Below are 43204 nucleotides of genomic sequence, written 5' to 3'. Positions count from 1 at the left end.
TAACGAGGGAAGCGTTGACGCCGCCGCTGCTCGCTGTCATGCGGGCTGTCAGAGCCTTGGCCGACATGAATGTGGGGCCAGTTCTTCGTCGGCCATTGCTCACGCTGCCTTGCAGCAGGCGCAGCGTACGAATGATTGCGCACCCAAGACGACGCTCGCGTCGAACGTCCCAACAGTTTTATTCGTCGACGAACAAAGGTTTCGGTTAGACCCGTAGACGCTTAGACGATTCCCGGTAGAGTGAAGCAGAGCCGTATTGCAAGCGGCCGCATCCTTCACCAGGGGAACACAATGTCTATGAAGTTGACCCGTCGCGAACTTGCCAAGATCGGCCTCGGACTTGGAGCTGCCTCGGTTCTCGGGCGCGGCGCCTTCGCGCAGGCCCCCGCCTTCTTCCGGATCGGGACCGGCGGCACCGCCGGCACCTATTATCCGGTGGGCGGTCTCATCGCGAACGCCATCTCGAACCCGCCGCAACTCGTCCTGACGGCCCAAGCCTCGAACGGCTCGGTGGCCAATGTGAATTCCATCGTGTCCGGTGCGCTCGAATCGGGCTTCACGCAAGCCGACGTCGCCTATTGGGCCTATACGGGCACCGGATTGTTCGAAGGCAAGGGCAAGATCGAGGATCTGCGGCTCCTCGCCAATCTCTACCCGGAAAGCATCCATCTCGTCGCGGCCAAGTCAGCCAACATCAAATCCGTCGCGGACCTCAAAGGCAAGCGGGTCTCGATGGACGAGCCAGGCTCCGGCACGCTGGTGGATGCGCGGATCATTCTTGCCGGCTGGGGCATCAAGGAATCGGATGTGAAAGCCGACTTCCTCAAGCCGAACCAGGCAGCCGAGCGCATGCGCGATGGAGGTCTCGACGCCTTCTTCTTCGTCGGCGGCTATCCGACCAGCGCCATCACGGAACTTGCGGCGACGGGCGGCGGCGTCGACCTCGTCCCGCTTGCGGGTCCGGAGGCGGATGCCATCCGCAAGCAATACAGCTTCTTTGCCGCCGACGAGATCCCGGCCGGCACCTACAAGGATGTGAGCGCCGTGAAGACGCTGGCCGTGGGAGCCCAGTGGGTGACCTCGGCCAAGGTGCCGGACGCCGTCGTCTACGAGGTCGTCAAAGGATTGTGGGGCGACAAGACCCGTGCCGCGCTCGATGCGGGCCACGCCAAGGGCAAGATGATCCGCAAGGAGAATGCCTTGGCGGGCGCAGGCATCCCTATCCATGCGGGGGCCGAGCGCTTCTACAAGGAAGCCGGCCTGTTGAAGGGCTGATCTGACCGGATCGACCTGTTCGACCTCTCGCGGCGCACGTCGCGGGAGGTAGTTTGCTTGTGACGAGAGCCCGATATGTCCTCACCCGACGCCCATGTGATCATCGAGAACCGCAGCCTCGAGGAGAAGTTCGATCCCGAGATGCGCTTCCGCCCGCTGCCTCCGGCGACGGCCTGGCTCGTCGCCGGCCTGCTGCTGACGCTCTCGTTCTTCCATTATTATACGGCGGGCTTCGGGCTCCTGCGGGAAGCCACCCATCGCGGCATCCACATGGCCTTCGTGCTGGGCCTGATCTTCCTCGTCTTCTCCGCCTTCAAGAGCGGCCAGGAGCGGATCGCTCCCTCGAGCTGGTGGCGGCCGGGCAGCATTTCCCTGGTCGATTGGGCCCTGGCCGTCGCGGCGGCCGCGTCCAGCCTCTATGTGCCGTGGATCTTCAACGAACTGGCCTTCCGGGTCGGGAACCCGTCCCCGACCGACGTGGTCATGGGAACGATCCTGATCGTCGTCCTGCTGGAGGCGACCCGCCGCTCCGTGGGCTGGCCCCTTCCGGTCATCGCCATCGGCGTGATGCTCTATGCCTATTTCGGCCCTTCCATGCCGGGCATTCTCCAGCATCCCGGCGCCTCGTGGTCGAACATCGTCAACCACCTCTATCTCACGAGCCAGGGCATCTATGGGATCGCCCTGGGAGTCGTTGCCACTTACGTCTTCCACTACGTGCTCTTCGGCGTGCTGGCGACCCGGGTCGGGCTCGGCAAGCTCTTCATCGATCTCGCCACCTGCGTGGCGGGCCGCTTCGCGGGCGGCCCGGCCAAGGTCTCGATCTTCGGCTCGGCCCTGTTCGGCATGATCTCGGGTTCCTCCATCGCCAATACGGTGACCGTCGGTTCGCTCACGATCCCGGCGATGATCCGCGTCGGCTACAAGCGCCATTTCGCGGCGGCCGTGGAATCGGCCGCCTCGACCGGCGGGCAGATCACGCCGCCGATCATGGGCGCGGCCGCCTTCCTGATGGTCGAATTCCTCAACGTTTCCTATCGGACCGTCATCCTGGCGGCTCTCGTGCCGGCCCTCATGCATTTCTTCGGTGTGTTCATGCAGGTCCATCTCGAGGCCAAGCGGGCCGGATTGAAGGGGCTGCCGGCGGAGGAGCTGCCGAAGGCCGCCAAGGTGCTCCGGGAGGGCTGGCAGACGATCATGCCGTTGGCCGTGCTGCTGATCGTCCTGTTCTCCGGCTTCACGCCCTACCTTGCCGCCTTCTGGGGCATCACGGCCTGCCTGGTGGTGGGCGCATCGCGCGTCCCCGCCATCACCCTCGGCTTCCTGGCCGCCATCGTTATCGCCATCGCCACCGGCATGCTCACGCAGCTAACCTTCTCGGTTCCGCTTCTCGGCCTGGTCCTGGCGCTCCTCGTTTATACGTTCGTCAAGAGCGAGGCCGGCAAGGCGCTCGTGCTCGACCTCGTCGACGCCTTCGTGGTCGGCGCGAAATATGCCATCGGTGTGGGGGCGGCGGCCGCGACGGTCGGCATCATCGTGGGCATCGTCACGCTCACCGGCGTCGGCTTCAAGATCTCCTTCATCGTCACGTCCTTCGCCGCTCAGCTGGCTCAGATCTTCATGGATCTCGTGCCGGCGGGTCTTGCCGACATGAAGGGCATGACCCTGTTCTTCACGCTGGTGATGACGGCCGTCGTCTGCATTCTGCTGGGATGCGGCGTGCCCACGACGGCGAACTACATCATCATGGTCACCGTCGCGGCTCCGGCCCTGGGGCTTCTGGGTGTCCAGCCGCTCGTCGCGCATTTCTTCGTGTTCTATTACGGGGTGCTCGCCGATATCACGCCGCCTGTGGCGCTCGCGGCCTATGCGGGCGCCAGCATGGCGGGCGCCGATCCGTTCAAGACCGGCAACACCGCGTTCCGCCTGGGATTGGGCAAGGCGCTCGTGCCGTTCGTCTTCGTCTACGGACCGGCCATGCTCATCGTCACGCCCGAGTTCACGTGGGCGAGCTTCCTGTTCGTCACGGCGGGGGCCGTCATCGGCATCATGTTCCTGTCGGCGGCTTTCGCGGGCTACGCGCTGACGCCGATGCGGGCCTGGGAGCGGTGGCTGATCGGTTTCGCCTCGCTGCCGATCATCGCGCCCGATGTGCAGATGACCCTGATGGGATTGGCGATGGCCGTTCCCGTGGTCGTGTCGCAACTCCTCAAGGCCCGCGGCGCCATGGTGCCGAGACCTGCCTGACGCGCCGGAGAGAACCTGAACTATTCGGCGGTCCTCCCGTTGTTCATTGCTGATGGAACAACGGGAGATCCACATGGTCGACTACAGGAAGCTTCTGGATGCGTTCGTCGGAGCCATTGGGCGTCCCGATCTCCGCAATCCCGGCTCGTCCAGCCAGGCAAGCGTCGGCCAGCAGGCCGAGAGGAGCGTGACGCAGATCACTGGGCAGACGCCCGATCAGCTGCTGCAGAAGGCCAAGGACTTCGCCGCCCAGCATCCGGGCCTGACTCAGACCGCTCTGGTCGGCTTGGCGGGACTTTTGTTCAAGGGAAGGAAGAAGAGCGGCAAGCTGACCGGCAATCTGGTCAAGCTCGGCGGCCTCGCGGTGATCGGCGGGCTGGCCTACAAGGCTTATCAGAACCAGCAGGCCGCGAAGGGCGTAGGCGGGGAACATGCTCATGCGTCCACCGCTCCGGCAGCCGGATCCGGCGAGGCCGTTGCGCAATCGGCGCTGAGCCTGCCGGAAACATCCCGTTTCCATCCGGTTTCACAGACCGAGGACGATGCGCTCCTGTTCCTGCGCACCATGGTAGCGGCAGCGGCCGCCGACGGGCAGATCGATCAGGCCGAACGGTCGCGGATCGTCAAGGGACTGACCGAAGCCGGCATCGACCCCGAGGCGAGCCACTGGCTGGAGACCGAGATGGCGTCGCCTGCCGATGTGGAAGAGCTCGCCGCAGGCGTCAACGATCCGGATAAGGCCGCGCAGGTCTATGCGGCCGCTCGTCTCGCCATCGATCCCGATACGATCCAGGAGCGCGAGTTCCTGCACCAGCTGGCCGAAGCGCTCGACCTCGACCCGTCGATCCGCTCGCAGATCGACGATACGGCCGAGGGCTTGAGCTGAGTTTGATACAGCCGCCGGCATGTAGCCCCATGTGCCATCTAGCCCTACGTGTCATCACCGGCCTCGTGCCGGTGATCCCGCCTCATTAGAGTATCGCACTCTTCCAATCCGGACGGCCGGGACAAGCACGGCCATGATGTAAGGGGCTTACCCGGTCGAAGGGCCCTCTCTCCCGACGGGCAGTTCGCTCGGATCTCAAAGCGGTGAAACACGTCCCAGGGGCTTGATGCTCTGGTACTTGATGGTGGTCTGCGAGCCGCCTTTTTCCTCGTAGCGCTTGGCCAGAACGAAGCCGAGTTCGGGCGAGTAGAGATCGGTGTGCTCGGACATCGTCTTGCCGTCGCCATTAAGGAAGCGGTTGCGCACCACCAGGACGTTGTAGGTGCAGGAGCCGAGATGGACCTGCTCCTGGCCCGTCACAGTCAGTTCCAAAGAAATCAGCCCTCCCACTTTGCCGGGCTGGGAGGGAGAATAGGTCAGAGTGCGGCGTGCTTTCGGTTCGAGGGGAAAGACGGCGCGCAGATCGGACACGGGAATGTTGATGCTCCGGGCCGTATCGTCGAAACGGCTGATCGGAAAGAAGCCGTGATAGTAGATCACATCCTGTTTCTTGCCGCCGGGATATGCGTTCAGCACATGGACGAAATGATCGGAGGCGGGGCGAACCTCCGCGAGCGTTCCCTGCCGCTCCAGGACGAAACCGAGCTTCGCGGTCTGGGCCGTCGGGCAGTCATCGCCAAGAGCCGGAGAGACGAGCAGAGCCGCCAGGATGAAGGGATGAGCGTGTCGAAACATGGCAGAGCTGCCCGGCGTTATCGGATGAAGAACTGCGTCAGGGCGAAACCTGACGAGGAAATTTTATAACAGTATATCGGACCCGGTGGAAAGTGGGTCTTTCCGTCGATCGGAGGGCAGCTACTTTAGTCAGGGGATGGTTGATCTTGGCCACTGTCCTGGATCAAATACCGCCACCGCATTTACGGATGCCCGAAAGGAAATGAAGAATGGCTGAGAGGCCTCACCGTCGCACTCCCGATCAGCTTCGCTCACGGCTTTGGTTCGACAATCCCGACAACCCGGGCATGACCGCGCTCTACCTGGAGCGTTACCTCAATTTCGGCCTTACGGGCAAAGAGCTGCAGGGCAAGAAGCCGATCATCGGCATCGCGCAGACCGGCTCCGACCTGTCTCCGTGCAACCGACATCACATCGAACTCGCCAAGCGCGTGCGCGACGGTATCACGGCCGCCGGCGGCGTCGCCTTCGAGTTCCCGTGCCATCCGATTCAGGAGACGGGCAAGCGCCCCACCGCCTGCCTCGATCGCAACCTGTCCTATCTCTCCCTCGTCGAGGTCCTCTACGGCTATCCGCTCGACGGCGTCGTGCTGCTCACAGGCTGCGACAAGACCATGCCGGCCTGCCTCATGGCGGCCGCGACCGTGAACATTCCGGCGATCTCGCTCAATGTCGGGCCCATGCTCAATGGCTGGCACCATGGCGAACGCACGGGTTCCGGCACCATCGTGTGGAAGGCGCGCGAGCGTCACGCGGCAGGCGATATCGATTACCAGCAGTTCATCGACATCGTCGGCTCTTCCGCCCCGTCCGTCGGCCACTGCAACACCATGGGCACGGCGTCGACGATGAATGCGCTGGCCGAGGCTCTCGGCATGTCCCTGCCGGGCTCGGCAGCCATTCCGGCGCCTTACCGCGAGCGCGGCCAGATGGCCTATGAAACCGGCAAGCGCATCGTCGAGATGGTGTGGGAGGATCTGAAGCCTTCCGACATCATGACCCGCGAGGCATTCGAGAACGTGATCGTCGCCAACGCGGCCATCGGCGGCTCGACCAACGCACCGATCCACATCAATGCGATTGCCAAGCACATCGGTGTGCCGCTCGACAACAACGATTGGGAGCGCATCGGTTTCGAGATCCCGCTGCTGGTGAACATGCAGCCCGCGGGCGAGTATCTGGGCGAGGAGTATTTCCGCGCGGGCGGACTGCCGGCGGTCATCGCCGAGCTGATTGGCGGCGGCAAGATCCACGAGAACGCTCTGACCTGCACGGGCACCACCATCGGCGAGAACTGCACGGGCAAGTTCACCTGGGATCACGACGTGATCCGCTCCTACGACAATCCGCTTAAGGAGAAGGCCGGCTTCCTCAACCTGAAGGGAACGCTCTTCGATTCCGCCATCATGAAGACGAGCGTGATCAGCCCGGAATTCCAGGAGCGCTACCTCAACAATCCGGACGATCCGAATGCCTTCGAAGGCCCGGTTGTCGTGTTCGACGGGCCGGAGGACTACCATCATCGCATCGATGATCCGTCGCTGCACATCGACGAGCATACGATCCTGATCATGCGGGGCGCGGGGCCGATCGGTTATCCCGGTGCGGCCGAGGTGGTGAACATGCAGCCGCCCGGCGCGCTGATCAAGCGGGGCGTTCTCTCGCTGCCCTGCATCGGCGACGGACGCCAGTCCGGCACGTCGGGAACGCCGTCGATCCTTAACGCTTCGCCGGAAGCCGCCATCGGCGGCGGACTTGCGCTGCTGCAGACGGGCGACCGGATCCGCATCGACCTGAACAAGCGCAGCGCCGACATTCTCCTGTCTCCGGAAGAGCTGGAGAAGCGCCGGGCCGATCTGGAGGCACGGGGCGGCTATGCCTATCCGGCGAGCCAGACGCCGTGGCAGGAGATCCAGCGCTCCATGGTCGATCAGCTCTCCGAGGGCATGACCCTGAAGCCCGCCGTGAAGTACCAGAGGGTCGCCCAGACCTTCGGTGTTCCGCGCGACAATCACTGATCTGCCAACAAGGAAGCGGGGGCTGTCATGAACAGACTTCACGGAAAGACAGCCCTCGTCACGGCGGCCGGGCAGGGGATCGGACGCGCCATCGCAGAGGCCTTTCTCCGCGAGGGTGCTACGGTCTGGGCGACGGATCTCGACGTCGGCAAGCTGGAGGGCCTCGAGGGCGCCGAAAAGCGCAGGCTCGACGTGCTCTCGAGCGCCGATGTCGAGCAACTCGTCGCCGAGGCAGGCCCCTTCGACATTCTCGTCAATGCGGCGGGCTTCGTGCATCACGGCACGATTCTCGAATGCTCCGACAAGGACTGGGACTTCTCGTTCGACCTGAACGTGAAATCCATGCACCGGACGATTCATGCCGTTCTGCCCGGCATGCTGGAGAAGGGCCGCGGCTCCATCGTCAATATCGCGTCGGGCGCTTCATCGGTGCGCGGCATCCCCAACCGCTATGTCTACGGCACCACCAAGGCGGCGGTGATCGGCCTGACCAAGGCCGTGGCGGCGGATTTCATCAAGCGCGGCGTTCGCGCGAACGCCATCTGCCCCGGCACGGTCCAATCGCCGTCGCTCGATGAGCGGATCGCGGCGCTCGCTGCGAGTTCGGGACAAAGCCTCGAGACCGTGCGCCAGGCTTTCATCGACCGCCAGCCGATGGGGCGCCTCGGCACGGCCGAGGAAGTGGCGGCGCTGGCCGTCTATCTCGGTTCGGACGAGGCCAGCTACACGACGGGCCATATCCACCTCGTCGACGGCGGGTTCGCGCTTTAACCGTTTCTCTGCTGCAAGGCGGCGGATGAGCGTGCCCTCTACCGTCATCACCGGCACGAGGCCGGTGATGACGTCATCCATTATTCAGACCTCTGCCTCAACCCGCTTTGCCCTTATAGGGCGTCTCCGCCACCGGGGTCAGCGGGCCCTTGCCGTCGAACCATGAGATCAGGTTGTCGGCGACGAGCTTGCCCATGGCGTTGCGGGTATGGACCGACGCGGAGGCGATGTGGGGCAGGAGCACCACGTGCTCCAGATCGATCAATTCCTGCGGCACGCGCGGCTCGTCCTCATAGACGTCGAGGCCGGCGCTCAGGATCGTCCCCGACTTGAGCGCCTCGATGAGCGCCTGCTCGTCCACGACCGTGCCGCGGGCGACGTTGATCAGAACGCCGTTGGAGCCCAAGGCCTTCAGCACCTCAGCGTTGATGAGATGCTTCGTGGCGGCGCCGCCGGGCGTGATCACGATGAGCACGTCGCAAGCTTCCGCAAGACCGGTCACCGTCGGATAATAGGCATATGCCACGTCGTCCTGCTGGGTCCGGCCATGATAGGCGATGCTCACGTCGAAGCCGGAGAGGCGCTTCGCGATGGCCTTGCCGATGCGTCCGAGCCCGACGATGCCGACCTTCCTGTCGCGCAGGGTCGCCGACAGGGGAAAGGAGGCTTTCAGCCATTTCCCGTCCCGCAGGTAGCGATCGGCCTGCGGGATCTTTCTCAACGTTGCAAGAAGCAGACCGAGGGTCAGGTCGGCCACCTCGTCGTCGAGAACGCCCGGCGTATTGGTGACGACGATGTTGCGCCTCGCCGCTTCCTCCGCATCCACATTGTCGTAGCCGACGCCGAAGCTCGAGACGATCTCGGCATTCGGCAGACGGTCGAGGAGCGTGGCATCCACACGGCCGAAGAGCGTGCTGGTCGCTACGCCGCGAATGCGCGGACCGAACTCCTTCAGGAAGGCCTCCTTGTCGTTCTGCTCCCACAGACGATGGAGCGTGAAGGCCTTGTCGAGCGCGTCGATGACGACTTGATTCATCGGCGCGGTCATCAGGATGTCGGTTCGGCTCATGGCGTTTCCTATTGTCGTGTCGGGTTAAAGGGAACAGCGTGCGACGCCGCCCCGGCGAAAGGCTTCGTCGATGATCCGGGCCTGCTGCTGGAGCGCGACCTTCACATCTTGCGGCAGATCGAGCCAGTGACAGCCGCGCAGGGCGGCTTCCAGCGCATAGAGAGCATTCAGGCTCACCTGCCGGGGCAGCATGAATTTCAGGCGGCGATAGGCTTCGACCGATCCCATGGAGCGGAGCTCTCCGACGGTACGGAGCCCGGCATCCGCCAGCCTGCTCTGCGTCACGGGACCGATCCCGGTCAGGGTGTCGATGGCGGCATCACTCACGGGGAAGGCTCCGGCTTTCGAGGCTTCACGCGCTCACGGTAGAGCAAGTAGAGCCCCGATGCGATGACGATGCCAGCCCCGACGAAGGTCCAAGCATCGGGCCAGTCGCCGAAGAGGACATAGCCCAGGATCAGCATCCAGACGATCTGGCTGTAGATGAAGGGCGACAGGATCGCGGCGGGCGCGCGGGCATGGGCGAGGATCAGAAGCCAATGGCCGAACGCCCCGTAGAAGCCCGTCGTCGCCAGCAGAAACCACATGAGGGGCGACGAGGGCGTGGACCACACCCAGGGCAGGGCCGGAGTGACGAAGACGATGCCGGCGACGCTGGAATAGAGCGTGGTCGTCGCAACCGAATCGCTCGATGCGAGCATGCGGGTCACGATGGCGTAGAAGGCATAGGCCACGGAGCCGGTCAGCGACAGCAGGGCGGCAGGGTGCATGGTCCCGAAGCCCGGCCGTGTGATCACGAGGATGCCGATGAAGCCGATCCCGATGGCGGTCATGCGCCCCCAGCCGACGCGCTCTCCGAGAAGGGGCCCGGCGAGCAGGGCCACCAGCAGCGGGGTCGCGAAGATGATCGATTGGGTCTCGACCAGCTGCAGATATTTCAGGGCGAAGAAGTTGCAGATCGTCGAGGCGAAGAGCAGGAACGAGCGCAGGAGCTGCAGCGGGAGGCGGCGTGTCCTGAGGGCTCCGGGCTGGGTCCGCGGATTGATGACCAGGAAGGTGAGAAACGCCGCCGAGACGTAGCGGGCCCAGACCGCCACCATCGGATCGACGGAGCGGTTCACCCATTTGGCCGTCGCGTCGAGGCAGGAAAAGCAGAACAGCGCCACGCACATGAGGGCGATGCCTGCGACCCGGCTCTGGTGCCACGCGGCGATCTTTGGCGGGGAGTGGGTGACGGTGTCGGCCATGGGGAATGCTAGCCGCTTCCCCGCCGCGATACGAATGTCCGTCACGCACGACCCTCGTGCGCGGCACACAGGGGTGAGGATCAGGCGGTCGCGGTCGCGGCCATCTCCGGTTCGCCGGCGGCTTCCAGGCCGTCTACCTCGTCGTCGGCCTCGAAACCCGTCTGATCGGCGCCAGTGAGGCCCGCGAGGTTCTTGGCGGCCTTGCGCAGCAGCTTGCGCAGGCGCTTGCGGTCCTTGTTGTCGAAGCCCTGGAGCAGCTCGCCCTCGACTTCTTCCCACAGGGCGTCGATGGCGGCGGCCTTGCGCTTGCCTTCCCTGGTGAGCTTCACGCGCACGACCCGGGCATCGCCGGGTTCGGTGTGGCGTTCCACGAGCTTCAGGCTGGAAAGGCGGGATACCGTCTTGGACGCGGTCGGCGGGCGCACGCGCAGGATCGCCGCGAGTTCACCCATGGTCATGGGGCCGGAATTGTTGAGGGCCTGGAGCACCTGCTCCTGGCCGGCGAAGAGGCCGAGTTCCGAGAGCTTGTCGCCCGTGCGGCTCCGATGCAGGCGAGAGGCTTGAACCAGAGCCCATCCGACGCTCTTGATGCCCGGATGCTTGTTGTCGGTATCCATGGTCCCTCGCTGTTGGAAGCGTTTCGACCGTACCATGGCCTGGCCTCATGACGGTACGATGACAAGCCGGCGCATTATTAACAGGCTAAGGAATCAGCGGTCCCGGGGGACGGCGCTTTCATGCCAGCGCCGGAGAAGGGCGTGATTGAGCGCAGCCAACACCAGGAACAGCGCGATGCCGGTTGCGGCCAGGAGAACGAGAGCCGCAAAGAGGCGCGGAATGTTGAGCCGGTACTGACTCTCGATGATGCGATAGGCCAGCCCCGACCCCGCCCCGGCGGATCCGGCGGCCATCTCGGCCACCACGGCGCCGATCAGGGACAGGCCGCCCGCGATCCGCAGACCCGCCAGAAAGGCCGGGAGGGCGGCCGGGCAGCGCAGGTACCAGAGGGCCTTCAAACGCGCCCTGAGCCGCGCGAGAGGGCTTTGCGACACGGGAGCGCCGTAGAGCCGGAACAGCTCCATGAGATTCCGGTCCACGGATTGAAGGCCGAGCATCGTGTTCGACAGGACCGGAAAGAACGCCACGAGCCAGGCGCAGGCCAGGACCGCCACATCCTGCGGCATGTAGATCAGCAACAGGGGCGCGACGGCGATGACCGGCGTGACCTGGAGCACGACGGCGAACGGGTAGAGCGAATACTCGACGATCCGCGACAGGCTCAGCAGCACGGCAAGGCCCACGCCGCCGACGACCGCGAGCGCAAGCCCCGCGAGGGTGGTCTCGAGCGTCGTCAGGAGCGAGGCCCAGAGCAGAGGCCAATCGGCCACCATGGTCGTGGCGATCAGGCTCGGCGCGGGCAGGATGTAGGGCGGAATGCCCTTCAGGCGCACGGCGGCTTCCCACGCGGTAATGGCCGCCGCGAAGACGGCGAGCGGCAGAACGATCTTCAAGGGAGTGCCCTGCTGTCGAACGGGCGCCATCACGGCCGCTCCCCGACTGTCTGGCCGAGCAGGACCTGCGAGATGCGTCCGCAAAGCTGCGTATAGCTTGCACTGGTGCGGAAGTCGCTCGCGCGGGGGCCGGGCGACAGGCCTTCGATTGCGGCGACGATGCGCCCCGGACGCGGAGACATGACCGCGATGCGGCTCGACAGATAGGCGCTCTCGTAGACCGAATGGGTCACGAACACGACGGTGCAGCGCAATTCGCCCTGCAGGCGCAGCAGATCGTCGTTGAGCCGGAAGCGCGCGATCTCGTCGAGGGCGGCGAAGGGCTCGTCCATGAGCAGCAGCCGGGGCTTCAGCGACAAAGCCCGCGCAATCGACACGCGCATCCTCATGCCGCCGGAGAGCTCGCGCGGATAGGCCTTCGCGAAGTCGCCCAGGCCGACGAGGGCAAGGCTCTCGACAATGCGGTCCTGCGCATCGCGCCGGGATACGCCGCGAAGGCGCAAGGGGAGCCACACATTGTCCGCCACGTTGGCCCAGGGCATCAGCGTCGCGTCCTGGAACACGAACCCGATCTCGCCGCGATGATCGTCGCTGCGCGCTTCCGGCCAGGCGACGCTTCCGTCAGTCGGCTCCGCGAGCCCCGCGATGAGACGCAGCACCGTCGACTTGCCGCATCCCGACGGGCCGAGCAGGGAGACGAATTCGCCCGCGAAGATGTCGAGATCGAAGCCGGCAAGAGCCGTCACGCCGTTGGAGAAGGTCTTCGAGACGTCCTTGAAAGAAACGAGCGTGGGTGCGGGTTGCATCATCGGGGCAGCGGCGCGGATGAAGCGCCGCTCTCCTGCTACGGCTTCAGGTTCAGCCCCACGCCCTTGTTCACGAACTGGAGCGTATAGGCTTTCCTGTAGTCGAGATCCGCCTTGAAGAGGCCGGCCTTCACCATCTTGTCGAAGAAGTCCTTCATGCGGGCATCGGTCATGGCGCCGATGCCGAGCTGTTGCGTGTCGCCGGAATCGACGATGCCGTACTCCTTCATCTTGGCCCGGGAATAGTCGAGCAGCTCGTCGGTCATCTCCGGGTTGTCGCGCTTGATGAGGTCCTTCGCCTTCGCGTTGTCGCCGTAGAGGTAATTGTACCATCCGATGGTCGAGGCATCGACGAAGCGCTGCACGAGATCGGGATTCTTCTCCACGACCTCGCGGCGCGTCTCCACGGTGGTGGAATAGGTGCTGAAGCCGTAATCGGCGAGCAGGAATACGTTGGGCTTGAAACCGGCCGCTTTCTCGATGGTCAGCGGCTCCGACGTGACGTAGCCCTGCTGCACCGAGGCCTTGTTGGCGATGAAGGGCGCCGGATTGAAGCCGAAGGGCTTCACCTGCTCGTCCTTGAATCCGTATTCGGCCTTCATCCACTGGAAGAAGGTGGCGACGCCGTCCTTGGACAGGAGAATGTCGTTCGACTTCTTCAGGTCCGCGAAGGTATCGAGTCCCTGGCCCGGATGGCTGAGGAGCACCTGCGGCTCCTTCTGGAAATGGGCCGCGACCACGATGGTGGGGATCTCCTTCTCGACGGCCGAGAAGGCCTGGATCATGCTGCCGCCCATGTAGAAGTCGAGCTTGCCGACCGTCATGAGCATGCGGTTGCTGGCGCGGGGGCCGCCCGGCACGATGGTGACCTTGAGGCCGTATTTCTCGTACGTCCCGTCGGCCGCGGCCTGATAATAGCCGCCATGCTCGCCCTGCGCGATCCAGTTGGTGCCGAAGGTCACTTCCGTCAGCGGCTGCTGCGCCAAGGCGCTCCCGCTCAGGCAGGCTGCGAGCGCTCCCGTGATCCAGGCGTTCAGCTTCATCGGTCCTCACCTTCCGCTCGGCAGGGCAAACCGCCTGCAATCCGAGGCACAGCTTCTGCGCGGTTCAAAGGGGCTTGGCAAGGTCTTCATGTCTCCTGACGAAACGATGGCATGGCGGGCGCATATTGATGGTTCCTGTCAAAGAGCAGCACCTTGGGGCCCGCAGCTTGCGCTGCGAGCCTTTCAGGAGATCGAGGGTGGCGTGTCGGGCAGCCCGGCTCGCTTGTGAGTGAGAATGGAAGAGCCGAACTGCTCGTCCCGCACGGTTCTTTTAGGCGTTTAGACTTGGACCAGCACAGGGCTGCCAAGGGCCTCCCGTCGCAGGTGTGCGAGACCTGCGGCAGGACCGTTCCCCACCCCACAACTGCGACGCCTCGCGAGCGCGCCCCTCGTCAGGCGGGGATGGGTAACGATATAGCCAAGGTTCATCCCCCTGTCAAGAACAAAGTGAGAACATAACGTTGCCCTCAGAACCGCGTCGTCCTGGCCGCACCTGTTGCGGCCACCCACGCCTCAAGCTCACGAAGCAGAAGAAAAGACGTGGATGGCCGGGTCAAGCCCGGCCATGAAGGGAGAGGCTCACTCCCCGTCAGACCGGCCGGAAGCGATAAGACCTGCCTGCGTGGATCACTCCACCGCCCAGAGATAGGTCCAGGTTTCCGTCAGAGCCTTGTTTCCGGCGCGCAGGAAGGCGCGCAGGTCGGCGGACTGGCCCGGCTCCAGCTTCACGTCGATGGCCGCCCTGAAGCCGTTGGTATGGCTGTTGGGCATGATGAAGGTATTGGTGATCTGCCCAGCGGACGTGGAGGGGACGATCTGCACCTGCTCGGGGGCGCCGAGATAGTAAGCCAGGTTGCCGCCCGCGAAGTCGATGATGAAGCGGCGATGCCCCCGGTCGCTCGGCGCGTTCGACCCGCTGGCGCGGGGAGGCGTCTGGAAGGTGTTGATCACCTTTCCGCCCGTATGCATGGCGCCGATCGCCGACAGGGCCCGCAGGCGATAGGACAGGACGACCTCCTGTCCGGGCTCGAACGGACGGCTCGGCTGCCAATAGGCTACGATGTTGTCATGGGTCTCGTCGGGCGTCGGAAGCTCTACCAGCTCGACCCAGCCCTCGCCCCATTGCCCGATGGGCTCGACCCAGTAGCCGGGACGCTGGTGGTAATAAGCCTCGATATCCTGGTAGTTCTCGAACACCCGGTCACGCTGCATCAGGCCGAAGCCACGCGGATTGTTGTCGCTAAAGGACGAGATCGTCTTGCGGGCCGGGTTCCGCAGGGGGCGCCAGATCCATTCGCCCGCGCCGGACTGGATGAGAAGCCCGTCCGAATCGTGGATCTCGAGCCGGTAATCGTCCGTCGGCTTCCGGTCGTTCTCGCCTTCGAAGAACATGGAGGTGAGGGGGGCGACGCCGACATTGGCGATGGCCTGGCGCGGGAACAGCGTTGCCGTAACGTCGAGGGTCGTTTCCTTCGAGGGGTAGACCTCGAACCGGTAGGCGCCGGCGACCGACGGGCTGTCGAGGAGGGCATAGATGATGGCCCGCTCGTCGTTGGGCTTGGGCATCTCGATCCAGAATTCGCGGAAATGCGGAAACTCCTCCGCTTCGCCGCCTTCCACATTGATCGCGAGGCCGCGTGCCGAGAGGCCGTATTTCTGACCGGCCCCGAGGAAGCGGAAATAGCTCGCCCCCAGGAAGGCGATCAGCTCGTCGAAGACCTTCGGATTGTTCAGCGGGTAATGGAGACGGAAGCCCGCAAAGCCGAGGTTGACGGGCAGCGGCCGCTCGATCTTGTTGCGGCCGTAATCGAACAGCTCGCGCTGATAGGGAATCGGCGTCGGGACGCCGTCGCGGATGACGTTCACCGTCACGGGCTGCTGGTAGAGGAAGCCGGGATGGAAGAGCTGCATCCGGAACGGCCCGTTGCCGGAGCCGAGCAGGACCTTGTCCGGGCGGAAGCGGATGTCCCGGTAATCGTCGAAGCTGAGCCTGCTGAGAGGCTCCGGCAGCTGCACGTTCGGGGCCTCGTAGGGCACGGCCGCGAGTTCCCGGGCCCGGCGCACCACGTCCTCGTAGCGGAAGGGATTTGGCGCCGGAACGCCGTTTTGCTGCTGCGCTGAGGCCTGCCGGCTCAAAGCGGGCAGCGCGGTGGCTGCGAGCAGGCTTTGCAGGAGAAAACGGCGGGACAGGTTCGTCATGGCTGCGGAAAGGTCTCGTCTCAAGAGGAAAAGTGGCCGGAAGTCAGGCCTTTGAATATGGGCCCGGATCGTCATCCGTGTACCTGTCCCGCTTAATGGAGGCTGAATGGTGATGCGGGCAAGACACAGGTCCGGGCAGGGTTAAAAAAATCCTCGGAAGGGTCCGAAAAGCTCTTGTGATCCCTGACGAATATGCTTATTTCACCCCTGCCCAATTTCGCACGTGCCTGTGGTCGCGTGCCGGTTGGTGGGCATCCGGACAAGAGGCCGGACAGCCGCCCGAGAGCGACCTAGCTCTCGATACCCCTAACCGGCAGCCGGAGGCGAAAACCGGCGCACCTCGTTCTCAACGGGGGACGCGACTTAAAGCAACGACGAACGGGCTTTTTTGGTCTCGTTGGCCCTCCAAAGGTCAACACCGAAGAGGCTTGTTTATCATTGCCAGGCGTGCGGATGGAGTATCCCCATCCAATCCAAGGCAGCATCGTCGGGTGAAGAGCCCATCGCCGCTTCTCGTGTCTCCATCGCACGAAGCGGGATGTCGTCTTCCCTCGCTGACGCCGGACGGCAGGACATCCTGATCGTCTGAATTTCAATCCGGAGGCTTGAAGACCTCCATTGAACCTTTGGTGGGGAGAGCGCCATGACTCAGCGCATCCGTGAATTCCTGCGTAACCGACGTGAGGACGGCCCGTGCGTGGTCGTCGACCTCGAGGTCGTGCGCGACAACTATTCGAAGTTTGCCCGTGCGCTCCCCGACACGCGCGTGTTCTACGCCGTGAAGGCCAACCCGGAGCCGCAGGTGCTGAAGCTCCTGGCCGATCTCGGCTCGTGCTTCGACACGGCGTCCGTGGTCGAGATCCAGCTCGCGCTGGATGCCGGCGCCACGCCCGACCGCATCTCCTTCGGCAACACGATCAAGAAGGAGCGCGACATCGTGCGTGCCCTCGAGCTCGGCGTGCGCCTCTATGCGGTCGATTGCGAAGTCGAGGTCGAGAAGATCGTCCGCGCGGCCGCCACGGCTGGCATCGACGCGTCCGAGGTGAAGGTGTTCTGCCGCATCCTGTGCGACGGCGCCGGCGCCGAGTGGCCGCTCTCCCGCAAGTTCGGCTGCGTGCCCGAGATGGCCGTGGACGTGCTGGAGCATGCCTATCGTCAGGGTCTGGAAGCCTACGGCGTGTCCTTCCACGTGGGTTCGCAGCAGCGCAACACGGAAGCCTGGGATCAGGCTCTCGGCTCTGCCTCGGCGATCTTCCGTGAATGCGCCCATCGCGGCATTCACCTGTCGATGGTCAACCTCGGCGGCGGCTTCCCGACGAAGTACCTGAAGACGGTTCCTCAGGTGGAAGCCTACGGCGAGTCGATCTTCCAGGCGCTGTCGAGGCACTTCGGCAACCGCATCCCGGAGACGATCATCGAGCCGGGCCGCGGCATGGTCGGCAACGCGGGCGTCATCGAGGCCGAGGTCGTCCTCGTCTCGAAGAAGAGCCGCGACGAGGAAGAGGTGCGCTGGGTCTATCTCGACATCGGCAAGTTCGGCGGTCTCGCCGAGACGATGGACGAGTCGATCCGCTACCCGATCCGCACGGAGCACGACGACGACCGCATGGTGCCTTGCGTGCTCGCGGGTCCCACCTGCGACTCGGCCGACGTTCTCTACGAGAAGGAGCCTTATCCGCTCCCCGTCTCGCTGGAGATCGGCGACAAGGTGCTGATCGAGGGCACGGGCGCCTACACGACCACCTACTCGGCGGTCGCGTTCAACGGCTTCCCGCCTTTGAAGTCCTACGTGATCTAACTCACGTCCCGCCTGCCTCGTCGAATGAGGCAGGCATCAACCTCAACAGAGTTGTCCCGGACGGCCGGCTTCAAGTTCAAGCCGGTGCGAGGGCTGTCGCTCACCCCACGTGTCTTGGGAGGCCACGGCCATGATCACGATCCGCGAAGAAATCTTCCGCGATGTCGAGGCGCGCGAGGCGCTGCTCGATGCCTGCTTCGGACCCACCCGGTTCCAGAAGACCTGCGAACGCCTGCGCGAGGGCAGGATGCCGGCCGACGGTTTGTCCCTGGTCATCGACCGGGGCGGCGAGATCATCGGCACGGTGCGCCTGTGGCACATCTCGGCCGGTCCGAATCGTCCGGCCCTGATGCTCGGGCCCATCGCCATCGACCCGTCCGTGCAGAGCCTCGGTCTCGGCGGCAAGCTGATGCGCGAGGCGCTCGCGCGCGCGGCCGATCTCGGCCACAAGGCGGTGCTGCTGGTGGGCGATGCGCCCTATTACGAGCGCTTCGGCTTCTCGACGGACAAGACGGGCTCCCTCTGGCTGCCGGGTCCCTACGAGCGCAATCGCTTCCTGGCGCTTGAACTCGAGACGGGGGCGCTCGCGGGCGCTCGCGGCCTCGTATCCGCCACCGGCGCCTTCGAGCAGAAGCCGGATCTCGGCGCGCTCGTGGCCGCTGCGGCGCAGGGTGCCTTGCCGGGCCTTCGCCCGGCGCGCTGACGCCGTCTATCCCTCCGAGGGCTGCAAGCGCGCGGCCCTCGGATCGGGCAGAACGAAGGTGACGGCTGCGGCTGCGATCATGTAGGCGGCAAAGCCTAAACAGATCGATTCGAGAGACACCCCGGCATCGAACAGGAGCCCGATGGCGCCCGGCGTCGCCGCCGAGGCAACGACCATGATCGCACCCGCGAGCGCACGAATCTTTCCAAGATGCGTCGTGCCGAAAAGCTCAGCCAGGACGGCTGCGATCACCACGTTGGTGCAGCCGGACGTCAGACCGATCAGGCCGAAGAACACGAGCGGCAGGTAAGGGGCATCGAACATGGCGAGCGTGAGGGATGCGGCCGTCATGCCGGCGAGGTAGAAATGGCTGAGACGCACGGCGCCGAAACGGTCGACGAAACTGCCCGCGCTCATGGCAACCGCGACGGATACCAGCGCGAAGAGCGTGATGCTGCTTGCCAGAAGCTCCAGGGACCAGCCTTTCACATCGGCGATGAAACGCTGATGGAAGAAGTAGGCCGTCATGATGGCCGGATAGCCGATCATGGTGGGGATCAGCGCAAGAAAGCGCCAGTCCCGCAAGATGTCGGCCCAACGCGGTCCCGCATCGTTCAAGGGTGTTTTCCGTGCAGCTCCGCCGAGGTCGGCATCCCTTCGCTTCAGAAGCGCGCCGAGCAGCCAGCCGAGGCAGAGCGCAGCGACGATGACGAGCGCGACGATGCGCCAGGCGCCCGTCCAGCCGAAGAATGCGATCAGCGCGATGGCGATCGCCGGCAGGGTCGCTTCGCCGGCCGGAAAGCCGAGAGCCGCCACGCCCAGAGCCCGGCCGCGAACGCCCTCGTGCAGGCGGGCCGTGCTCATCACGCCCGCATGGCTGAGCATTCCCTGGCCGAAGAGGCGCAAGGCGAAGAGGCTGAGGCCCAGCAGGATGAGATTGGGCGCAAGGGACAGGCCGACGGCCGCCACGGTCAGGCCGAGCATGGCCGTGGTGGCGTAGAGCCGGATGTCGACCCGGTCGATGACGCTGCCGGCCCAGATCATCAGCAGTCCCGAGGACAGGGTTGCGGCGGAATAGATGGAGCCGAACGCGCCGTGCGTCAGGCCGAACGTCTCGCGGATATCCGGCCCCGACAGGGAGATGAAGAAGGTCTGGCCGAAGGAGGACAGGAAGGTCAGCGCGAAGCCGAAGCCGATGATGCGCCAGTGCTCCCTGACAAGTTCATGAAATTTCATCGGTCCGAGCCGGCTGAGAGACGAAGATCCTGCGATCTTGCAGTCCTGTTTCACGATGTCGAGGACGAAATGGACCGGCATGGCTGTCGTCGTCATCCGGCCTTCGCCATCCGCAGGGAAATTGCGCTTCGGCACTTGTGGAGAGCCACAGCCATTGACCCCGGGGGCTCCTCAATCCTAGATGCGCCCGGAACCGTTCACACCGGAGACCTCTCGTCCTGTTCCAGGACCCGCAAAGGAGAATAATCGATGACCACTTGGCCCATCCACGGCCGCATTACCGGCCCGATTGTCATGATCGGGTTCGGTTCGATCGGCAAAGGCATGCTGCCCCTGATCGAACGGCATTTCGAGTTCGACAAGAACCGCTTCACGGTCATCGATCCTGTCGACACCGACCGCAGCATGCTCGACGTGCGCGGAATCACGCTGGTCAACAAGGCGCTCACGCCCGACAACTACCGCGAGATCCTGACGCCGCTGCTGACGGAAGGCGGCGGGCAGGGCTTCTGCGTGAACGTCTCGGTGGACACGTCGTCCCGCGCCATCATGGAGCTCTGCCGCGAGCTCGGCGCTCTCTACATCGACACCGTGGCCGAGCCCTGGGCCGGCTTCTACTTCGACAAGAACGCCGACCCGTCCGTGCGCACCAACTACATGCTGCGCGAGAACATCCTCGACGCCCGCCGGCAGAACCCCGGCGGTCCTACCGCGGTGAACTGCTGCGGCGCCAATCCCGGCATGGTGTCCTGGTTCGTGAAGCAGGCGCTCCTCAACATCGCCAAGGATACGGGCCTCGACGTCGAAGTGCCGAAGAACCGCGAGGAATGGGCCGCGCTCATGCAGCGCATCGGCGTGAAGGGCATCCACGTCGCCGAGCGCGACACGCAGCGCGCCGAGCATCCCAAGCCCATGGGCGTGTTCGTGAACACCTGGTCGGTGGACGGCTTCGTGTCCGAGGGCCTGCAGCCGGCGGAGCTCGGCTGGGGCACGCACGAGACGTGGATGCCGGACAACGCCCGCACGCACGACAAGGGCTGCGGCGCGGCGATCTACCTGCTCCAGCCCGGCGCGAATACCCGCGTGCGCACCTGGTGCCCGACGCCCGGTCCGCAATACGGCTTCCTCGTCACGCATAACGAGGCGATCTCGATCGCGGATTACTTCACCGTGCGCGACGGCGACAAGGTCGCCTACCGTCCGACCTGCCACTACGCCTATCATCCGGCGAACGACGCGGTGCTGTCGATGCACGAGATGTTCGGCGCAGCCGGCAAGTTCCAGGGCAAGCAGCACATCCTCACCGAGGATGAGATCGTCGACGGCATCGACGAACTCGGCGTGCTGCTCTACGGCCACGGCAAGAACGCCTATTGGTACGGTTCGCAGCTGTCCATCGAGGAAACCCGCAAGCTCGCGCCGTATCAGAACGCGACCGGTCTTCAGGTGACCTCCGCCGTGCTCGCCGGCATGGTGTGGGCGCTGGAGAATCCGAATGCGGGCATCGTGGAGGCCGACGACATCGACTTCCGCCGCTGCCTGGAGGTGCAACTGCCCTATCTGGGTCCGGTGAAGGGCTATTACACGGATTGGACGCCGCTCGACGACCGCCCCGGATTCTTCCCGGAGGACATCGACACCTCCGACCCGTGGCAGTTCCGGAACATCCTGGTGCGCTGACCGATACGTCGTGCCCGGGCTTGGCCCGGGCACGACCCATGGAGTGAGCCGGTATGCCTCATTTCGAGGAATTCTACGCCAACAAGTTCCGCGGCGGCCTCGGCGTCACGGATGCCGAAAGCGTGCTCGACCTGCGGGGCGTCTCGCGCGCGAAGGCGGAAGCGTCGATCCAGGACATGCTGGAGCGCAGCCGCTTCGCGGCGCCGAAAGCGGTCGCCATCCGCCTCGATCCGCCGCCGGAAGGCGGCGGCGAGACGCTGTTCCAGCCCGTAGGCAAGGCCCTGCTCGACGCGAAGAAGCGCGGCTGGATCGACCGGCTGCAGACCCTGCCGGCGCAGGATGGTCTGGGATTTTATGTTGTGCTGGCCGGAAAGCCGGAGCGTGGGGCTTAATCGGGACGACTCAAACCTAACCTCATTCTGAGGAGCAGGGGAGAGTGTGTGAGACGACCCCGTTATGCTCTCGCCGTGTGACGTGGCCGCCGCCACAGGCTGCGAATAAAACCCGCCAGCAGGAGCATGCCGCCCCACAGGGCGACGAAGCCGGCCGCGCTCGACAGGATTCCTTCCTCGGTCACCGGCAGGGCCGGCTCGAAATCGCGATAGACCGCTTCCATCACGTCCTGGTCGCCGTCCCGCACCATCAGGGCGATGCGGGAGAAGGGGCCGGCCTGCATCATCGCGCCGCGATGGGCTTCCAGGCGGCTGAGGCGCTCCACATTGGCCTGCATGGCAGCGCCCTGGCGGCTGACGAAATCGTCCGCGTTGGAGCGCAGGCGGGTGATGGCGCTTTCCAGGGTCTCGCCGCTGGCCTGCGCATCCGCATCGAAACGCGTGATCACGCGCTGCAGCTCGTCGATGGTGCCGCCGAGGCGCTGACGGTATTGCTGCGCGAATTCGGGCCCCTGTGAGGCGACGACACCGCCACACAGGCCCAATCCGAAAGCCACGATGCGAACGATCCTGGACAAACTTGGCCTCCACGCATCGTGCGGAAAAACGGGGTCCGGTTTTCGCTGACGCGGCCCTCCGGGTCCGCTCCACACGATGCGTCGCTTCAGAAAAGGCATCGAATGGATCCCGAGAGTGCATTCCACTTTCGGGTCCGATGCCTAAGGATCAAGAGCTCCGATGATATCTTGTTCCATGACGTCGTCGAGAGACTTGGCGATTTTGAGCGCCCGGGTCTTCCGGCCGGGCTCCATCACCAGGATCACGGTCTCGATCCCGGGGCAGCCGGGATCGTTGCAGGCGATTTCATTGACCGCGAAGGCGGTATCCGGCGCCGTCTCGAGGGCTGACCGTGCGAGGTCCTTCACCCGGTCGACCGCCTGCTTGTCGGGCTTGGGCAGGCCGAACGTGCCTCTCAGGAAAGCGCCGAGACGGACCACGGGCGACCTCACGGCAGGGTCAGGATGCCAGCCTGGCCGTCCTCGCAGCCGAAGGCGAGGCGCTTCCCACCCTTATCCCAGGCCATGGCCGTGATGCCGCTGTCCTTGACGGCCGGGCGGACCAGGAGTTCCGAGGCGTCGTTGAGACGGATGAGCAGGATGCAGCCGTCCTCGTAGCCCACCGCCAGCACGAGGGTGTTCGGATGGAAGGCCACCCGGCTGACCTTGGCGGGGCGCACGCCGCATTCCCGCGGCGCCTTGCCCATGGGGCCTTCCTTCGATTCGAAGGGCCAGATGATGGCGGCTTCCGCGCCGGAGGTGGCGAGCCATTTGCCGTCGCTCGACCAGGAGAAGGAGCGCGTCTTCGACGGATAGCCGCTCATGCGCATATGGCCCTTGTCCGGGATGAGCCGCCAGCCGTGGAGCGCGTTCTCCTGCATGGAGGTCACCACGAAGCGGGCATCGGGCGACCAGGTGATGTCGAGATGGGAGCCTTTCCATTCCAGGGATTCGGGCTTGGCTTCCACGTTGGGGAACCAGAGCGTCGCGCCGTTGTAATGGGAGATCGCCAGCCGGTAGCCCTTGGGCGCGAAGGCGAGGCCGCGGGCCGCGGAGGGAACCTCGAGGGTCTTCTCCCGGCCCTTGTCGTCGCGGGCGATCACACGCTTGCCGACGCCATAGGCGAAGGCGCCACCCGCGTTGACGGCGAGCGAGTCGATCCAGGCACCCTTTGTTTCAGCCAGGGTCTTCGTGGAGCCGTCGGATCCCGTGACGGCGACGCGGCCGTCGTCGCCGCCGGTGACGAAGCGCTCGCCGTCGCTGGCCGCCACCAGCACGCCCGCATCCGGGTGCGCCTCGACGCGATGGCTCTCGCCGTCCTTGGCCAGGAGAACGCCGCCGTCGCCGAGGCCGAAGGCGGCCGTGCCCTTCAGCCAGCCGATCCCGGTCACATGCGCGCCTGCCGCGAGAGGCGCCACGTTCTGGGTCAGGGACGGAGCGGTTCCAGTACTCATCAAAGCGATTCCTTCATGCGCGCTGCCATATAGCATCGGACCCGCAGGCGAACACCACCGGCGGATCCGATTCCGCAGCCGTCAGGCCGCGCAGGCCAGGAATCCTTCCTTGATCGCCTTCTCGTTCAGGTCGCGGCCGATGAAGACCACCTTCGAGGTGTGCTTCTCGCCGGGCTTCCATTCGCCCTGCACGTCCCCGTCCAGGATCATGTGGACGCCCTGGAAGACGAAGCGCTTCGGCTCGTTCGGGAATGCCACGATGCCCTTGCAGCGCAGGATGTTCGGGCCCTCGACCTGGGTGAGGTTCGAGATCCAGGGCATGAACTTTTCCGGATCCACCTCGCCGTCGATGGCGACGGAAACGGACTGCATCTCCTCGTCGTGATGATGGTGGTGGCCTTCCTCCAGGAAGTCGGGCTCGATCTCGATGATCCGGTCGAGGTCGAACGCCTTGCGGTCGAGGACCTCGGAGATCGGGATGGCGCAGTTCTGCGTGCGGTGGACCTTGGCGTAGGGGTTGATGGCGCGGATCCGCGCCTCGACCTCTTCCAGTTCACCCGCGGAAACGAGGTCGATCTTGTTGAGGATGATCACGTCCGCGAAGGCGATCTGGTTCTTCGCCTCCGGGGCGTCCTTCAGGCGGTCGGACAGCCACTTGGCGTCGGCCACCGTCACCACCGCGTCGAGGCGGGCGGTGTCGGACACGTCCTGGTCCATGAAGAAGGTCTGGGCCACGGGGGCGGGATCGGCGAGGCCGGTGGTCTCGACGATGATGGCGTCGAACTTGCCCTTGCGCTTCATCAGCCCGTCGAGAATGCGGATCAGGTCGCCGCGCACGGTGCAGCAGATGCATCCGTTGTTCATCTCGAACACTTCCTCGTCGGCGCCGACGACGAGCTCGTTGTCGATGCCGATCTCGCCGAACTCGTTGACGATCACGGCATATTTCTTGCCGTGCTGCTCGGTGAGGATGCGGTTGAGAAGGGTGGTCTTGCCGGCGCCGAGATAGCCTGTGAGGACGGTGACGGGAATCTTGTCGGTCATCGGAGCTTCCAGAAAAATTGGGTGTCATCCCCGGCGGCCTGCCAGGCAGGCCGGGAAGGGGATCCAGGCGCAGGTTGGGCACCTTACCTGGATTCCCTTCCCTCGCTGCGCTCGCCGGGAATGACACCAAGCGCCGCAGCGATCAGGGCTTTCAGCTCGACAGGGCCGCGCTGAAAGCCCTTATATTGTGTCTCATCATATCAATGTAAGTGGCAGCGGGGCCGTTCTCGTCCGAGAGCGCGTCGGAATAGACCCGGTCTCCGATTCTCGCGCCGGTTTCCTTCGCGATGCGCTCCATCAGGCGGGCGTCGGAGATGTTCTCCACGAAGACGGCCGTGATCTTCTCGCGCTTGATCTGCTGGATGATCCTGGCCACGTCCCTGGCGGAGGCCTCCGATTCCGTCGAGACGCCCTGGGGGGACACGAAGTCGATGCCGTAGGCCGCCTCGAAATAGCGGAAGGCATCGTGAGAGGTGATGAGCTTGCGCCGCTCGGGGGGAATCTTGGCCACGAGACCTTTCACCTCCGCGTCGAGCTCATCGAGCCGCGCGAGGTAGGCGGCGGCATTGGCCTCGTAGGCGGCCCTGCTGGCCGCGTCGGCGGAAATCAGGGCATCGCGGATATTGGCCACGTAGATCTTGGCATTGCCGATGCTCTGCCAGGCATGGGGGTCGGCGCCGCCATGATCGTGCCCATGGTCATGGCCGTCGTCTTCGCTCGACAGGACCTTGATGCCCTTGGCGGCCTCGACCTTCACGGCTTTCGTGCCGGAGGATTTCACGAGCCGGTCGATCCAGCCCTCGAACTTCAACCCGTTGGTGAAGACGACCTTGGCCTCGGACAGGCGCCGTCCGTCGGCGGGCGTCGGGGAATAGACATGCGCATCGCCGTTCGGGCCGACGAGGGTCGTCACCTCGACGCGCTCGCCGCCGACATTGCGGACCATGTCGCCGAGGATCGAGAAGGTCGCGACCACCTTCAGCTTCTCGGCATTCTGCGCGGCTGCCGGCAGCGACGAGGCGGCAAGGGTGAGGCATCCTGCCAGAAGGGATACGGCAGCTCTTCGCGTCAGCATGGGTCTTGATCCTTATGTGAAGAAGGTCAGGCTTCCAGATGCCTGCCGGGCCATGCGAGCCACAGCAGGCCGCCCTCGCGCCCGAGCACGAGGGACATCACGTAGACGGCGCCGGCCGAGAGGATGATCGCAGGCCCTGCGGGCAGCTCCGCGTGGAAGGAGAGCAGGAGACCGCTCAATCCGGACAGGATGCCGATGAGGACGGACACGAGCATCATCATGGTGATGTCGCTGGTCCAGAAGCGCGATGCGGCGGCGGGCAGCATCATCATGCCGACGGAGAGCAGGGTTCCCAGCGCGTGGAAGCCGCCGACGAGGTTCATCACGACGAGCCCGAGAAAGATCAGGTGCGTCGGCGTGCCGGCACGGCTCACGGACCGGAGGAAGATCGGATCCACGCATTCGAGCACGAGCGGCCGGTAGAGCACCGCGAGCGCCAGGACGGTGATGGTCGAGATGGAGGCGAGGAGCAGCAGCGTTCCGTCGTCGAGCGCCAGGACGGTGCCGAACAGCACGTGCAGCAGGTCCACGTTCGAGCCGCGAAGCGACACGATGGTGACGCCGAGCGCCAGGGACAGCAGGTAGAAGGCTGCCAGGGACGCATCCTCCTTCAGGGAGGTGAAGCGGGAGACGAGGCCCGCCGCAACCGCGACGATCACGCCCGCGAACAATCCGCCGATGGTCATGGCCGGCAGCGAGAGCCCGGCCACAAGATAGCCCACGGCCGCGCCGGGCAGGATCGCATGGGCCATGGCGTCCCCGGTCAGGCTCATGCGGCGCAGCATCAGGAAGACGCCCACGGGCCCGCCGCCCAGCGCGATCGCGATCACGCCCACCAGGGCGCGCTGCATGAATTCGAATTCGGAAAACGGCGTGTAGAACAGGTCGAGCATTGGCAGGTTCCTCACGCGACGTTGCGGTGGCAGACATCCGCGTGCGGATCGTAGGCCTCGACCATGCGCCGGGCCTTCAGGAGGTTCTCCGGGCTCAAGACCTCGACCGTCTCGCCCCAGGCCACCGGCTCGCGGGCGATCAGCAGGGTCTCGGGGAAGGCGCGCTTGACCATGTCGAGGTCGTGCAGCACGGCGACGACGGTGCGGGATTCCGCATGCCAGCGGCGCACCAGATCGAGCAGGTCGGCGGTCGTCTTGGCATCGATGGCCGTGAACGGCTCGTCGAGCAGGATCACCGGGGCGTCCTGGAGGAGAAGGCGCGCGAAGAGTGCCCGCTGCATCTGTCCGCCCGACAGGGTCGAGATCGGGCGCCGCTCGAAGCCGGTCAGGCCCACGGCCGCCAGGGCGGCGTCGATCCTGGCGCGGTCCTGCCGGGAGATGCCGCCGAACAGGCCGGAGCGCGTCCAGAGACCCATGGCGACGAGATCGTAGACGGAGAGCGGGAAGGACCGGTCGATCTCGGCCGCCTGGGGCAGATAGGCGATGCCGCGCGAGGCATGACACCGGATATCGCCCTCGAGGGGCTTGAGGGTGCCGACGATGCCCTTGAGCAGGGTCGATTTTCCGGCCCCATTGGGCCCGACCACGGCCATCAGACAACCGGCGGGGATCTCCCCGTCCAGGTGATGCACGGCGGGCCTGCGGCCGTAGCCGAGGGTCACCTCATCGAAACGGATGGCGGCCGATGCTGCGGACATGCGTTATCCCATCACGCCAAGGACCAGCACCCATAACCCTGCCAGCACGACGGCTGTTCCAGCCAGACGCTGCCCGACCGAGAGACGCAGGAGCGAAAAGGTCGGAGCGGCGGCAACCGCCCGATGCTCGTGGGAATGATGATGGTGGTGATGGCCATGCGACATGGCCTCTACATAGACCGGTTCGCCCGCCATTTCCAGGGGCGTATAGTATTTTATACGCCCCTATCAACCGTATGGTTTATATGGAGATATCTCAGAACGCCGGGTGGTACTGGTACAGCCAGGTCTCGCTCAGGATCTCGCTCTCGTTGCGCAGGTAGCAGCGCATCTCCACCGGCTCGGTCCCGGTCACGGTGAGGTCGAACTGGGTGCGCCAGTGGCCGGGCACGTTGTCGGGGACGGCCTCCGTGAGGATGTTCGAGAACTCGCCCCGGGAGGCGGTCAGCACGGGCCTGGGGATCACGCCGCTCGGGAGCCTGGTCAGGGGCTCGCCGAGGAACTCAACCATGAACTTGCGCACGCCCTTCGGCCGGATCGTGCCGGCCTGCCCGCCATTGCCGAAGCGGGTGGCGACCACGCGGGCGAGCGGGGTCGGATAGGGCTCCTCCGCCGACCAGTACATCCGGTAGCGCAGCTCGATGGCCTGGCCCGCGCGCACCGGGTCCGCCGGCACCCACATGGTCACGATGTTGTCGTGGATCTCGTCGTCGGTGGGGATCTCGACGAGCTGGATGGAGCCCCGGCCCCAGGTCCCCTGCGGTTCGATCCAGAGGGACGGGCGGCGGTCGTAATAGACGCCGTCGAGGTAATGGTCGAAGTTCCGGTCGCGCTGGAGCAGACCGAACCCCTTGGGGTTCTCGTCCGCGAAGGCCGAGGTGATGATGCGCGGCGGGTTGTTGAGCGGGCGCCAGATCCGCTCGCCCGTGCCGGTCCACATGGCGAGCCCGTCCGAATCGTGGATCTCGGGGCGCCAGTCGATGGCGGTGGTCTTGGACTTCTCCGAGTACCAGTACATGGAGGTCAGGGGCGCGAGGCCGAGGCGGCTCACGTCCTGGCGCATGAAGACGGCGGCATCGATGTCCATGATCACCGCCTCCGCCCGCTGCATGACGAAGCGATAGGCGCCGGCGACGCTCGGGCCGTCGAGCAGGGCATAGATCGTGACCGTATCCGAGCCCGGCTTCGGGGTCTCGAAATAGACGTGGGTGAAATCGGGGAATTCCTCGTTTTTCCCGAAGACCGCCACGTCCACGGCAAGGCCGCGGGCCGAGAGGCCGTATTGGTAGAGCTCGCCGATGGCGCGGAAATAGGAGGCGCCGAGAAAGGCCACCCAGTCGTTCTTCCTCCAGTCGAGCTTGCCGTTGCGGGCCTCCTGGAAGCGGAAGCCGGCGAAGCCCGAATTGTCCGGCAGCTTCCGGGCGGGCGAATCCGCCGGCATGTCGAAGTAGTCGCTGTCGTAGATGATCTCGCGTTCCTGCCCATTCTCGACCACGTGCATGCGCACCGGCTTCTGGAAGAAGCGGCCCAGGTGGAAGAAGGTGACGGGGAACTCGCTGGGCCCGTTGGCCCAGAGCGCCAGATCGGTCTTGAACCGGATCTTGCCGTGGGCGTCGTAGTCGATCTGGGCCAGCACCTCGGGCGACGGGCTTTGCGGCGCCGCATAGGGCGAGCGCGCCATGTCCTGCGCCCGCTTCTTCAGATCGTCGAACGAGAAGGGGGAGGGGATCCCCATCTTCAGGCCCTGCTGGGCCAGGGCTGCCCCTGAAAAGCCCTGCGCGGCGAGGGCGGCCGTGGCGGTAGCGGTTTGGAGAAAGCGGCGGCGATTGATCATGGATGAGCGCATGTGTCTGTGGAAGGACGCACCCCTACCGACCAAGGTGGCAGGATTAAGTCCCTCTTAGCCTCTTGAGAAATCTTCGTCAGCGGTCAAAGTTAGCCCACACACAGGCGTAGCGATAATTACGCCGTCAGATAGGGAGTACGCCATGTATCGAACAGTCATGCGCCGCGTCGTCGGCGCAGCGGCCGCCCTTGCGCTTGCGGGCGCCAGCATTCCGGCCCAGGCCCAGGATTTCATCAACGTCCTGACCGGCGGCACATCCGGGGTCTACTATCCGCTGGGCGTCGCTCTCTCCAAGGTCTTCTCGGAGAAGGTCCAGGGCTCGCGGCCGTCGGTCCAGGCCACGAAGGCCTCGGTGGAAAACCTTACTCTCCTGCAGCAGGGCAAGGGCGAGATCGGCTTCACCCTCGGCGACAGCCTCGCCATGGGCTGGGCGGGCGACGAGGAGGCCGGCTTCAAGAGCAAGCTCGACAAGCTGCGTGGCGTCACGGCCATTTACCCGAACTACATCCAGATCGTCGCGACGCAGGAATCCGGCATCAAGTCGCTCGCGGATCTGAAGGGCAAGCGCCTCTCGGTCGGCGCGCCGAAATCCGGCACCGAGCTCAATGCCCGGGCGATCCTCCATGGGGCGGGCCTGACCTACAAGGATCTCGGCAAGGTCGAGTACCTGCCGTTCGGCGAATCGGTCGAGCTGATGAAGAACCGCCAGCTCGACGCCACCCTGCAATCGGCCGGCCTCGGCGTCTCCTCGATCCGCGACCTCTCCACGTCTGTGCCGATCGTCGTGGTGGAGATCCCGGCCGCGATCGTCGAGAAGGTCGGCACACCCTACGTCAAGGCGACGATTCCCGCCAACACCTATGGCGGCCAGACCGCTCCCGTCGAGACGGCCGCCGTCGTGAATTATCTCGTGACCCATTCCGGCGTGAAGGACGAGACCGTCTACCAGATGACCAAGGCGATCTATGAGAGCCTGCCGGATCTCTCCGCAGCCCACGCGGCCGCCAAGGACATCAAGCTCGAGAGCGCGCTCTCCGGCATGCCCGTTCCGATGCATCCGGGCGCGCAGCGCTATTTCGACGAGAAGGGCGTGAAGAAATAAGGCTCCTAAACCCTTCGGCCGATTTACATCCGGGCCGGGGCAGGTGAACTGCTCCGGCCTTTTTCATGAGAACGAAGAACCATCATCGAGGAGACGCCGCGCCATGAGCCAGGGTGTGAACAATTCCGAACTCGCCCAGATGGAAGCGCCGTCCGAAAGCGTGAACCCGGAGCATGGCCTGCCGGAGAGCTTCGGCGACGGGTTGCTGGGGCGGCTCCTCTTCTGGATCGCCGTCTCGTTCTCCACGTTCCAGATCATCACCTCCTTCGGCATCCCTCTCGACCAGCCCTTCATCGCGGGCTTAAGCCTCACGCATCTGTGGGCCGTCGCCATGGTGGCCTGGGCCGCGTGGCTGGCCGGGCTGGCCGTGCGCCGTCGCAGCATCATTGACGGAGCTCTCGGCTGGGCGGCCATTGCCGGCGCGTTCGGGCTTGTCCTCTGGTTCGGCGGCAGCATGCCGAGCCAGGTCGTGCGCACCATCCACGTGGGCTTCCTGTGCCTCGTGGCCGGAGCGATGATCGCCAATCATCGCTCCGGCTCGTCATCGCTGCGCGCCATCGGCTGGATCGTGGGCGTCGCGAGCTTCCTGGTGGGGCTGTACCATTGGGCGCTCTACGAGGAGCTCGTGATTCGCGCGGGCGAGCTCACCACGCTCGATCTCGTCGTCGGCATCGCTTCGCTCGCGATCCTGATCTATCTCGTCTGGCGCGTGATGGGGCCGGCCCTGCCCATCGTGGCCGGCTTGTTCCTGGCTTATTGCCTCTTCGGACATTACCTGCCGGCTCCTCTCGATCACCGCGGCTACTCGCTCGAACAGGTGATCGAGCACATGTCGTTCGGAACGGAAGGCATCTACGGCACGCCGACGCTGGTTTCAGCGACCTACATCTTCCTGTTCATCCTGTTCGGCGCCTTCATGGAGAAGGCCGGCGTCATCGATTTCTTCAACGACATCTCGATGGCGGTCTTCGGCGACAAGCAGGGCGGCCCCGGCAAGGTCTGCGTGGCCTCCTCCGCGCTCATGGGAACGGTCTCGGGCTCGGGGGTGGCCAATGTGGTGGCCTCGGGCCAGTTCACGATCCCGCTCATGAAGCGCTTCGGCTTCACGTCCGCCTTCGCCGGCGGCGTCGAGGCGACGTCTTCCATGGGCGGCCAGATCATGCCGCCGGTCATGGGTGCCGTGGCGTTCATCATGGCCGAGACGATCGACGTGCCGTATTCGAAGATCGTCGAAGCGGCGATCATTCCGGCCGTCCTCTACTTCGCGGCCTGCTATCTCGCGGTGCATCTGGAAGCCGGCAAGCGCAACCTGCGCGGCCTGCCGAAGGCCGAGTTGCCGAATGCCTGGGCCGAGATGAAGTCGAAGTGGTTCCTCATCGCGCCGCTCGGGGTGCTCGTCTATCTCCTCTTCACCGGCTATACGCCGCTCTTCGCCGGAGCCGTGGGCCTGTCGCTGACCGTTGCGCTCATCCTCGGCACTGCGATTGCGGCCGGGCTGGCCGTCCCGGCGCTGCGCATCGTGTTCTGGATCGGGCTGGCGCTGGTGGCGACCTATTCGCTCGCTTCGACCGTGACGCTGGTGGTCCTCGTCGTCGCTGCCCTGTCCCTTTGGAACGCATTTACGGGGCGGGGACGCACGACGCTGCAGGCCTGCGTCGACGCCATGGCGGACGGCGCCCGTCAGGCGCTGCCGGTCGGTCTCGCCTGCGCGGTCGTGGGCATCGTGATCGGCACCATGACGCTGACCGGCCTCGGCACCATCGTCGGCACCTGGATGATCTCCATCGGCAAGGAGAACATCTTCGCCGCCCTCGTGCTCACGATGATCTTCAGTCTGATCCTCGGCATGGGCATCCCGACGATCCCCAACTACATCATCACATCGTCGCTCGCGGCCCCCATCCTGCTGCAGCTCGACGTGCCCCTCATCGTCTCGCACATGTTCGTGTTCTACTTCGGCATCATGGCGGACCTGACGCCCCCAGTGGCGCTGGCGGCTTTCGCCGCCGCCCCCATGGCGAAGGAATCGGGGCTCAAGATCGGCATTCAGGCCGTCCGGATCGCGCTGCCCGGCTTCGTCATCCCCTATATGGCCGTTTACGATCCGACCCTGATGCTGCAGCCGGTTCCAGGCCTCGAAGGGGCTGGCTACTGGCTCGCGGTCGTCTACATCGTCATCAAGGCCTCGCTCGCCATGGTGCTCTGGGGCATGGCATCGGTCGGCTATTTCCTGAAGCCTCTGGCATGGTGGGAACGGCTCTGGGCTGCGGTGGCGGCTGGCTTCCTCGTGGCGGCGATTACGCTCACCGACGAGATCGGTTTCGTGCTCGCGGCGCTCTTCGTCGGGTTCCACGTCTGGCAGTTGCGCCGGGTCGCCACACCGGCTGTCGGTTGATGATCTGCCTGCTCGCCGGCTCCACGGTCGCGCCCCTGATGGCGGGCGCGATCACCCTCGCCTGGACGCATTCGGTCGAAAAGATCGCCTGGGAGGAGGATTGGCGCTCGACGCCGGCGGGGCTCGAACTCGTCGAAGCGCGTGTGCGCGGCTCCGGGGCCGGGATGGAGCCGCCGCCGGAAGCCAGGTTCGCCAAGGGTGTCTGGGCGTGGAAACCAAGCCTGCCGCCGCAGGAACAGGTGGTCATGCGCCGCTCGGGCGCAACGGCCGATTGGCGGATCTGCATTTCGGGCCAATGCCGCCCGATGGAGGCCTATGTGCCGCCCGCAGCCGATCCGGTCGTGATGAAGGCGTGCGAGGAGCCTTAAGCCCGCCCGGTCAGCGGCTCGGCGGCGACGCAGCGGCGCCAGAGATGAACGAGGGCGTAGATGGCGAACAGGCTGAACAGGACCATGAGGGCGTAGCCGACGTGATCTCCGAGCTCGAACAGGCCGGCGATGGCCCAGCCGGCGGCAATCGCAACACCGAAAACTTCCCCGCCGACCAGAATCATGATGCTCATGATGGTGATCACGTTGCGCCAGTTGGTGCTTTTCGCCTGAGCCACTTCTGCCAAACTCCAGTTGTTGTAAGGGGACTACCCTAAACGCCCCCTCGGGTGCAAGTTCTCCCCGAATCTCATTCTGTCGCGCCTCACATTCAAGAGACCATGGCTGAAACTCCCGTCTTCTCGACCGCCGCCGTCGCGGCTCCCCATAGGCTCGCCGCCGAGACCGGCCAGACCGTCCTTGCCGCCGGCGGCAATGCCATTGAGGCCATGGTGGCCATGGCGGCGACCATTGCGGTGGTCTATCCGCACATGAATGGCATCGGCGGCGACGGGTTCTGGCTCGTGCGCGAGCCCAAGGGCCGCATCCATGCCCTCGACGCCTCCGGGCCCGCCGGTTCGCTCGCCACGATCAGGCGCTACCGGGAGAAGGGCTATGACGCCGTCCCGCCGCGCGGAGCGGATTCGGCGCTGACCGTGGCGGGTGCGGTCAGCGGATGGGGGCTGGCCCTGGAGCTTTCCAAAGCGCTCGGCGGGCAGCTGCCGCTCGATCTGCTGCTCGGAGACGCCATTCGCCATGCCCGCGACGGATACCCGGTCTCCCGCTCCGAAGAGCGGTTCGTGACCAGCGAGGAAGCCGCTCTCTATGAGGTTCCCGGTTTTGCCGAGGCCTTCCTGGTCGACGGCAGGAGAGCACCGGAGCGGACGCAGAGGCGGACGCCGCGCCTCGCCGACACCCTGGAGCAGCTCGCCCATGCGGGCCTGGCCGATTTCTACCGCGGCGATGTGGGGCGGGAGATCGCCCTCGATCTGGAACGGATCGGCAGCCCCATCGCACGCCGCGACCTGGAGACCTATCGCGCCCGCGTCGTGGAGCCCCTGTCGGTCCGGCTGCAGAACTCCACCGTCTACAATCTGCCGCCGCCGAGCCAGGGACTGGCCACCCTGCTGATCCTCGGAATGGTTGCGCGCCTCAAGGGTCTCCGGGCCGAGACGCCGGAGCATCATCACGCCCTCATCGAGGCCGCGAAGCGCGCCTTCTCCCTCCGGGATCGGGTGGTCGCCGACCCACGCAACCTCGCTCACGACCCGGCCTCCTTCCTGACGCCCCAGGCGCTGGAAAGGGAGGCTGCCCTCATCGACATGAAGCGGGCCGCCTCCTTTCCGCTGCCACGCCCCATCGACGGGGACACGATCTGGATGGGGGCCATCGACCGCGACGGGCTCGCCGTGTCCTATATCCAGTCCGTGTTCTGGGCTTATGGCTCCGGCTGCCTGCTCCCGGCCACGGGGATCCTCTGGCACAATCGCGGCACGGCCTTCTCGCTCGATCCTGCGAGCAGCAACCGGCTGGAGCCCGGCCACCGGCCGCTCCATTCCCTCAATCCGGCCATGGCCGTGTTCGACGATGGGCGGGTGCTGTCCTTCGGGGCGATGGGTGGCGAGACCCAACCTCAGTTCCTCGGCCAGATCTTTTCGCGCTACGCAGAGGCCGGCATGGGACTGGCAGACGCCGTGGAGGCGCCGCGCTGGCTGCTCGATGCACGGCCTCGCGAGCGCGAGGCGGTGCTGAAGGTGGAGAGCCATTTCGACCCCGGCCTGATCCGCGGCCTCTCGCGGCTCGGTCATCGCATCGAGGAGATGGACGAGGCCTATTCCGGACGCTTCGGCCATGCGGGCATGCTGGTGAAGCACCCGCGCAACGGGCGCGTCGAAGCGGTGCACGATCCACGCTCCGATGGCGGATCCCTGGGACTTTAGGTCGGACATTCGATACAGGGTCAGTGAAGGAGCTTATCCATGCCAGAATCCACAAGCCTCGTCGCCTTTGCCCTGGTTGCGCTCGGAATGGTGCTGACGCCTGGACCGAACATGATCTACCTCGTGTCCCGATCCATCTCCCAGGGACGCGCGGCCGGCTTCATCTCCCTCGCGGGCGTAGCTGTCGGCTTCGTGGTCTACATGCTGTGTGCGGCCTTCGGCATCACGGCGCTCGTGCTGGCCGTGCCCTATGCGTATGATGCGCTGCGCTTCGGCGGCGCAGCCTACCTTCTTTACCTGGCATGGCAGGCGGTCAGGCCCGGCGGACGCTCGCCCTTTCAGGTCAAGGGTCTTCCCAAGGACAGCCCGCGCAGGCTGTTCATGATGGGGCTTCTGACGAACCTGCTCAATCCGAAGATCGCCGTGATGTACCTGTCGCTCCTGCCTCAGTTCATCAGTCCCGAACAGGGCAGCGTGCTGATGCAATCCGTTGTTCTCGGCTTTACCCAGATCGTCATCAGCGTCAGCGTGAATTCCGTCATCACCGTTATGGCCGGATCGATTGCCGTGTTCCTGGCGACCCGCCCCCGCTGGATGGTGACGCAGCGCTGGCTTATGGGCACCGTGCTGGGCGGCCTCGCGGTGAGGATGGCGTTCGAAGCAAGGCGATAGCCGATCCCTACCCCGCCCACAGCCCATAGAGAAGGCTCGCGCCCAGGACCAGCACGAAGGCGGCGGCCAGGAGCTCGAGGCCCGCGATGGCCACGGCCCCCGAGGCTCCCCGCCCTCCGGCGACCCGCAGGGCCATGGCCTTGAAGAAGACCGCGAGCGCCGCGATGGCTCCGGTGGTCAGCGCCGTGCCGAGCGCCATGGCGAAGGTCGCCGCGACGCCGGCCGCGAAGAGCCCCTGCGACAGGGCGAAGACCAGGACGATGAGGGCGCCCGCGCAGGGACGGATGCCGGCGGCGATCGCTACCCCGGCCATGTCGCGCCAGCGGGTCAGGCGGCCGAGTTCCTGCGGAGGCGGCATGTGGACGTGGTCGCAATCCTCCTGCACGGCGGCATAGGGATTGCGGGCGAGCGCCATGACGCCCAGCACCTTGCCGGCCTTGCGCCAGGTGATGACGGCGCCGAGCAGGGCCACGGCGACGAAGCTCGCCACCTCGATATTCATGGCAAGCTTGTTCATGGTGGAGGCCGTTGCCCGCAGCGCGAGGTTCACGATCGACACGATGCCGATGGCGACCAGCGCCTGCACGAGGGCGGCCGCGAGGCTCAGGGTGAAACCCTTCCGCAGGGCCTTGTCGTCGGCCACGAGATAGGCCGAGATCACCCCCTTGCCATGTCCTGGTCCGGCCGCATGGAAGACCCCGTAGGCGAAGCCGACGAGCAGGAGGGAGGAGAGGGCGGAGCCGTTCTCCTTCATGGCGCGCACCCCCGCCTGGAGGCTTCCGTAGAAGCCGGATTGCACGGACAGGATCCAGGCTCCGATGCTGCCCGACGGCGTCGCCTCCCGCAGGCCCATGCCGAAGGGGTTGCGCGGCGGCGGCTTGCCGACAGGTCCGAGCCACAGTCCGATCAGCCCCATGCCTAAGGCGATGATTGCGACGGCCGCGAGCATCAGGCCGAGCCGTCGCCCGAGCGGCGCGCGAGCGGCGCTTGGAAGCATAGGAGTGTCTGACGTCAGGGACATGCGATGATGGCCCTGTTGGAATATTCGATGCCGATATCCTGAGGCTGGATGGCCCCCTCGTTCTGCAGGATCTGCTGCATGCTGGCATCGAGCGGCCTGGCCTTGGCGATACTCGTCACGCAGCCTTGAGGCGCATTGGCGAGCGAGATGGCGGCCTGACCCTCGGAGAGGCTGAAATAGACGAAGAAGGTCGGGTCCTCGATCTCGATCGACACGGCTCCCGAGGGGAGCGCGGGGGCCTTGAGCGGCAGGAAGAACGACATGGCGACCTGGTTCTTCTCCATGCTCATCCGGGCCTCGCGCGGCGGGTCGAAACTCTGCGGCTTGCCGCGGGCCTTGAGCACGGTGAAATAGTCGAATTCGTTCAGGGAGGCGGCATTCTCGTCCGCGAGTTCCTGGAGCTCCTCCGGCGTCAGCTTGCCGTCGCTGTCCTTGTCGAGCCCCTGCGTGACGTAGGCCGTATAGGCCTCGTCGAAGGTCCAGTGGTGGCGCACGCCCGTCACCTTGCCGTCGGGGGCGAATACGACCTCCGCCTTGGCCGTTACCCACACATGGGGGTGCGCCAGAGCTGGGGAAGCCAAGCTCAGGCTCAAGGCCGCCAGGGCCGATATCAGTCCGAGATGGCGTGTCATGCGTCGACCCTGGAACAATGACGTCCGGCTTAAGGCCGGGATCCTGGAAGCGGTATGAGGGTTTCATGGTTAACAGAGGCGAAACGAAGGCGCTCGATTGACGGCCTTTGGAAGATATGTCAGCATTACTGACATATTCACAAAAGAAGACCGGAACACCGGCAGCGGAGCAAGACGCTCCAGGAGGATAACGGGTAATGGCCGACGGTCATGGTGCGCTCCGCAGCGTAACGCTCGACGACAAATACGATCTTTCCAAGGATCACGTTTTCATTACCGGCACGCAGGCGGTCGTACGCATGCTGCTCATGCAGCGCGAGCGGGACAGGCTGGCGGGCCTCAGCACGGCTGGGTTCGTCTCCGGCTATCGCGGCTCGCCCATCGGCGGTCTCGACCAGAATCTCTGGCGCGCCCGGAAGTGGCTGGACGCCTCCAACATCGTCTTCCAGCCCGGCCTCAACGAGGAGCTCGCGGCCACGGCCGTCTGGGGCTCGCAACAGGCGGAGATCCGGGGCGACGGCAAGTATGACGGCGTCTTCGGCCTCTGGTACGGCAAGGGCCCCGGTGTCGACCGCTCCGGCGACGTGTTCCGCCATGCCAATATGGCGGGATCTTCGACGCATGGCGGCGTGCTCGCCCTGATGGGCGACGACCACACGGCGGAGTCCTCCACCGTCGCACACCAGTCCGAGTTCCATTTCGTCGACGTGATGATCCCGATCCTGAACCCGGCGGGCGTTCAGGAAATTCTCGATTACGGCCTCTACGGCTATGCCATGAGCCGTTTCTGCGGCACCTGGGTCGCGTTCAAATGCGTGAAGGACAACATCGAATCGACCGCCTCCGTCGATGCTTCGCTCGACCGGGTGAAGATCGTCATCCCGGATGATTTCACCCTGCCGCCGGGCGGCCTCAACATCCGCAACCGCGACGGCGTGCTCGACCAGGAGGCGCGGCTTCAGGATTTCAAGCGCGACGCCATGCTGGCCTTCGTGCGCGCCAACAACCTCAACCGCATCGTCCTGTCCGGCGGCCGCAACCCGAAGATCGGCATCATCACGGTCGGCAAGTCATATCTCGACGTGCGCCAGGCCCTCGACGAACTCGGCCTCGACGAGGTGAAGGCGAACGACATGGGCCTTCGCCTCTACAAGGTCGCCTGTCCCTGGCCGCTCTCGCAAACCGAACTCGTGGATTTCGCGCGCGGGCTCGACAAGGTCATCGTGGTCGAGGAGAAGCGCTCCCTCATCGAGGTGCAGCTGCGCGAGGAGCTTTACGGCACCGCCAACCAGCCCCTCTGCATCGGCAAGAAGGATGAGGAAGGCCGCTGGCTCTTCCCCGTGAAGGGCGCGCTCGATCCCAACGACATCGCCGTCGTCATCGGCGAGCGGCTGCTCGCCTATCACAACAACGACGATCTGCGCGGTCGCGTGGCGCGTCTTCGCCATGCGCAGGAGGTGCTGACGACGACCGGCGACGTGGCCACCCGCGTGCCGCATTTCTGCTCAGGCTGCCCGCACAATTCCTCCACGAAGGTGCCCGACGGCATGCGAGCCTATGCGGGCATCGGCTGCCACTACATGGTGCAGTGGATGGACCGCTCCACCGAGGGCTTCACCCAGATGGGCGGCGAAGGCGCGAACTGGATCGGCGAGGCGCCGTTCTCCAAGCGCGGCCACGTGTTCCAAAACCTCGGGGACGGCACCTACAACCATTCCGGCGTTCTGGCCCTGCGCTGGGCGATCCACACCAAGACCAACGTCACCTACAAGATCCTCTTCAACGACGCGGTCGCCATGACGGGCGGGCAGAAGCACGAGGGCGGGCTCACCGTCGACATGATTGCCCGTCAGGTGCGCGAGGAAGGCGTGGAGCGCATCGCGCTCGTCACCGACGAGCCGCACAAATACCCGAAGGAGATCCGCTGGCCGACCGGAATGACGATCCATCACCGCAGCGAGCTCGACGCGGTCCAGCGGCAATTGGCGGAAGCGCCCGGCGTGACGGTGATGATCTACGATCAGACCTGCGCGTCCGAGAAACGCCGCCGCCGCAAGCGCGGCGAGTTCCCTGATCCTGACAAGCGCGTGATCATCAACGATCTCGTCTGCGAGGCCTGCGGCGATTGCTCGGTTCAGTCGAACTGCGTCGCCGTGCAGCCGGTCGAGACCGAATTCGGCCGCAAGCGCCAGATCGACCAGTCGAACTGCAACAAGGATTTCTCCTGCGTCCAGGGCTTCTGCCCGTCCTTCGTGACGGTGCATGGCGCCAAGGTCAGGAAGGCCGCTCCCGAGACGGTGTCGACGGATGGCAAAGCGTTCAAGCCGCTGCCCGATCCGGCGATCCCGCCGATCGACCGCACGTTCAACGTGATCGTCACGGGCGTCGGCGGCACGGGCGTCGTGACCATCGGGGCGATCCTCGGCATGGCGGCCCATCTCGAAGGCAAGGGCCTGGGCATGATCGACATGGCGGGCCTCGCCCAGAAGGGCGGCGCGGTCTACAGCCATGTGCGGCTCGCCAACAACCAGGACGACATCCACGCCATCCGCGTGAGCGCCGAATCGGCTCATCTCGTGCTCGGCTGCGATCTCGTGGTCACGGGCACCAAGAAGGTGCTGGCCTCCGTGAAGGAGGGGCAGACCGCGCTCGTGGTGAACACGGCGGAGGTCATGCCGGGCGAGTTCACCCGCAATGCCGACTTCTCGCTTCCGACCGAGCGCCTCAAGCGCGCGATCCGGTCGACGGCGGGAGCGGACGGCGTGTCCTTCGTCGACGCGACGGCGATTGCGACGGCGCTTCTCGGCAATGCCATCGCGGCGAACATGTTCATGCTGGGCTATGCCTATCAGGCTGGCCGCGTTCCGCTCTCGGGGGCTGCCATCGAGAAGGCGATCGAGCTCAACGGCGAGGCGGTGAAGATGAACCTTGCCGCCTTCAGCTGGGGCCGCCGCGCGGCGGCCGAGCCCGAGCTGATCGCCGCCATGATGAGCGAGCTGAAGGCGCCGACGGAATCGCGCAAGCTGTCCGAGACCTTGGACGAAGTGATCGAGCGGCGTGTGACGTTCCTTTCCGGCTACCAGAGCAGGCGCTACGGCCGCCGTTACCGCAACCTTGTCGAGCGTGTCCGCTCAGCGGAAGACAAGGCCGTGCCCGGCTCGACCGCGCTCACCGATGCCGTGGCGCGTTCGCTGTTCAAGCTCATGGCCTACAAGGACGAGTACGAGGTGGCGCGTCTCTACACGAACGGCAATTTCGAGAAGCAGGTCGCGTCGGCCTTCGAGGGCGACAACCTGCGCTACGAATTCCACCTCGCCCCGCCGTTGCTCGCCAGGAAGGATCCGGTGACGGGTCTTCCGAAGAAGATGAGCTTCGGGCCGTGGATGATGAAGGCCTTCCGGGTTCTTGCAGGCCTGAAATCCCTGCGCGGGACGCCGCTCGACGTCTTCGGTTATACGGACGAGCGCCGCACCGAGCGCCAGCTGATCCGCGAATTCGAGGGCGTGATCGAGGAAATCGTCGCGAAGCTGAATGCCGGCAATCATGCCGTGGCTCTGGGTCTTGCCGCCGTTCCGCAGAAGATCCGCGGCTTCGGTCACATCAAGGAACGGAATCTGAAAGCCGCGAAGGCGGAGGAGGCCGATCTCCTGACGAAGTTCCGCGCCGGGCCGCAGCCGCTGGCGGCCGCGGCGGAGTAAAGGTTGAACCTGTCCGTGTCATGGCCGGGCCTGTCCCGGCCATCCCGATCATGTAAAGCGCTGCGCTTCTTCCAATCGAGATCACCGGCACGAGGCCGGTGATGACATGGTATAGAACGCTCGTTTAACCCCGCGCCTGCGCCTCGACGAAGCTCTTCGCCACCTTGGGCACGTTCGCCTCGTTCAGCCCCGCCACGCACATGCGGCCCGATCCCACGAGATACACGCCGTCGCGCTCGCGCATGGTATCGACCTGCTGGGCGCTCAAGCCCGTATAGCTGAACATGCCGCGCTGGTTGAGCAGGAAGCTCACGTCGATCTCGTTCGACAGGGCGCGGATATGCTCGGCGAGCAGCTTGCGCATCGAATCCATGCGGGTGCGCATGGTCTCGACCTCGCCGGCCCATTGGGCACGCAGCTCGTCGCTGCCGAGCACGGTCGCCACCAGAAGGCCGCCCGTCATCGGCGGGCTCGAATAGCTGCGGCGCACGGCGAGCTTCAACTGGCCGAGCACGCGCTCGGCTTCGTCCGCGTCGCGGCAGACCACGCTCAGACCGCCGCAGCGCTCGCCGTAGAGAGAGAAATTCTTCGAGAAGGAATTGGCCACGAGGCAGCTCGCGCGCCGGGCATAGCGGCGCACGAAGGCGGCATCCTCGTCGAGGCTGGTGCCGAAGCCCTGATAGGCCATGTCGAACACCACGATGTGACGCTTGGCGATGAGCACGTCGGTGACGGCCTCCTGCTGGCGCTCGTCGAGATCGACGCCGGTCGGGTTGTGGCAGACCGGCTGCAGCACCACGATGGAGCCGTTCTCGGCCGCCTCAAACGCCTTGACCATGCCGTCGAAATCGACCGAGCGGTTGGCGCGATCCCAATAGGGATAGGTTGTCGTCGTGAAGCCAGCGCGCTGGAACAGGCCGTGGTGGTTTTCCCAGGTCGGGTCGCTGACCAGCACCGTGCGGCCGGGAGCGTGCTTCGCGAGGAAGTCGGCCGCGATGCCCACCGCGCCCGTGCCGCCGAGGGTCTGGATCGTGGCGATGCGCTTCTCGGCCCGGGCCGGGTGGCCGTCGCCGAAGACGAGCTTCTGAACACCCTCGCGATAGCCCGCATGACCTTCCATGGGCAGATAGGGCCGCTCGGCGAAGCCGGTCCGCTCATAGGCCGTCTTGACGGCTCTCAGCACCGGGATGCGGCCCTTCTCGTCGGTGTAGACGCCAATGCTGAGATTGACCTTCTCGGTACGGGGATCGGCCTTGAAGGCGTCGTTGAGGGAGAGGATCGGGTCGCCCGCAAAGGCCTCGACCTGTCCGAAGAGGGATTCCGTCATGCTGATCTCCAAGTCCGTCGCTGCTGCGTCGGCCGCGACCACGTTCTTCGCTGCGGCGAGACCTAGACCCAGAAGAGGTTTCTCGGCAAGGACCTTTACGGAATGTCAGGGCTCCAGCCGCCAGTCCACCCGCTCCAGCCCCTTCTCGGCGAGCCAGGCATTGGCGCGGCTGAAGGGGCGGGTTCCCCGGAAATCGTTGAGGCGGTTGAGCGGGGAAGGATGGCCGGCCTCGATCACGAGATGCTTCGTCCGGTCCACGAGCGCCGCCCGCTTGCGGGCCGGAGCCCCCCAGAGCAGGAAGACCGCGGCCGGCTGCCGCTCGGAGACGGCCGCAATTGCTTGATCGACCAGGGCCGACCAGCCGAATTTCATATGCGCTCCCGATTGTCCGGCTTCCACGGTCAGCGCGGTGTTGATGAGCAGCACGCCCTGTTTTGCCCATTTCGACAGGTCGCCCGATTTCGGCATCGGCACACCCAGATCCTCGGCCATCTCGGTCAGGATCGTGCGCAGAGAGGCCGGAAGCCGGCGGGAGCCGCGATAGGAGAAGGCAAGGCCGTGAGAATCGCCCGGCGTCGGGTAGGGATCCTGGCCGAGGATGACCACCTTGACCCTGTCGAGAGGCGTCAGCGCGATGCTGGTGAACACGGCCTCCGGGGGCGGCAGCACCTGGGCGCCCGAGGCGATGACAGCGTCGACCTTGGCGGCCACCGTCTCGGCACTTCCGTCCTGGAAGAAGGGAAGCT

Annotated in this window: 40 protein-coding genes (1 of these 40 cut by a window edge); 16 read left to right on the top strand and 24 right to left on the bottom strand. The window is 65.3% G+C overall.

Annotation, left to right across the window (positions count from 1 at the left end):
- Positions 1–291: 291 nt before the first annotated feature.
- The 3 genes from U0023_RS05590 (at position 292) to U0023_RS05580 (ending at position 4408) form a co-directional block, all read left to right on the top strand.
- Positions 292–1275, top strand: a complete 984-nt coding sequence (locus U0023_RS05590; protein WP_009763321.1) for a TAXI family TRAP transporter solute-binding subunit — start codon at positions 292–294, stop codon at positions 1273–1275.
- Positions 1276–1350: 75 nt separating this feature from the next.
- Positions 1351–3522, top strand: a complete 2172-nt coding sequence (locus U0023_RS05585) for a TRAP transporter permease (protein WP_009763322.1) — start codon at positions 1351–1353, stop codon at positions 3520–3522.
- Positions 3523–3595: 73 nt separating this feature from the next.
- Positions 3596–4408 carry a tellurite resistance TerB family protein gene (locus tag U0023_RS05580; RefSeq protein ID WP_009763323.1) on the top strand — a complete coding sequence of 271 codons (813 nt, stop codon included), beginning with the start codon at positions 3596–3598 and terminating at the stop codon, positions 4406–4408.
- 195 nt (positions 4409–4603) lie between these two features.
- Here U0023_RS05580 and U0023_RS05575 read toward each other — a convergent pair whose 3' ends face one another.
- A complete protein-coding gene (locus U0023_RS05575) occupies positions 4604–5203 on the bottom strand; it encodes a hypothetical protein (protein WP_009763324.1) in 600 nt (199 codons plus the stop codon).
- A gap of 209 nt (positions 5204–5412) precedes the next feature.
- Between U0023_RS05575 and U0023_RS05570 the strand changes: the two genes are divergently transcribed.
- Positions 5413–7221, top strand: a complete 1809-nt coding sequence (locus U0023_RS05570; RefSeq protein WP_009763325.1) for an IlvD/Edd family dehydratase — start codon at positions 5413–5415, stop codon at positions 7219–7221.
- A gap of 27 nt (positions 7222–7248) precedes the next feature.
- Positions 7249–7992, top strand: a complete 744-nt coding sequence (locus tag U0023_RS05565; protein ID WP_009763326.1) for an SDR family oxidoreductase — start codon at positions 7249–7251, stop codon at positions 7990–7992.
- Between the two features lie 97 nt (positions 7993–8089).
- Here the strand turns inward: U0023_RS05565 and U0023_RS05560 are convergent, their stop codons facing one another.
- The 7 genes from U0023_RS05560 to U0023_RS05530 form a co-directional block, all read right to left on the bottom strand.
- Positions 8090–9061 (bottom strand): 2-hydroxyacid dehydrogenase, encoded by a 972-nt coding sequence (locus U0023_RS05560; RefSeq protein WP_009763327.1) that lies wholly within the window; start codon positions 9059–9061, stop codon positions 8090–8092.
- Positions 9062–9085: 24 nt separating this feature from the next.
- Positions 9086–9388, bottom strand: a complete 303-nt coding sequence (locus U0023_RS05555; RefSeq protein ID WP_009763328.1) for a TfoX/Sxy family DNA transformation protein — start codon at positions 9386–9388, stop codon at positions 9086–9088.
- Entirely contained in the window at positions 9385–10353 is a 969-nt protein-coding gene (locus tag U0023_RS05550) for a DMT family transporter (RefSeq protein ID WP_009763329.1), read from the bottom strand. Before U0023_RS05550 ends, U0023_RS05555 begins: the two co-directional genes overlap by 4 nt.
- 35 nt (positions 10354–10388) lie before the next feature.
- Complete coding sequence (locus tag U0023_RS05545) at positions 10389–10925, bottom strand: MarR family winged helix-turn-helix transcriptional regulator (protein WP_040638679.1); 537 nt, start codon at positions 10923–10925, stop codon at positions 10389–10391.
- A gap of 93 nt (positions 10926–11018) precedes the next feature.
- On the bottom strand, positions 11019–11849 hold the full coding sequence (locus tag U0023_RS05540) for an ABC transporter permease (RefSeq protein ID WP_009763331.1): 831 nt from the start codon (positions 11847–11849) through the stop codon (positions 11019–11021).
- A complete protein-coding gene (locus U0023_RS05535) occupies positions 11849–12628 on the bottom strand; it encodes an ABC transporter ATP-binding protein (protein WP_009763332.1) in 780 nt (259 codons plus the stop codon). Before U0023_RS05535 ends, U0023_RS05540 begins: the two co-directional genes overlap by 1 nt.
- 35 nt (positions 12629–12663) lie before the next feature.
- A complete protein-coding gene (locus U0023_RS05530; RefSeq protein WP_009763333.1) occupies positions 12664–13668 on the bottom strand; it encodes an ABC transporter substrate-binding protein in 1005 nt (334 codons plus the stop codon).
- Here U0023_RS05530 and U0023_RS05525 point away from each other — a divergent pair.
- Positions 13646–13897, top strand: coding sequence for a hypothetical protein (locus U0023_RS05525; protein WP_154661130.1), 252 nt, complete (start codon positions 13646–13648; stop codon positions 13895–13897). The two genes, U0023_RS05530 and U0023_RS05525, sit on opposite strands and share 23 nt — an antisense overlap.
- 398 nt (positions 13898–14295) lie before the next feature.
- On the opposite strand, the gene U0023_RS05520 is transcribed toward U0023_RS05525, so the two are convergent.
- Positions 14296–15867 (bottom strand): glucan biosynthesis protein, encoded by a 1572-nt coding sequence (locus U0023_RS05520; RefSeq protein ID WP_040638680.1) that lies wholly within the window; start codon positions 15865–15867, stop codon positions 14296–14298.
- Between the two features lie 643 nt (positions 15868–16510).
- Between U0023_RS05520 and U0023_RS05515 the strand changes: the two genes are divergently transcribed.
- Positions 16511–17665 carry a type III PLP-dependent enzyme gene (locus U0023_RS05515; RefSeq protein ID WP_009763335.1) on the top strand — a complete coding sequence of 385 codons (1155 nt, stop codon included), beginning with the start codon at positions 16511–16513 and terminating at the stop codon, positions 17663–17665.
- Positions 17666–17795: 130 nt separating this feature from the next.
- A complete protein-coding gene (locus U0023_RS05510) occupies positions 17796–18368 on the top strand; it encodes a GNAT family N-acetyltransferase (protein ID WP_009763336.1) in 573 nt (190 codons plus the stop codon).
- Positions 18369–18374: 6 nt separating this feature from the next.
- On the opposite strand, the gene U0023_RS05505 is transcribed toward U0023_RS05510, so the two are convergent.
- A complete protein-coding gene (locus U0023_RS05505; RefSeq protein WP_154661131.1) occupies positions 18375–19700 on the bottom strand; it encodes an MFS transporter in 1326 nt (441 codons plus the stop codon).
- Between the two features lie 153 nt (positions 19701–19853).
- On the opposite strand from U0023_RS05505, the gene U0023_RS05500 reads away from it, so the two are divergent.
- Together U0023_RS05500 and U0023_RS05495 are read left to right on the top strand one after the other, a co-directional pair.
- A complete protein-coding gene (locus U0023_RS05500) occupies positions 19854–21284 on the top strand; it encodes a homospermidine synthase (protein WP_009763338.1) in 1431 nt (476 codons plus the stop codon).
- A gap of 53 nt (positions 21285–21337) precedes the next feature.
- The gene (locus U0023_RS05495) at positions 21338–21676 is read left to right on the top strand and encodes a hypothetical protein (protein WP_009763339.1); all 339 of its coding nucleotides are present in this window, start codon (positions 21338–21340) and stop codon (positions 21674–21676) included.
- Positions 21677–21738: 62 nt separating this feature from the next.
- On the opposite strand, the gene U0023_RS05490 is transcribed toward U0023_RS05495, so the two are convergent.
- From U0023_RS05490 to U0023_RS05450, 9 genes are all read right to left on the bottom strand, one after another.
- The gene (locus U0023_RS05490) at positions 21739–22254 is read right to left on the bottom strand and encodes a DUF2937 family protein (RefSeq protein WP_009763340.1); all 516 of its coding nucleotides are present in this window, start codon (positions 22252–22254) and stop codon (positions 21739–21741) included.
- A gap of 141 nt (positions 22255–22395) precedes the next feature.
- The gene (locus tag U0023_RS05485) at positions 22396–22674 is read right to left on the bottom strand and encodes a hypothetical protein (protein ID WP_009763341.1); all 279 of its coding nucleotides are present in this window, start codon (positions 22672–22674) and stop codon (positions 22396–22398) included.
- An 8-nt stretch (positions 22675–22682) separates the two neighbouring features.
- On the bottom strand, positions 22683–23687 hold the full coding sequence (locus tag U0023_RS05480; RefSeq protein ID WP_009763342.1) for a WD40 repeat domain-containing protein: 1005 nt from the start codon (positions 23685–23687) through the stop codon (positions 22683–22685).
- An 81-nt stretch (positions 23688–23768) separates the two neighbouring features.
- Positions 23769–24731, bottom strand: a complete 963-nt coding sequence (locus tag U0023_RS05475; protein WP_009763343.1) for a CobW family GTP-binding protein — start codon at positions 24729–24731, stop codon at positions 23769–23771.
- Between the two features lie 151 nt (positions 24732–24882).
- Positions 24883–25806, bottom strand: a complete 924-nt coding sequence (locus U0023_RS05470; protein ID WP_009763344.1) for a metal ABC transporter substrate-binding protein — start codon at positions 25804–25806, stop codon at positions 24883–24885.
- 26 nt (positions 25807–25832) lie between these two features.
- Entirely contained in the window at positions 25833–26699 is an 867-nt protein-coding gene (aztB, locus tag U0023_RS05465) for a zinc ABC transporter permease AztB (protein WP_009763345.1), read from the bottom strand.
- Positions 26700–26710: 11 nt separating this feature from the next.
- Positions 26711–27457, bottom strand: coding sequence for a zinc ABC transporter ATP-binding protein AztA (gene aztA / locus U0023_RS05460; RefSeq protein ID WP_009763346.1), 747 nt, complete (start codon positions 27455–27457; stop codon positions 26711–26713).
- A gap of 3 nt (positions 27458–27460) precedes the next feature.
- Positions 27461–27652: a hypothetical protein gene (locus tag U0023_RS05455; protein WP_040638681.1), complete on the bottom strand. Its 192-nt coding sequence runs from the start codon at positions 27650–27652 to the stop codon at positions 27461–27463.
- A gap of 61 nt (positions 27653–27713) precedes the next feature.
- On the bottom strand, positions 27714–29291 hold the full coding sequence (locus U0023_RS05450; protein ID WP_009763347.1) for a glucan biosynthesis protein: 1578 nt from the start codon (positions 29289–29291) through the stop codon (positions 27714–27716).
- A 169-nt stretch (positions 29292–29460) separates the two neighbouring features.
- Between U0023_RS05450 and U0023_RS05445 the strand changes: the two genes are divergently transcribed.
- The 3 genes from U0023_RS05445 (at position 29461) to U0023_RS05435 (ending at position 33168) form a co-directional block, all read left to right on the top strand.
- Positions 29461–30405 (top strand): TAXI family TRAP transporter solute-binding subunit, encoded by a 945-nt coding sequence (locus U0023_RS05445; RefSeq protein WP_040638997.1) that lies wholly within the window; start codon positions 29461–29463, stop codon positions 30403–30405.
- A gap of 103 nt (positions 30406–30508) precedes the next feature.
- Entirely contained in the window at positions 30509–32800 is a 2292-nt protein-coding gene (locus tag U0023_RS05440; RefSeq protein WP_009763349.1) for a TRAP transporter permease, read from the top strand.
- Positions 32800–33168 carry a DUF1850 domain-containing protein gene (locus U0023_RS05435; protein WP_009763350.1) on the top strand — a complete coding sequence of 123 codons (369 nt, stop codon included), beginning with the start codon at positions 32800–32802 and terminating at the stop codon, positions 33166–33168. The genes U0023_RS05440 and U0023_RS05435 overlap by 1 nt, the downstream gene beginning before the upstream one ends.
- Here the strand turns inward: U0023_RS05435 and U0023_RS05430 are convergent.
- Positions 33165–33362 (bottom strand): hypothetical protein, encoded by a 198-nt coding sequence (locus tag U0023_RS05430; RefSeq protein WP_040638999.1) that lies wholly within the window; start codon positions 33360–33362, stop codon positions 33165–33167. The two genes, U0023_RS05435 and U0023_RS05430, sit on opposite strands and share 4 nt — an antisense overlap.
- A 147-nt stretch (positions 33363–33509) precedes the next feature.
- Here U0023_RS05430 and U0023_RS05425 point away from each other — a divergent pair, with 147 nt between their 5' ends.
- Both U0023_RS05425 and U0023_RS05420 read left to right on the top strand, forming a co-directional pair.
- Positions 33510–35108, top strand: coding sequence for a gamma-glutamyltransferase family protein (locus U0023_RS05425; RefSeq protein WP_009763352.1), 1599 nt, complete (start codon positions 33510–33512; stop codon positions 35106–35108).
- 39 nt (positions 35109–35147) lie between these two features.
- A complete protein-coding gene (locus U0023_RS05420) occupies positions 35148–35780 on the top strand; it encodes a LysE family translocator (RefSeq protein WP_009763353.1) in 633 nt (210 codons plus the stop codon).
- Positions 35781–35787: 7 nt separating this feature from the next.
- Here U0023_RS05420 and U0023_RS05415 read toward each other — a convergent pair whose 3' ends face one another.
- Positions 35788–36801 (bottom strand): nickel/cobalt transporter, encoded by a 1014-nt coding sequence (locus U0023_RS05415; RefSeq protein ID WP_009763354.1) that lies wholly within the window; start codon positions 36799–36801, stop codon positions 35788–35790.
- Positions 36792–37433 carry a DUF1007 family protein gene (locus U0023_RS05410; RefSeq protein WP_009763355.1) on the bottom strand — a complete coding sequence of 214 codons (642 nt, stop codon included), beginning with the start codon at positions 37431–37433 and terminating at the stop codon, positions 36792–36794. The genes U0023_RS05415 and U0023_RS05410 overlap by 10 nt, the downstream gene beginning before the upstream one ends.
- A gap of 197 nt (positions 37434–37630) precedes the next feature.
- Here U0023_RS05410 and U0023_RS05405 point away from each other — a divergent pair, with 197 nt between their 5' ends.
- The gene (locus U0023_RS05405; RefSeq protein ID WP_009763356.1) at positions 37631–41131 is read left to right on the top strand and encodes an indolepyruvate ferredoxin oxidoreductase family protein; all 3501 of its coding nucleotides are present in this window, start codon (positions 37631–37633) and stop codon (positions 41129–41131) included.
- A 124-nt stretch (positions 41132–41255) separates the two neighbouring features.
- Here U0023_RS05405 and U0023_RS05400 read toward each other — a convergent pair whose 3' ends face one another.
- Together U0023_RS05400 and ung are read right to left on the bottom strand one after the other, a co-directional pair.
- Positions 41256–42458 (bottom strand): amino acid aminotransferase, encoded by a 1203-nt coding sequence (locus U0023_RS05400; protein WP_009763357.1) that lies wholly within the window; start codon positions 42456–42458, stop codon positions 41256–41258.
- 105 nt (positions 42459–42563) lie between these two features.
- Positions 42564–43204: the 3' portion of a uracil-DNA glycosylase gene (gene ung, locus U0023_RS05395; RefSeq protein WP_009763358.1), read on the bottom strand. 67 nt of this gene lie beyond the right edge of the window; only the last 641 of its 708 coding nucleotides appear in the window; its start codon lies beyond the right edge, outside the window; it ends in the stop codon at positions 42564–42566.

It is taken from the genome of Microvirga lotononidis, assembly GCF_034627025.1.
In the GTDB taxonomy this organism is placed as follows: Bacteria; Pseudomonadota; Alphaproteobacteria; order Rhizobiales; family Beijerinckiaceae; genus Microvirga; species Microvirga lotononidis.
This window is presented reverse-complemented; position numbering and strand designations above follow the sequence as displayed.

Bases quoted from the DNA above. Each gene is read 5' to 3' on its own strand.
- U0023_RS05590 (WP_009763321.1), top strand. From the start codon at position 292: ATGTCTATGAAGTTGACCCGTCGCGAACTTGCCAAGATCGGCCTCGGA.
- U0023_RS05585 (WP_009763322.1), top strand. From the start codon at position 1,351: ATGTCCTCACCCGACGCCCATGTGATCATCGAGAACCGCAGCCTCGAG.
- U0023_RS05580 (WP_009763323.1), top strand. From the start codon at position 3,596: ATGGTCGACTACAGGAAGCTTCTGGATGCGTTCGTCGGAGCCATTGGG.
- U0023_RS05575 (WP_009763324.1), bottom strand. From the start codon at position 5,203: ATGTTTCGACACGCTCATCCCTTCATCCTGGCGGCTCTGCTCGTCTCT.
- U0023_RS05570 (WP_009763325.1), top strand. From the start codon at position 5,413: ATGGCTGAGAGGCCTCACCGTCGCACTCCCGATCAGCTTCGCTCACGG.
- U0023_RS05565 (WP_009763326.1), top strand. From the start codon at position 7,249: ATGAACAGACTTCACGGAAAGACAGCCCTCGTCACGGCGGCCGGGCAG.
- U0023_RS05560 (WP_009763327.1), bottom strand. From the start codon at position 9,061: ATGAGCCGAACCGACATCCTGATGACCGCGCCGATGAATCAAGTCGTC.
- U0023_RS05545 (WP_040638679.1), bottom strand. From the start codon at position 10,925: ATGGATACCGACAACAAGCATCCGGGCATCAAGAGCGTCGGATGGGCT.
- U0023_RS05540 (WP_009763331.1), bottom strand. From the start codon at position 11,849: ATGGCGCCCGTTCGACAGCAGGGCACTCCCTTGAAGATCGTTCTGCCG.
- U0023_RS05535 (WP_009763332.1), bottom strand. From the start codon at position 12,628: ATGATGCAACCCGCACCCACGCTCGTTTCTTTCAAGGACGTCTCGAAG.
- U0023_RS05530 (WP_009763333.1), bottom strand. From the start codon at position 13,668: ATGAAGCTGAACGCCTGGATCACGGGAGCGCTCGCAGCCTGCCTGAGC.
- U0023_RS05520 (WP_040638680.1), bottom strand. From the start codon at position 15,867: ATGACGAACCTGTCCCGCCGTTTTCTCCTGCAAAGCCTGCTCGCAGCC.
- U0023_RS05515 (WP_009763335.1), top strand. From the start codon at position 16,511: ATGACTCAGCGCATCCGTGAATTCCTGCGTAACCGACGTGAGGACGGC.
- U0023_RS05510 (WP_009763336.1), top strand. From the start codon at position 17,796: ATGATCACGATCCGCGAAGAAATCTTCCGCGATGTCGAGGCGCGCGAG.
- U0023_RS05505 (WP_154661131.1), bottom strand. From the start codon at position 19,700: ATGACGACGACAGCCATGCCGGTCCATTTCGTCCTCGACATCGTGAAA.
- U0023_RS05500 (WP_009763338.1), top strand. From the start codon at position 19,854: ATGACCACTTGGCCCATCCACGGCCGCATTACCGGCCCGATTGTCATG.
- U0023_RS05495 (WP_009763339.1), top strand. From the start codon at position 21,338: ATGCCTCATTTCGAGGAATTCTACGCCAACAAGTTCCGCGGCGGCCTC.
- U0023_RS05480 (WP_009763342.1), bottom strand. From the start codon at position 23,687: ATGAGTACTGGAACCGCTCCGTCCCTGACCCAGAACGTGGCGCCTCTC.
- U0023_RS05475 (WP_009763343.1), bottom strand. From the start codon at position 24,731: ATGACCGACAAGATTCCCGTCACCGTCCTCACAGGCTATCTCGGCGCC.
- U0023_RS05470 (WP_009763344.1), bottom strand. From the start codon at position 25,806: ATGCTGACGCGAAGAGCTGCCGTATCCCTTCTGGCAGGATGCCTCACC.
- aztB (WP_009763345.1), bottom strand. From the start codon at position 26,699: ATGCTCGACCTGTTCTACACGCCGTTTTCCGAATTCGAATTCATGCAG.
- aztA (WP_009763346.1), bottom strand. From the start codon at position 27,457: ATGTCCGCAGCATCGGCCGCCATCCGTTTCGATGAGGTGACCCTCGGC.
- U0023_RS05455 (WP_040638681.1), bottom strand. From the start codon at position 27,652: ATGGCGGGCGAACCGGTCTATGTAGAGGCCATGTCGCATGGCCATCAC.
- U0023_RS05450 (WP_009763347.1), bottom strand. From the start codon at position 29,291: ATGATCAATCGCCGCCGCTTTCTCCAAACCGCTACCGCCACGGCCGCC.
- U0023_RS05445 (WP_040638997.1), top strand. From the start codon at position 29,461: ATGCGCCGCGTCGTCGGCGCAGCGGCCGCCCTTGCGCTTGCGGGCGCC.
- U0023_RS05440 (WP_009763349.1), top strand. From the start codon at position 30,509: ATGAGCCAGGGTGTGAACAATTCCGAACTCGCCCAGATGGAAGCGCCG.
- U0023_RS05435 (WP_009763350.1), top strand. From the start codon at position 32,800: ATGATCTGCCTGCTCGCCGGCTCCACGGTCGCGCCCCTGATGGCGGGC.
- U0023_RS05430 (WP_040638999.1), bottom strand. From the start codon at position 33,362: ATGAGCATCATGATTCTGGTCGGCGGGGAAGTTTTCGGTGTTGCGATT.
- U0023_RS05425 (WP_009763352.1), top strand. From the start codon at position 33,510: ATGGCTGAAACTCCCGTCTTCTCGACCGCCGCCGTCGCGGCTCCCCAT.
- U0023_RS05420 (WP_009763353.1), top strand. From the start codon at position 35,148: ATGCCAGAATCCACAAGCCTCGTCGCCTTTGCCCTGGTTGCGCTCGGA.
- U0023_RS05415 (WP_009763354.1), bottom strand. From the start codon at position 36,801: ATGTCCCTGACGTCAGACACTCCTATGCTTCCAAGCGCCGCTCGCGCG.
- U0023_RS05410 (WP_009763355.1), bottom strand. From the start codon at position 37,433: ATGACACGCCATCTCGGACTGATATCGGCCCTGGCGGCCTTGAGCCTG.
- U0023_RS05405 (WP_009763356.1), top strand. From the start codon at position 37,631: ATGGCCGACGGTCATGGTGCGCTCCGCAGCGTAACGCTCGACGACAAA.
- U0023_RS05400 (WP_009763357.1), bottom strand. From the start codon at position 42,458: ATGACGGAATCCCTCTTCGGACAGGTCGAGGCCTTTGCGGGCGACCCG.